Raw genomic sequence first — 45,172 nt, forward strand, 5'->3', positions numbered from 1 at the left:
CGGGGAGCTGTCGGGGGCGCGGACTAGGCTTGCTGCCGTGGCTGACCCCTCGACCTACCGTCCCGCGCCCGGCACCATCCCGGAGTCACCGGGGGTCTACCGGTTCCGCGACGGCACCGGCCGGGTGATCTACGTCGGCAAGGCGAAGAACCTGCGCAGCCGGCTCAACTCCTACTTCGCCGACCTGTGGGGCCTGCACCAGCGCACCCAGCAGATGGTCACCACCGCGGAGTCGGTGGACTGGGTCACCGTCGGCACCGAGGTCGAGGCGCTCCAGCTCGAATACACCTGGATCAAGCAGTACGACCCGCGTTTCAACGTCCGCTACCGCGACGACAAGTCCTACCCCTACCTCGCGGTCACCCTCGACGAGGAGTTCCCCCGGTTGCAGGTGATGCGGGGCGCCAAGCGCAAGGGGGTGCGCTACTTCGGGCCCTACTCGCACGCCTGGGCGATCCGCGAGACGCTCGACCTGCTGCTGCGGGTCTTCCCGGCGCGCACCTGCTCGGCGGGGGTGTTCAAGCGCGCCAGCCAGGTGGGCCGCCCCTGCCTGCTGGGTTACATCGGCAAGTGCTCGGCCCCCTGCGTCGGCAGCGTCACCCCCGAGCGGCACCGGGAGATCGTCGACGGTTTCTGCGACTTCATGGGCGGCCGCACCGACACGATGGTGCGCCGGCTCGAACGGGAGATGACCGAGGCCAGCGAGCAGTTGGAGTTCGAGCGGGCGGCCCGGTTGCGCGACGACGTGGCCGCGCTGCGCCGGGCGATGGAGAAGCAGACCGTCGTGCTCGGCGACGGCACCGACGCCGACGTGGTCGCGTTCGCCGACGACCCCCTCGAAGCGGCCGTCCAGGTCTTCCACGTGCGCGACGGCCGGGTCCGTGGCCAGCGCGGCTGGGTGGTGGAGAAGACCGAGGAGCTCAGCACGGGCGACCTGGTGCACCACTTCTGCACCCAGGTCTACGGCGGTGAGCAGGGCGAGGCCGACGTGCCGCGCGAGCTGCTCGTGCCGGCGCTGCCCGCCGACGCCGACGCGCTGGCCGACTGGCTCTCCGGTCACCGGGGCAGCCGGGTGAGCCTGCGGGTGCCGCAGCGCGGCGACAAGCGGTCGCTGCTGGAGACGGTCGAGCGCAACGCCAAGGACGCCCTGGCCCGGCACAAGCTGCGCCGGGCCGGCGACCTGACCACCCGCAGCAAGGCGCTCGACGAGATCACCGAGGCGCTCGACATGCGCACCTCGCCGTTGCGCATCGAGTGTTTCGACATCTCCCAGATGCAGGGCACCGACGTGGTGGCGAGCATGGTCGTCTTCGAGGACGGGCTGCCCCGCAAGAGCGAATACCGGCGCTTCATCATCCGGGGCGCCACCGACGACCTCTCCGCCATGTCCGAGGTGCTGCGCCGCCGCTTCGCGCGCTACCTCGACGCCCGCGCCGAGACCGGCGAGGCGGGCGTCGAGCCGGCCGACGACCCCGTCGCCCCGGCCGGGCAGCCCGCGCCCGGCGATCCCCACGAACCCGGCGGGTCCGGCGGGTCCGACGAGTCCGGCGGGTCCGACGAGTCCGGCGGGTCCGACGAGCGCGCCGTCGGCGTCCTGATCGACCCGACCACCGGACGCCCCCGCCGGTTCGCGTACCCGCCGCAGCTGGTGGTGGTCGACGGCGGCGCGCCGCAGGTCGCGGCGGCGGCCCAGGCGCTCGCGGAGTTGGGCGTCGACGACGTGGCGCTGTGCGGCCTGGCCAAGCGGCTGGAGGAGGTCTGGCTGCCCGACGACGAGTTCCCGGTGATCCTGCCGCGCACCTCGGAGGGGCTCTACCTGCTGCAACGGGTGCGCGACGAGGCGCACCGCTTCGCCATCACCTTCCACCGCCAGCGGCGCTCCAAGCGGATGACCGAGTCGGCGCTCGACCGGGTGCCCGGCCTGGGGGAGGTGCGGCGCAAGGCGCTGCTGCGGCACTTCGGCTCGCTCAAGCGGCTCTCCGCCGCCACCGTGGAGGAGATCACCGAGGTGCCCGGCGTGGGCCGGCGCACCGCCGAGGCGATCCTCGCCGCGCTGGGCGGCGAGGCGAAGGCCCCGGCGGCGGACTGACCGCGTCGGCCGGGCGGTGCGCGTCCGGCAGGCCGACGGCTACTCGGCCAGGACGGCCAGGATCTGCTCGCCGTACTTCGCGAGCTTGTTCTCGCCGACGCCGCTGACCGCGGACAGCTCGGCCAGCGACGTGGGCGCGTCGGTGGCGATCTGCCGCAGCGTGGCGTCGTGGAAGATCACGTACGCCGGGACGCCCTGCTCCTTGGCGGCGGCGCCCCGCCAGGCGCGCAGCCGCTCGAAGACCCCGGCGGCGGTCGGGGACAGCTCGGCGACGACGGTGGCCGCCCCGCGTGGCTTCGCCGACCGGGACGACGCGACCTTCTCCGGCTCGCGGCGCATCATCACCGTGCGGCGGCGGCCCAGCACCTCCGCGCTGGCCTCCGTGAGGGCCAGCGTGCCGTAGTCGCCCTCGACGGCCAGCAGTCCCTCGGCCAGCAGCTGCCGCACCACGCCGCGCCACTCGGCCTCGCGCAGCTCGCCGCCGATGCCGAAGACGGTCAGGGAGTCGTGGCCGTACTGGGTGACCTTGTCGGTCGTGCGGCCGAGCAGGATGTCGACGCAGTGCCCCGCACCGAAGCGCTGGTTGCGTTCCCGGTCGAGCCGGAAGATGGTGGAGAGCAGCTTCTGGGCCGCGACGGTGCCGTCCCAGGACTCCGGCGGGCTGAGGCAGGTGTCGCAGTTGCCGCAGGCGGCGGTCGCCTTCTCGCCGAAGTAGTCGAGCAGTTGGCCGCGCCGGCAGCGGACCGTCTCGCAGAGGGCGAGCATCGCGTCGAGGTGGGCGGCGAGGTTGCGCCGGTGGGCGAGGTCGCCGTCGGAGGTCTCGATCATCTTGCGCTGCTGCACCACGTCCTGGAGCCCGTACGCCAGCCAGGCGGTCGACGGCAGCCCGTCGCGCCCGGCGCGACCGGTCTCCTGGTAGTAGCCCTCGACCGACTTGGGCAGGTCCAGGTGGGCGACGAAGCGGACGTCGGGCTTGTCGATGCCCATGCCGAACGCGATGGTCGCCACCATCACCAGGCCGTCCTCGCGCAGAAAGCGCTGCTGGTTGCGCGCGCGGGTCGCCGCGTCCAGGCCGGCGTGGTAGGGCAGCGCGGCGACGCCGTTGGCGGTGAGGAACTCCGCCGTCTTGTCCACCGAGGCGCGCGACAGGCAGTAGACGATGCCCGCGTCGCCGGGGTGCTCGTCGCGCAGCAGGCTCAGCAACTGCTTGCGCGGCTCGCGCTTGGGCACGATCCGGTACTGGATGTTGGGCCGGTCGAAGCTCGCCACGAAGTGCCGGGCGTCGGTGAGCTTGAGCCGGGTCGCGATCTCGTCGCGGGTCGCGCTGGTGGCGGTGGCGGTGAGCGCGATGCGGGGCACGTCGGGCCAGCGCTCGTGCAGCATCGACAGGGCGAGGTAGTCGGGGCGGAAGTCGTGCCCCCACTGCGACACGCAGTGCGCCTCGTCGATGGCGAACAGGGCGATCCTGCCCCGGTCGAGCAACTGCTGCACCCCGCGGGTGCCCAACGCCTCCGGGGCGAGGTAGAGCAGGTCCAGCTCGCCGCCGACGAACGCCCGCTCCACCACGCGGCGGGCGTCGAGATCCTGGGTCGAGTTGAGGAAGCCGGCCCGCACACCGACCGCCGTCAGCGCGTCGACCTGGTCCTGCATGAGCGCGATCAGCGGGGAGACCACCACCGCCACGCCGTCGCGGACCAGCGCGGGGATCTGGTAGCACAGCGACTTGCCGCCGCCGGTGGGCATCAGCACCAGCGCGTCGCCGCCGGCCACCACGTGGTCGATCACCTCCTGCTGGAAGCCGCGGAAGGCGTCGTAGCCGAAGACCCGGCGCAACACCTCCAGGGCGTCGGCGGAGCGCAGGTCGGTGGGGGAAGCCATCCGGGGATTCTACGAACCTCCCCCGACAGCCGGCGGACCCGAGCGGGCGGGTCGCGGATCAGGGCGGACCGCCGGACCGGAGCGTCGCGGTCCGGCGGTCCTCCGGGTCGCTCAGTCGGGCTGGGCGGAACGCTTGGCCAGCCCGCGCGGCGGGGCCTTCATCCCGACCACGATGTCGACGATCTCGATGTAGCGGGCCTTGTTGCCCATCCGGAACGCCGTGGCCGCCGCGTTGATCTCCTCCAGGGTGTCCGCCTCGACCATGGTCACCTGGTCGTAGCGACCGTTGACCCCGGTGCAGACCACGTGGGTGAGCTGCTTGGCGAAGCGGCCCAGGTCGCGGGCGTGCTCGGCGGAGACCTCGTGGATGCCCTCCCGGCCCAGGGCGAAGTACTCCGGGTTGATCCTCATGAACAGGAAGCCGACGTATTTGTTCTTCTCCGCCAGATCGTGCATCCCGCCTCCCAGAAACCAGTCGCCACCTGCGGCGATCACGTGCAGCGTATGGACGTTGACTGATCGTCATCAAGGGGTCCGCCTGTCGGGAGCACGACCCTCGCGCCCGGGTCCGACCCTCCGCCGGGGCGGACGCCACCACGGCGGCGGCCAGGGACGTGCCGGCAACGCGCGAGTGGTGCGGGATAGAGTCGCTGATTGACCACGCGCGGCCGGGGGTGCCGGCCGCGGCGCCACGGCTTGGGGGTAGTGGGTGAGCGAGGCGCGTACGGCCGAGGAACGGGGCGAGACGGTGACCGGGCAGCAGACACCGGCGGAGTCGGACACCACCCTGGTGGTGGTCACCGGGCTCTCCGGCGGCGGCCGCAGCACGGTGGCGAGGGCGTTGGAGAACGTCGGGTTCTACGTGGTGGACAACCTGCCGCAGGCACTCATGCTCGACATGGCCGAGCTGGCGTTCAAGGCGGGCGGGGCGGCCCGGCGTACGGCGATGGTGCTGGACGTGCGCTCGCGCGCCTTCTCCACCGACCTGGCGGGGGCGATCCGGGAGCTGAAGGAGCGCGGCTTCTCGCCCCGGGTGGTCTTCGTCGACGCCGACGACGAGGTGCTGATCCGGCGGTTCGAGAGCGTCCGGCGTTCGCACCCGTTGCAGGGCGACGGGCGGCTCGCCGACGGCATCGCGGTCGAGCGCGGCCTGCTGGAGGAGGCCCGCGACCAGGCCGACGTGATCATCGACACCAGCCACCTGAACGTCAACCAGCTGCGTCGCCGCGTCGAGGAGCTCTTCGGCGGCGAGGACGCCCGCCGGCTGCGGGTCACCGTGCTCTCCTTCGGCTTCAAGTACGGCCTGCCGCCGGACGCCGACTTCGTGCTCGACGCCCGCTTCCTGCCGAACCCGTACTGGGTGCCGGAACTGCGCGAGCACACCGGCCGGGAGGAGGCGGTCAGCTCGTACGTGCTGGGGCAGGAGGGCGCGGACGCCTTCGTCGGGTCGTACGCCGACCTGGTCAACGCGACCACCGTCGGCTTCGAGCGGGAGGGCAAGCGCTACCTGACGGTGGCGGTCGGCTGTACCGGCGGCAAGCACCGCAGCGTGGCCATCGCCGAGGAGTTGGCCGCCCGGCTGCGCCACTCCGGTCTGGCCGCGAACGCGCAGCACCGCGACCTGGGGCGCGAGTGACGGCGACGCGTGTGGTCGCCTTCGGCGGCGGGCACGGCCTGTCCGCCTCGCTACGCGCCCTGCGCCGCTGCGCCCCCGAGCTGGACCTCGACATCACGGCGGTGGTCACCGTCGGCGACGACGGTGGCTCGAGCGGCCGGCTGCGGGCCGAGCGGGGCGGCCTGCCCCCGGGCGACCTGCGGCAGGCGCTGGTCGCGCTGGCCGGCGACCATCCGGCCACCCGGCGCAGCGCCAAGCTCTTCCAACACCGCTACGCCGAGGTGCCGCCCCCCGGCGGCCCGGCTCCCGCCGGGGGCGGAACGGCGGGGCGCCTTCCGGTCTCCGGTACCGGGCGGGCCCCTTCCGGCCCGGAGCCGGCCGGGGTCGCCGGAGGACGCGCGGGTGCCGGTGCGGCCGGGCGGGCGGGCCCCGAGGCTGGCGGGCTGGCCGGGCACGCGGTGGGCAACCTGGTGCTCTGCGGGCTGATGGAGCTGCTCGGCGACCCGGTGGCCGCCCTGGAGCACGCCGGCGCGATGCTCGGCGCGGTCGGCCGGGTGCTGCCGATGTCGTGCGAGCCGGTGGGGATCGAGGCGCGGGTACGCGGCGCCGACCCGAGCCGGCCGGACGAGGTGCGCACGATCACGGGCCAGCACCAGGTCGCGGTGACCACCGGCCGGGTGGAGTCGTTGCGGCTCACCCCGGCCGCGCCGGAGGCCTGCCCGCAGGCGGTCGCCGCGATCGGCGCGGCCGACTGGCTGATCTTCGGGCCGGGCAGCTGGTACACGAGCGTGCTGCCGCACCTGCTGGTGCCGCAGCTCGCCGCCGCGATCGTCGCCAGCCCGGCGCGGCGGCTCGTCACGCTGAACCTCGCCGCCGAGAAGGAGACCTCCGGGCTCTCCCAGGCTGACCATCTGGCCGCGCTGCGCTCGTACCTGCCGGAGCTGAGGGTCGACCGTGTGGTCGCCGATTCCAAGGCGGCGGGTGACCCCGAACCGGTCGAACGTGCGGCAGAATCGCTGGGTGCCCGCCTGGTCCTCGCTCCCGTCGCGGTCACCGACGGCACTCCCCGTCATGATCCGGCCGCCCTGGGCGCCGCACTGGTGCCTGTCCTGGGCGCCGATCGTTAGACACGTACGTAATCTCCGGCGACACGCCGGAACAGGTCCGTGAGGGGACGCACAATGGCGATGACGGCTGCGGTCAAGGACGAGCTGAGTCGGGTCGACGTGCCCAAGCCCTGCTGCCGGCGGGCGGAGATGGCGGCGCTGCTGCGCTTCGCCGGCGGGCTGCACATCGTCTCCGGTCGGGTCGTGGTGGAGGCCGAACTCGACACGGGGGCGGTGGCCCGGCGGCTGCGACGGGAGATCGCGGAGGTCTACGGCTATCCGAGTGAGATCCACGTGCTCGCGTCCGGTGGCCTGCGCAAGGGCAGCCACTTCATCGTGCGGGTGGTCAAGGACGGTGAGGCCCTCGCGCGGCAGACCGGGCTGCTCGACGTGCGGGGGCGTCCCGTGCGGGGGCTGCCGCCGCACGTCGTCGCCGCGAACGTCTGCTGCGCGGTGTCGGCCTGGCGCGGCGCGTTCATGGCGCACGGCTCGCTGACCGAGCCGGGCCGCTCCAGCGCGCTGGAGATCACCTGCCCGGGCCCGGAGTCCGCGCTGGCCCTGGTGGGCGCGGCCCGGCGGATCGGCATCACCGCCAAGAACCGCGAGGTGCGCGGCGTGGACCGGGTGGTGGTCAAGGACGGTGACGCGATCGCCGCGCTGCTCACCCGCATCGGTGCCCACTCCAGCGTGCTGGCCTGGGAGGAGCGCCGGGTGCGCCGCGAGGTGCGGGCCACCGCCAACCGGCTGGCCAACTTCGACGACGCCAACCTGCGCCGCTCGGCGCGGGCCGCGGTCGCCGCCGCCGCCCGGGTGACCCGGGCGCTGGAGATCCTCGCGGAGGACGCGCCCAACCACCTCACCTCCGCCGGCCGGCTGCGCCTGGAGCACCGGCAGGCCTCGTTGGAGGAGCTGGGCGCGCTGGCCGATCCGCCGCTGACCAAGGACGCGATCGCCGGCCGGATCCGCCGGCTGTTGGCGCTGGCCGACAAGCGGGCCCGGGACCTGGGCATCCCGGATACGGAAGCGGCAGTCACACCCGACATGCTCGTGGTCTGATAGGACAGTGCGGGTCGGCGGCGCCGGTGGGGTCACCACCCGGCGCTGCACTGCGCCGCACGCTCGGATAAGGTCGCTGCGTACGGCAAGGGGGCCGGCACAGGCACTCCTCGCCGTGCACACCGCCTCCGGCGGTCAGGTCCTTCGAGACCGCGGCGGGGTGGCCGAGATGAACCGTCAACGGCCGGCTCGAACGGTCGGCGCACACACCTCCGCCGGCCCGGGTCTTACGCCGGCGGACCAGAACGCAAGGAGATGGGACCTGTGACCATCCGGGTTGGCATCAACGGCTTCGGCCGGATCGGCCGCAACTTCTTCCGGGCAGTGCTGGCGTCCGGCGCTGACATCGAGGTCGTGGCGGTCAACGACCTGACCGACAACGCGACGCTCGCCCACCTGCTCAAGTACGACAGCATCCTGGGTCGCCTGCCGCACGAGGTGAAGGCCACCGCCGACGAGATCACCGTGGGCGGCAAGACCATCAAGGCGTACGCCGAGAAGGACCCGTCGAAGCTGCCGTGGGGCGACGCCGGCGTGGACGTGGTCATCGAGTCCACCGGCTTCTTCACCGACGCCACCAAGGCGAAGGCGCACGTCGACGGCGGGGCCAAGAAGGTCATCATCTCCGCCCCGGCGAAGAACGAGGACGTCACGGTCGTCATGGGCGTCAACCACGACCAGTACGACCCGGCCAAGCACACCATCATCTCGAACGCCTCCTGCACCACCAACTGCCTGGCGCCGATGGCGAAGGTCCTGCACGACACGTTCGGCATCCAGCACGGCCTGATGACGACGATCCACGCGTACACCCAGGACCAGAACCTCCAGGACGCGCCGCACTCCGACCTGCGTCGGGCCCGCGCCGCCGCCCTGAACATCGTGCCGACCTCGACCGGCGCGGCGAAGGCGATCGGCCTGGTGCTGCCGGAGCTGAAGGGCAAGCTGGACGGCTACGCGCTGCGCGTGCCGATCCCGACCGGCTCGGCCACCGACCTCACCGTCGACGTCGCCCGGGAGACCACGGTGGACGAGGTCAACGCCGCGCTGAAGGCCGCCGCCGAGGGCCCGCTCAAGGGCATCCTGGTCTACAACGAGGACCCGATCGTCTCCTCGGACATCGTCACCGACCCGGCGTCGTGCATCTTCGACGCGCCGCTGACCAAGGTCGTCGGCAACCAGGTCAAGGTCGTCGGCTGGTACGACAACGAGTGGGGCTACTCGAACCGCCTGGTCGACCTGGTCAAGCTGGTCGGCCAGTCCCTGTGACGAAGCCGACGGTCACGAACGGAGGCCTGGCCTAAGTGAGCATCCGTACCCTCGACGACCTGCTCGCCGAGGGGGTGTCGGGTCGGCGCGTGCTGGTGCGCGCCGACCTGAACGTCCCGCTCGACAAGCAGACCGGTGACATCACCGACGACGGCCGGATCCGCGCCGTGCTGCCGACGCTGAGCGCCCTCACCGGCGCCGGCGCCAAGGTGGTCGTCTGCTCGCACCTGGGCCGCCCGAAGGGCGCGCCGGACCCGCAGTTCAGCCTGCGCCCCGTCGCCGGGCGGCTCGGGGAGCTGCTCGGCGCGCGGGTGCACTTCGCCACCGACACCGTCGGCGAGTCCGCCCGCTCCACCGTGGACGCGCTCGCCGACGGCGAGGTCGCGCTGCTGGAGAACCTGCGTTTCAACAAGGGTGAGACCAGCAAGGACGACACCGAGCGGGGCGCCTTCGCCGACGAGCTCGCCGCCTTCGGCGACGCGTACGTCGACGACGCGTTCGGCGCGGTGCACCGCAAGCACGCCAGCGTCCACGACGTGCCGGCCCGGCTGCCGCACGTCGCGGGCCGGCTGGTGCTGCGCGAGGTGGAGGTCCTGTCCCGGCTGACCGGTGAGCCGGAGCGCCCGTACGTCGTGGTGCTCGGCGGTTCGAAGGTCTCCGACAAGCTGGCGGTGATCGAGGCGCTGCTGCCGTCGGTCGACCGGCTGCTCATCGGCGGCGGGATGTGCTTCACCTTCCTCAAGGCGCAGGGTCACGAGGTGGGCTCCTCGCTGCTGGAGGAGGAGATGGTCGAGACCTGCCGCAGCCTGCTGGAGCGCTCCGAGGGCAAGATCATGCTCCCGGTCGACGTGGTGGCCGCGGACGCGTTCGCCCCGGACGCCGCGCACGACACCGTGCCGGCCGACGGTATCCCCAGCAAGCGGGTCGGGCTCGACATCGGGCCGGAGACGGTCGCCGGCTTCGCCGCCGCCCTCAAGGGCGCGCGGACGATCTTCTGGAACGGCCCCATGGGCGTGTTCGAGATGCCGGCGTTCGCCCACGGCACCCGCGGGATCGCCGAGACCATCGCCAAGAGCGAGGCGTTCACCGTCGTCGGTGGCGGTGACTCCGCCGCCGCGGTGCGGGCGCTCGGGCTGGACGAGTCGTCCTTCGGGCACATCTCCACCGGCGGTGGCGCCTCCCTGGAATACCTGGAGGGCAAGACCCTCCCCGGCATCGCGGCCCTGGAGAACTGATGGCGAGCGTCACCCGCCGGCCCCTGATGGCCGGCAACTGGAAGATGAACTGCAACCACCTCGAGGCCAACCTGCTGGTGCAGAAGCTGGCGGCCAGCCTCACCGAGAAGCAGCTCACCGACGTCGAGACGGTGGTCCTGCCGCCGTTCACCGACCTGCGTACGGTGCAGACCGCCGTCGACGGCGACAAGCTGCTCATCGGCTACGGCGCGCAGGACCTCTCGCCGTACGCGTCGGGGGCCTACACCGGGGAGATCTCCGGCCCGATGCTGGCGAAGCTGGGCTGCACCTACGTGGCGATCGGGCACTCGGAGCGGCGGGCCTACCACCACGAGGACGACGCGCTCGTCAACGCCAAGGTGCAGGCGGCGCTGACCCACGGGCTCACCCCGATCCTCTGCGTGGGGGAGGGGCTGGACGTCCGCGAGCAGGGCACCCACGTGGCGCACTGCAGCGAGCAGCTCGACGGCGCCCTGAAGGGTCTCACCGCCGAGCAGGTGGAGAAGGTCGTGGTGGCGTACGAGCCGGTCTGGGCGATCGGCACGGGCAAGACGGCCACCCCGGAGGACGCCCAGGAGGTGTGCGGCGCGGTCCGTCAGCGCCTGGCGGAGTCCTTCGGCCAGGACACCGCCGACAAGGTCCGGGTCCTCTACGGCGGGTCGGTCAAGTCGTCGAACGTCGCGGCGATCATGGCTCAGCCGGACGTCGACGGGGCGCTCGTGGGCGGCGCGAGCCTGGACGCCGAGGAGTTCGCGAAGATCTGCCGGTTCCCGGAGCACATCTCCCGCTGATCGCTCGCTATCCTTGACTCCGCCCGTCCGTCGGTCGGTGCCACCGTGCCCGATCTGCCCGGGCGAGGATCGTAACGAGAGGACTGACCCCAGCCATGCCGATCTGGTTCGCATACACGTTGATCGTGTTGCTGGTCATCACGAGCGTTCTGTTGACCATGCTGATCCTGCTGCACCGCGGTAAGGGCGGCGGGTTGTCGAGCATGTTCGGCGGTGGCGTCAGCTCCAGCCTCGCCGGTTCCTCGGTGGCGGAGAAGAACCTCGACCGCTACACCGTCCTGGTGGGCATCGTCTGGTTCGCCTGCATCGTCGGGCTGGGGCTCTGGCTCCGCCTCCAGATGGCCAGCGGCACGGTCTGAGCCCGCCAAGTCGTACAATCTGCGCGCGGTCCGTCGACGACGGGCCGCGCGCAGTCCGTTCCACCCGCTGCACCGCGTCGCCCGCCGCCCTCTCCGCGGCGGTTCCCCTCCGACGACAGGAGCGAGCAGCCGTGCCCATCGGCAACGTCATCCCGGGCACCCGGGTCGGATCCGCGCCCGAACGCCACCAGCCGGCCCCGTGCCGGACGGTGACCTACTGGTGCCGCAACGACCACCACACCGCGATCCGGCTCGCCGCCGAGGTCGAGGTGCCGGAGGTGTGGGACTGCCCGCGTTGCGGCCTCCCCGCCGGCCAGGACGCGCAGAACCCGCCGGGCCGCGTCCGGCCCGAGCCCTACAAGACCCACCTGGCGTACGTGAAGGAGCGGCGCACCGCCGAGGAGGGCGAGGCCATCCTGGCCGAGGCCCTCGCCGCCCTGCGCCGCCGGCGGGGCCGTCCCGCCGGCTAGGCGGCGACCCCACTCCGGTGTGAGGAAGGGCCCCCTGCTGACGCTGTGCGTCAACAGGGGGCCCTTCCTCACACCTCAGCGCAAGCTGCGGAAGCGGGCCGGGACGTCGGCCGCCGCCGCCCGGTCCAGCAGCCAGAGGGTCCGGCCCGTGCCCTGCACGCCGGCCGCCGGCAGTTGCACCGGCCCCGCCCCGGCCAGTGCCATGCCGACCGCCCGTGCCTTGTCGGCCCCGCTGGCCACCAGCCAGACCTCCTCGGCCGTGTTGATCGCCGGAAGGGTCAGCGTGGTCCGCACCGGCGGGGGCTTCGGGCTGCCCCGTACCGCGCTGACCGGCCGGCTGTCGTGGTGCACCGGATGCTCGGGGAAGACCGAGGCGACGTGCCCGTCCTCACCGACGCCCAGCATCAGCACGTCGAAGTGGGGGAGCTCGGCGTGTCCCGGCCGCGCCGCGCGGGCCAGTTCCTCGGCGTAGCGGGCCGCCGCCTCCTCCGGGTCGGGCCCGGCCGGACCGTCGGAGGCCGGCATCGCGTGGACCCGGGCCGGGTCCAGCGGCACCGCGTCCAGCAGCGTGGCGCGGGCCTGGGTCTCGTTGCGCTCGGGGTCGCCGGCGGGCAGGAACCGCTCGTCGCCCCACCAGACGTCCACCCGGGACCAGTCCACGGCGTCGCGGGCCGGCAGCGCCGCCACCGCCCGGTGCACCGCCGCGGCTATCCGCCCGCCGGTCAGCACCACCGACGCCTGGCCCCGCTCGGCCTGCGCGTCGAGCAGCTTGACCACCAACCGGGCGGCCACCGCCTGGGCCAGCAGGTCTGCGTCGGCGTGGACGGCGACACTCGCCTCACTCATCTGTGTGCCTTCGTTTCTCCGGCCGCCGCGCGGCCGGTCATTCGTGGTGCCCCGAGCAGTCGGGCGCTCAGTGCTCGGCGCTCGTTCCCACGTGCGCGGTGACCCCCGCCTCGGCCCGCTGGGCCGTGGCCGGGTCCTTCCAGACGTGCACCCGCTGCGGCGGGCGCTGGTCGAGGTCGGCCAGCCCGGCCGCCGTGCCCAGCGCCTCCGCGTACACCTGGTCGGCGTCGAGCCGGCGCAGTTCCTCGGCCAGCTCGTCGCCGAGGGGTCGGCGGACGAGCGGCAGCTGCCGGTCCTCCTGGCCGGTACGCCGGAACGTCGCCACGCTGTCGTCGCGGCTCAGCGTCAGCGTGTCGCCGTTGGCGCAGCGCAGCTGCACCTCCCGCATCCGCGGCGACGCGTCGGTGTGCTCCCACACCGGCTCGATGCCGAGCCGCGCGGCCAGCCAGCCCTGCATCAGCGCGGCGGTCGGGTCGGTGGGCGGGGCCACCACGGTCGCCTCGGTCACCCTGGCCTGGGTGGTGTCGAACGCGCCCGCCACGAGCGTGCGCCACGGGGTGATCCGGGTCCACGCCAGGTCGGTGTCGCCGGGCGCGTAGTCCCGGGCCCGCTGGCGCATCGCCTCGATCGGGTCGGCGGCCTGCGCGCAGTCGGTGATCCGCCGGTCGGCCACCACGCCGAGGAAGTCCGTGGCGATCTCGGCCGGCGGCTCGCCGTGCCACCACGTCACCACCGGCACGTCCGGCACCAGCAGCGGCATCACCACCGACTCCGCGTGCAGGGCGAGCCGCCCGTACATCCGGGTGACCACCGCCTCGCACGGACCGAGCCGGCCGCCGACGACGATCTCCGCGTCCAGCCGGTTGCGCTCGCGCTCCACGTCGGTGCGGACCACCACCAGCAGCCGGCAGGGGTGGGCGGCGGCCGCTATCGTCGCCGCCGCCTCCGCCTCGCGGACCCGCTTCTCGTCCACCACCACGATCAGGGTGAGCGCCATGCCGCTGGCCACCCCGCCCGCGCTGCGCCGCTCGGCGGCCAGCGCCTTGACCACCTCGTTCCCGGTGGTGTCCCACAGGCCGATCAATGGAGCCTCCTGGTCTGCTCGCTGCGGCTGCTCACGGCACGTGCCTTCGTTCGCGACTGCGGGGCTCGCAGAACCGGCTCACTCCTCGCGCTCACGCCCGCCGCCACGCCCGGCCCTCGCGGGCCAGCATCTCGTCGGCGGCCCGGGGACCCCACTCGCCGGCCCGGTACGGCTCCGGCTTCGTGCCCGCCCACGCGTGCTCCAGCGGGTCCACCACCTGCCAGCTCTGCTCGACCTCGGCGGCGTCCGGGAAGAGGGTACGGTCGCCGATCAGCACGTCCAGCACGAGCCGCTCGTACGCCTCGGGGCTGGCCTCGGTGAACGCCTCGCCGTACTGGAAGTCCATCGCGATGTCGCGGACCTCCATCGTCGTGCCGGGCACCTTGGAACCGAACTTGAGCACGACGCCCTCGTCCGGCTGCACCCGGATCACGAGCTGGTTGTTGCCGAGCGACTCCATGTCGGCTTCGTTGAACGGCAGGTGCGGCGCCCTCTTGAACATGATGGCGACCTCGGTGACGCGGCGCGGCAGCCGCTTGCCGGCCCGGATGTAGAAGGGCACCTCCGCCCAGCGGCGGTTCTGGATGCCGAGCCGGACGGCCACGTAGGTCTCCGTGGTCGAGTCCTCCGGGACGCCCTCCTCCTCCAGGTACCCGACGGCACGCTCGCCCCCCACCCAGCCGGGCAGGTACTGGCCGCGCACGGTGCCCTCGGCGACGTCCTTCGGCAGGGTGATCGCCCGGAGCACCTTGAGCTTCTCCGTGCGGATCTCGTCGGCGTCGAAGCTCGTCGGCTCCTCCATCGCCACCAGCGCCAGCAGTTGGAGCAGGTGGTTCTGGAACACGTCGCGGGCCGCGCCGGCCGAGTCGTAGAAGCCGGCGCGGGTGCCGATGCCGACGTCCTCGGCCATGGTGATCTGCACGGAGTCGACGTACTTGGAGTTCCACAGCGGCTCGAACAGGTTGTTGGCGAACCGCAGGGCGAGGATGTTCTGGACGGTCTCCTTGCCCAGGTAGTGGTCGATGCGGAAGACGTCCTCGCGGGTGAATACGTCGTCGACCAGGTCGTTGAGCGCCTTCGCCGAGGGCAGGTCGTGCCCGAACGGCTTCTCCACCACCACCCGGCGCCAGCCGCCGGACTTGGCGTTGTCAGCCATCCCGGTGCGGGCCAGCTGCTTGAGGACCACGGGGAACGCCGCCGGGGGGATGGAGAAGTAGAAGGCGGCGTTGCCCGGGATCCCGTGCGTCTGGCGCAGCTCGTCCAGCATCTCGGAGAGGTGGTCGAACGCGGCGTCGTCGTCGAACGAGCCGCCGACGAACTTGATGTTGCCCACCAGCCGCGCCCACACCTCCTCCCGCCAGGGGGTGCGGGCGTGCTTCTTGGCGGCCTCGTGGGCGAGCGACTCGAAGTCCCCGTCGCCCCAGTCCCGGCGGGCGAAGCCGAGCACGGCGAAGCCCGGGGGCAGCAGCCCCCGGTTCGCCAGGTCGTACACGGCCGGCAGGAGCTTCTTGCGGGCCAGGTCACCGGTGACGCCGAAGATCACCAGAGCGCACGGCTCCGGGATCCTCGGCAGCCGGCGGTCCTGCGGGTCGCGCAGCGGGTTCACGCCGCCTCCTCGCTCCGCGTCATCCACGGTCCTCATCGTCACGCCCGCAACGCCCCGACGGCATCGAGCAGCTGGGCCACGCCCGCCGACCGGTCGGTCAGGTGCAGCCGGACCACCGGGCGCTTCCGCTCGGCCAGGGCCTGCCGGTCGCCGGTGGCCTGCGCCGCCTGCAACTGCCCGAAGGTGTAGGGCCTGCCCGGCACCGGCAGGTCGTCGACGACCGCGCCGGTGAGCTGGAGGTAGCTGCCGACCTGCGGACCGCCCTTGTGGTACTGGCCGGTGGAGTGCAGGAAGCGCGGGCCCCACCCGAAGGTGACCGGCCGGCCGGCGGCACCGGCCAGCAGCGGCCGCAGCCGGGCCGCGTCGGCGTCGGCGAACCGGTCGAGGTACGCCATCACCGCGAGGTAGCCGTCGTCGCCCGTCGCGTCGACGAGCTGGCGGAGCACGCCGGCCAGGTCGCCGGGGGCGCCCTGCGGCGCGTACACCTCGATCGCGCCCTCGGTGAACGACGGCGTCTCCGCCGGCGGACCGGAGTCGAGGATCCGGTTCGTGTTCTCCTTGGACTCGGTGACGTTGGGCTGGTTGAACGGGTCGATGCCGAGCACCACGCCGGCGATCGCGGTGGCGTACTCCCAGGCGAGGAAGTGCGCGCCGAGCGGGCCGTTGACGGCCACGTCGGCGTCGGCGCCCCCGCCGGGGACGGCGCCGGCGGGCAGCGCGCCGCCGTAGGTCACGGTGAGCACGTCGTCGCCGGCGGCGCCGGGACTCTGCGGCGACTCCACGACGACCGGCAGGATGCCGACCCCGGCCTTGCCGGTGGACTCGGCGATCAGCTGCTCGGCCCAGTCGCCGAGGCCCTCGATGCCGGTGCCGTCGGAGATCAGGGCGACCTTGTCCCGGCCCATGGTGGCCGCCGCCCCGAGGGCCGCGCCGAGCGCCAGGGCCGGGTTGTCGCGGTCCCCGCCCAGCGACCGCGCCAGCGCGTCGGCCTCGTCGAGCAGCTCGGCCACCTCGACGCCGGCCAGCGCCGACGGGACCAGCCCGAACGCGGTCAGCGCCGCATACCGGCCGCCCACGTTCGGGTCGGCGAGTACGGTGAAGGCACCCATCTCGGCGGCGGTGGCCTCCAGCGGCGAGCCGGGGTCGGTGACGACGACGAAGTGCCGGCCGGCCTCCGCCTCGGTCATCCCCGCGTCGAGGAACGCCTGCCAGTACGCCCGGCGGTGGCTGTCGGTCTCGACCGTCGAACCGGACTTGCTGGCCACCACGACCACGGTGCGCTCCAGCCGATCGGCCAGCGCCGCCCGGATCTGCCCCGGGTCGGTGGTGTCGAGCACCGTCAGCTGCTTGCCCAGGGTGCGGGCGATGACCTCGGGGGCCAGCGACGAGCCGCCCATCCCGGCGAGCACCACGTGGTCCAGGTCGGCCAGCTCCGCCTTCAGCTCGGCGAGCTGGGGCAGCAGTTCCCGGCTGCGCAGGTGGGTGTCCACCCAGCCGAGGCGGATCTTCGCCTCCGCCTCGGCGTCCGGACCCCACAGGGTCGGGTCCTTCGCGGCCAGCTTGCCCGGCGTGCCGGCGTTCACCAGCGCGTCCCGGGTGGAGGCGGGGGCCGACTTGTCGACGGCGTCGGCCCCGTGCACGGAGAGCCCGGCGGCGGCCTCGACCGCGCCGTTGAGCAGATCACTCACGCCGCCACCTCGCTCCGCTCGGCGGCGGCGCGAGGCGCCGCACTGCTGAGCCTGATGGTTCGCTCGCTACGCTCGCTCACGCGTTTCCTCCCGCCTGCTGCGCGGCCTGCGCGTTGTCCTTCGCGGCGTCGCTCGGGTTGCCGGCGCCGCGGCCCGCGGCCGCCAGCGACTTGCGGACGCCGTCGAGCAGTTCCTGCCAGCTTGCCTCGAACTTCTCCACGCCCTCGCGCTCCAGGGTCTCGATGACGTCGGCCATGTCGATCCCGACCGACTCCAGGTCCGCGAAGGCCGTGCGGGCCTCGTCGTACGAACCGGTGATGGTGTCGCCGCGGGTCTCGCCGTGGTCGGCGTACGCGTGCACGACCGGCTCCGGCATGGTGTTGACCGTGCCGGGGGCGATCAGCTCCTCGACGTAGATGACGTCCCGGTAGTCCGGGTTCTTGGTCGAGGTGGAGGCCCACAGCGGCCGCTGCGGGTGGGCGCCGGCGTCGGCGAGCGCCTGCCACCGGTCGGAGGAGAACACCTCGCCGTAGCGCTCGTACGCGAGCTTGGCGTTGGCGACGGCGGCCTTGCCGCGCAGCGCCTTGGCCTCGTCGGAGCCGAGCTTCTCCAGCCGCTTGTCGACCTCGCTGTCGACGCGGGAGACGAAGAACGACGCGACCGACCCGATCTTCGACAGGTCGTGCCCGTTCGCCTTCGCCTGCTCCAGGCCGGCCAGGAAGGCCTCCATCACCTGCGAGTAGCGGTCCAGCCCGAAGATCAGCGTGACGTTGACGCTGATCCCCTCCGCCAGGGTGGCGGTGATCGCCGGCAGGCCGGCCTCGGTGGCCGGGATCTTGATGAAGAGGTTCGGCCGGTCGACCAGCCACCACAGCGCCTTGGCCTCGGCGACGGTCCTGTCGGTCTCGTGGGCCAGCCGCGGGTCCACCTCGATGGAGACCCGGCCGTCGACCCCGCCGCTGCCCTCGTACGACGGGCGCATCACGTCGCACGCCCACCGCACGTCGTACGTGGTGAGCATGCGTACGGCCTCCTCGACCTCCACCCCACGGGAGGCGAGGTCGCGCAGCTGCCAGTCGTACTCGTCGGCGTCGCTCAGCGCCTTGGCGAAGATCGTCGGGTTGGTGGTCACCCCGGCCACGTGCTTCTCCCGGCGGAGCTGGTCCAGCCCGCCGGAGGACAGCCGTACCCGGGAAAGGTCGTCGAGCCAGACCGCCACGCCTGCGGCGGTGAGTTCACTCAGCCTGTCCGTCATGCCGTCCACGCTCCCCTCAGTTGCCGGTGGTGAAACCGGTGATGTCGCCCATCCGGGTCAGTGCCGCGTGCGCGGCGGCCACGATCCGGTCGGGGGTGAATCCGAACTGCTCGAAGAGCACGGAGTGCGGGGCACTCGCGCCGTAGTGCTCCAGGCTCACGCTCTCGCCGCAGTCACCCACGATGCCGCGCCACGACATGCCGATGCCCGCCTCCACGCTCACCCGTGCCTTTACCCCGCGCGGCAGCACCGACTCCCGGTACGCCTCGTCCTGCTCGAAGAACCACTCCTGGCAGGGCATCGAGACGACCCGGGTCGGGGTGCCGTCGGCCTCCAGCCGCTCGCGGGCGGTCAGGCAGAGCTGCACCTCGGAGCCGGTGCCGACGAGGATGACCTGCGGCTTGCCGTTGGACGCCTCGGCCAGCACGTAACCGCCCTTGGCCACGCCCTCGGCGCCGGCCAGGGTCGACCGGTCCAGCGTCGGCAGCGGCTGCCGGCTCAGCGCCAGCGCGGTCGGCCGGTCGGTGTGCTCCAGGGCCTGCCGCCAGGCCCACACGGTCTCGTTGGCGTCGGCCGGCCGGACCACGTCCAGGCCGGGGATGGCGCGCAGCGCGGTCAGGTGTTCCACCGGCTGGTGCGTCGGGCCGTCCTCGCCGAGGCCGATCGAGTCGTGCGTCCAGACGTAGACCACCGGCAGCTTCATCAGCGCGGCGAGCCGTACCGCCGGGCGCATGTAGTCGCTGAAGACCAGGAAGGTGCCGCCGTACGGGCGGGTGCCGCCGTGCAGGGCGATGCCGTTGAGGATGGCGCCCATGGCGTGTTCGCGGATGCCGAAGTGCAGCGTGCGGCCGTACTCGTGGCCGGGGAAGTCCTTGGTGGCGTGGACGGCGGGGACGAAGGACGGTTCGCCCTTCATGGTGGTGTTGTTGCTCTCCGCCAGGTCGGCCGAGCCGCCCCACAGCTCCGGCAGCACTCCGGCGAGCGCCTCCAGGACCTTGCCGGAGGCGGCCCGGGTGGCGACGCCCTTGGCGTCGGCCGGGAACTCCGGCAGCGACTCGGTCCAGCCGGTCGGCAGGACCCGCCCGGCCATCCGGTCGTAGAGTGCGCGGCGCTCCGCGTTGGCCTTGGCCCAGCCGTCGAACGCCGTGGTCCACTCCTGCTGGGCCCGGGCGCCGCGCTCCATCACCGTGCGGGCGTGCCCGAGCACCTCCTCGTCGACCTCGAAGGTGCGGGCCGGGTCGAAGCCGAGCAGCTGCTTGGTGGCCGCCACCTCGTCGGCGCCCAGCGCCGAACCGTGGATCTTGCCGGTGTTCTTCTTGTTGGGCGCGGGCCAGCCGATGATGGTGCGCAGCGCGATGAACGAGGGACGGCTGGTCTCGGCCTTTGCCGCCAGCAGCGCCCGGTGCAGGGCCTCCACGTCCTCGTGGTAGTCGCCCTGGTCGGCGTCGCCGGCACGCCAGTCGACGGTCTGCACGTGCCAGCCGTACGCCTCGTAGCGGGCCGCGACGTCCTCGCTCTTGGCGATGCGGGTGTCGTCCTCGATCGAGATCTCGTTGTCGTCGTAGATCACCGTGAGGTTGCCGAGCTGCTGATGCCCGGCGAGCGCGCTGGCCTCGTGGCTGATGCCCTCCTCGATGTCACCGTCCGAAACGATGCACCAGATGTCGTGGTCGAAGACCGACCGGCCCGGCTCCGCCTCCGGGTCGAACAGGCCGCGCTCACGGCGGGCCGCCATCGCCATGCCGACCGCGTTGCCGAGGCCCTGCCCGAGCGGCCCGGTGGTGGTTTCCACGCCGGGGGTGTGCCCGTGCTCCGGGTGGCCCGGGGTCAGCGAGCCCCACTGCCGCAGCGACTTGAGGTCCTCCAGGGCCAGCGGGTAGCCGGAGAGGAAGAGCTGGATGTAGAGGGTGAGGCTGGAGTGACCCGCGGAGAGCACGAAGCGGTCCCGGCCGGGCCAGTTCGGGTCGGCCGGGTTGTGCCGCATGACCCGGTTGAAGAGCAGGTACGCCGCGGGCGCGAGGCTCATCGCGGTGCCCGGGTGGCCGTTGCCGGATTTCTCCACGGCGTCCATGGCCAGCACGCGGACGGTGTCGACGGCCCGGCGGTCGAGGTCGGACCAGTTGAGTGCGGGGTGCTCGGGTCGGTTGGCAGCCACGATGGTTGTGCTCCTCGGCAGATGGGCGGAACCCTCAGTGATGACCCTATCGAGCGGTCCTAAACGTCCGCCCAGGGATCTCTGCATGCCGGTCTGTACTGGTCCGCGCCGGTGCGCGGTGGTGCCCCGACGGTGTGACGGCCCGCACCGTTGTCGGGTCGCCCGGGCAGCCAAAACGACGACGCGTAGTCTGTGGTCCGGCGTGTGGCCCCAGTCGGGTCCGGCCGATCCGACCTCCCCTGCCGACGCCGGAAGGTGGCAATCCGTGAGCATGATCACCGAGCGCCCCGTCAGCAACTCTGCCGGGCAGCCGCCGGTGCGGACTGCGGCGGAGGCGTCGGCGGTGGCCCGCCGGGACGTCCGCGCGGTGGTCGCGGCCTATGTGACGCTGACCAAGCCGCGGATCGTCGAGCTGCTCCTCGTCACCACGGTGCCGGCGATGATGCTCGCGGACGGCGGGATGCCGTCGCTCTGGCTGGTGGCCGTGGTGCTGGTCGGCGGCTCGCTCGCCGCGGGCGCGGCCAGCGTCATCAACTGCTACATCGACCGGGACATCGACCAGTTGATGCGGCGCACCAAGCGCCGCCCGCTGCCGACGCACACCGTGACACCGCGCAACGCGTTGATCTTCGGGCTGGTGCTGGCGGCGGTGTCGGTCGCGATGATGGCGGCGTTCACCAACCTGCTGGCCGCCGGGCTCACGCTCGCCGCGATCGTCTACTACGACGTCGTCTACACCCTCTGGCTCAAGCGCACCACGACGGCGAACACGTTCTGGGGCGGGGCCTGCGGGGCGGCGCCGGTGCTGATCGGCTGGGCGGCGGTCACCGGGACGCTCTCCCCGGCCGCGTGGGCGCTCTTCGCGGTGGTCTTCTTCTGGCAGATGCCGCACTTCTACCCGCTGGCGATGAAGTACAAGGACGACTACGCCCGGGCCGGCATCCCGATGCTGCCGGTGGTGGCCTCCACGCGGCGGGTCAACGCCGAGATCATCGGCTTCGCCTGGCTGACCGTGGCGTCCTCGCTGGCCGTGTGGCCGCTGGGGATGAGCCTCATCTACGGCGTGCCCGCCGTGGTGGTCGGCGCCATCTTCGTGGTGGAGGCGCACAAGCTCGCCCGCCGGGTGGCGCGGGGGCAGGCCGTCAAGCCGATGCGGCTGTTCCACTGGTCGACGACATACCTGACCATCCTCTTCGCCGCCGTCGCGCTCGACGCGCTGATCTGACCCGGCTGCGCCCGCCGCTCCGGCGGGTCGCCGCGCCGAACCGGGTCCCGGCCGGGGGTCGTGCGGCTCGGTCCCCGGCGGCCGGAGGCCGTACCGGCAAATCATCATCGTGCATGGCTTGTCCGGGTTTCTTGTCACATCGGTGACGCCGTCGGTATGGTTCCAGAACCGCTCGGATGCCCTGGGCCGGCCCGGTTCGGGCCGCCCTTTTGGCGGGATAAGTCCGGACAAGACCGGGCATTCCGCCTGTGGTTCTCCTTAAACCTGCGGGTAATTGGCATCACAAAAGGTTCATGGTTCTCGCCCGCCCGGGTGCAAGTCTGCTTACGCTTCCCGACATGGCAGATGGTTCCGATACGACGCTGACGGCCGAGCAGACCCCCGGGCAGGCCCCGCAGGGCCTGGTCGCGGGCATCAAGTCGTTCGCCGCCGGTCACGGCGGGGCGAAGGCGGTCATCGAGTACGTCGGCAAGCGTGGCGCGCGCATCGTCCTCGTGGGCGAGGACGGGGTGTGGGGCGACCAGTTCGCCGACGACACCGTCGTGGCGCGGCAGGCCTGCGCGAAGGCGGGAGTCACCGTCGAGAACGCCTGGGAGCGTGAACTGATGGACCAGATGCGTCCGAGCAACGACCTCTGGCGGTCGATGGCCCGGCGCACGATGGCCCGTTGACATAAACAACTTGACCGATCAACACCAGCCGACCCGGGGGAAACCCCGGGTCGCTCTCGTCACCTGTGCCGACCTGCCCGACCTCGACCCCGACGACCGGCTGCTGCTAGACCCGCTGGCGCGCCGCGGCGTGACCGCCGAGGCGGTGGACTGGGCCGAACCGGCCGCCGACTGGACCGCGTACGACCTGGCGGTGCTCCGGTCGCCGTGGGACTACGCGCTGCGCCGCGACGAGTTCGTCGCCTGGGCGTCGCGGGTGCCCGCCCTGGCCAACCCGGCCGACGTGGTGCGATGGAACACCGACAAGCGGTACCTGGCCGAGCTGTCGGCGGCCGGGGTGCGCACTGTGCCGACGTCCTGGGTCGCGCCGGGGGAGGACTGGCGACCACCCGCCGCCCACGGCGAGTACGTCGTCAAGCCGGCCGTCAGCGCGGGCAGCCAGGACACCGGCCGCTACGACCTGGCCGATCCGCACCACCGGGAACTGGCCGTGGCGCACGTGCGGCGGCTGTCGGACGCCGGGCGGCTGACCATGGTGCAGCCGTACCTCGACGCGGTCGACACGGCCGGCGAGACGGCGCTGCTCTTCCTGGCCGGGCCGGACGGCCCGACGTTCAGCCACGCCATCCGCAAGGGCCCGATGCTGACCGGCCCGGACCTCGGCGCCGACGCGCTGTACCGGCCCGAGGAGATCACCGCCCGCACCGCCACCCCGGAGCAGTCGGCGGTGGCGGAGCGGGCCCTCGCGGCGGTGCCCGGCGGGCCGGGACGGCTGCTCTACGCCCGGGTGGACCTCATCCCGGGCCCGGACGGCGTGCCGGTCCTGGTGGAGCTGGAACTCACCGAGCCGTCGCTGTTCCTCGGCCACGCCGACGGCGCCGCCGACCGCCTGGCCGACGCGATCCTCACCCACCTGGGCCGCGCCGCCGGCTGACCGTCGGGGCGGGTGGGGGAGCGCTCAGGTGCACAGCCGGCTGGGCCGGGCGCGGTCAGGCGGCGACGGGGACGGCCCAGTCGGCGTCGTCCGGGGCCGGGGCCGGCCCGACCGGGCGGCGCTCGCGGGTGGACCACTGCACCGAGAGGGTGGCCAGCAGCACCAGGCAGGAACCCAGCATGTGCGCGCCCACCAGCAGCGCCGGCAGGTTGGTGAAGTACTGCACGAACCCGATGAGGCCCTGGCCCAGCTCGACTGCGACGAGCACCAGCGCGGCCCGCGCGGCCCGCTGCGCGCCGACCGCGCGGAAGGCGAAGACCAGCGCCACGGACAGGCCGATCAGCAGGAAGACGCTGTCGGCGTGCACCTGGGAGATCGTCTCCGGGTCGAGCCCGTTGCGGGCGGCGCCGTGGTCGCCCGCGTGCGGGCCGCTGCCGGTCACCCAGGTGCCGATCACCAGCACCGCCGCGCTGACCACGGTGGTGATCGCGGTGAGGGTCCGCAGCGGGGCGGGCACGACGGCCTCCGCCGGGCCCACCGGGTCCTTGATCCGCCGCCACAGCGCGTACGCGGCCGCGATCACCAGCATCGAGGCGAGGAAGTGCAGGCCGACCACCCACGGGTTGAGGTCGGTGAGCACGGTGATCCCGCCGATGACCGCCTGTGCGGGGATGCCGAGGAGCACGGCGACCGCGAGCGGGACCAGGTCCCGGCGCCGGGGGAGGTGCAGCAGCACGGCCAGCAGGACCGCCAGCGCGATGAAGCCGACGGCGAAGGTGAGCAGGCGGTTGCCGAACTCGATCACTCCGTAGATGCCCATCTCCGGTGTCGTCACGTACGACTCCTCGGTGCACCGGGGCCAGGTGGGGCAGCCGAGGCCGGACCCGGTGAGCCGGACGGCCCCGCCGGTGACGACGATGCCCACGTTCGCGATGATCGAGGCGAGCGCGAGACGGCGCAGCAGGGCGGTGGAGACCGGGAACCGGACGGATTGCTTCACGGCGCAAATCCTACGCACCGTAGTGGAGCCCGATTGGGTGACTCCGTCCGTGCGGTGGTTCGGATCACCGCGACCCGGGTTTGCGGGCCCCGGACGAATTACGTAACGTTGGCGTTGTGAAAAACGCGGCGGCGCTCTCCGGGCACCAGCCGGCGGTCGTCCCGGCCGCCGGTCAGTCCGCGTCCGTCGCGGATCTCTCCACCCGTGACCGGGTCACCCAGCTGCTGCTGGAGCGGGGCGCGACAACCGCCGCGCAGCTCGGCTCGGCGCTCGGGCTCAGCCCGGCCGCGATCCGCCGGCACCTCGACGCGATGCTCGCCGACGGCGACGTGCTCGCCCGCGAGCAGACCGTCCGGGGCCACCGCGGCCGGGGCCGGCCGGCGAAGGTGTTCGTGCTGACCGACGCGGCCCGGGTCCGCTGCGGCACCCACCACTACGACAACATGGCCACCGCCGCGCTGCGCTGGATCGCCCGCAACGGCGGCGCCGCGGCGGTCGAGGCGTTCGCGACCGACCAGGTCGCCGCGCTGGAGACCCGCTGCCGGGCCGCCATGGAGGACGCCGGCGACGACCCGCTCGCGCGGGCCGAGGCACTCGCCGGAGCGTTGACCGCCGAGGGTTACGCTGCGAACGCGTCCACGATCGCCACCGGCGGCCAGCTCTGTCAGCACCACTGCCCGGTGGCGCACGTGGCCGCCGAGTTTCCTCAGCTGTGCGAGGCCGAGACCGCGGTGATCTCCCGCCTGGTCGGCACCCACGTGCAGCGCCTGGCCACCATCGCGCACGGCGACGGAGTGTGCACCACGCACATTCCCGCCCAGCCGGGGCGTGCCCGTTCCGGTAAGACCGTCACCACTGTGAGGACAGATAGATGACCGAGCAGATCGTCCAGCCCCTGACGCAGGAAGAGCAGCTCGCCGCCCTGGGGCGCTACGAGTACGGCTGGGCCGACCCCGACGTCGCCGGGGCGGTCGCCCAGCGCGGCCTCAACGAGGCGGTGGTGCGGGACATCTCGGCCAAGAAGAACGAGCCGGCCTGGATGCTCGACCTGCGGCTCAAGGGCCTGCGGCTGTTCGGCCGCAAGCCGATGCCGGCCTGGGGCGCCGACCTCACCGGGATCGACTTCGACAACATCAAGTACTTCGTGCGGTCCACGGAGAAGCAGGCCACCAGCTGGGAGGACCTGCCCGAGGACATCAAGAACACCTACGACCGGCTGGGCATCCCCGAGGCGGAGAAGCAGCGGCTGGTCGCCGGCGTCGCGGCGCAGTACGAGTCCGAGGTCGTCTACCACAAGATCCGTGAGGACCTCGAGGAGCAGGGTGTCGTCTTCCTGGACACCGACACCGCCCTGCGCGAGCACGAGGACGTCTTCAAGGAGTATTTCGGCACGGTGATCCCGGTCGGCGACAACAAGTTCGCCGCACTGAACACCTCCGTGTGGTCCGGCGGCTCGTTCATCTACGTGCCGAAGGGCGTGCACGTGGAGATCCCGCTGCAGGCCTACTTCCGGATCAACACGGAGAACATGGGCCAGTTCGAGCGGACGCTGATCATCGTCGACGAGGGCGCGTACGTGCACTACGTCGAGGGCTGCACCGCGCCGCTCTACTCCTCCGACTCGCTGCACAGCGCGGTCGTGGAGATCATCGTCAAGAAGAACGCCCGGTGCCGCTACACGACCATCCAGAACTGGTCGAACAACGTCTACAACCTGGTCACCAAGCGTGCCGTCTGCCACGAGGGCGCGACCATGGAGTGGGTCGACGGCAACATCGGCTCCAAGGTCACCATGAAGTACCCGGCGGTCTACATGACCGGCGAGCACGCCAAGGGCGAGGTGCTCTCGGTGGCCATGGCCGGCGAGGGGCAGCACCAGGACGCGGGCGCCAAGATGGTGCACGCCGCGCCGCACACCTCCTCCACGATCGTCTCCAAGTCGATCGCCCGGGGCGGCGGCCGCACGTCGTACCGGGGCCTGGTCCAGGTGCTGGAGGGCTCGCACAGCAGCCGCAGCACGGTCAAGTGCGACGCCCTGCTGGTCGACACCATCTCCCGCTCGGACACCTACCCGTACGTCGACATCCGCGAGGACGACGTGTCGATGGGGCACGAGGCGACCGTCTCCAAGATCAGCGATGACCAGCTCTTCTACCTGATGAGCCGGGGCCTGAGCGAGGACGAGGCGATGGCGATGATCGTTCGTGGGTTCATCGAGCCGATCGCCAAGGAGCTCCCGATGGAGTACGCCCTGGAACTCAACCGCCTGATCGAGCTCCAGATGGAGGGCGCGGTCGGCTGACGCGCCCCGACCCGCTGCGGGCCGCGCGAACGCCGACCCGCTGCGGGGGCCGGTGGACACCGACCTGTCCGACCGGGCCGCGCGAACACCGACCGACCTCCGACCAATGACACCGTCGTCGTAGAACAGACCAAGGAAGAGATGACTACCCAGGCTTCCGCGCCGCCCAGCACCAAGTCGCAGGCGCTCCGCTCGTACGACGTCGCCGACTTCCCGGCCCTGACCGGCCTGGAGGAGGAGTGGCGCTTCACCCCGCTCAAGCGGCTGCGCGGGCTGGTCGGCGCGTCGCCGGCCGCCACCGGCGCGGTCCGCCACGAGCACGGCGACCTGCCCGAGGGTGTCACCGTCGGGCGGATCGGCTCCGACGACCCGCGGGTGGGCAGCGTGCTCACCCCGGTCGACCGGGTCAGCGCGCTGGCCTACGGCGGGGCCGACCAGGCGCTGCTGGTCCAGGTCGCCCGCGACGCCGTGGTGGCCGAGCCGGTGAGCCTGCGGGTGGTCGGCGAGGGCGTCGAGGGCCTGGCCTTCGGGCACACCTTCGTCGAGGTGGGCCGGTTCGCCGAGGTGACCCTGGTGGTGGAGCACGTCGGCTCGGCCACGCTGGCCGACAACGTCGAGGTGTCCGTGGCCGACGGGGCGAAGCTGACCCTGGTCACCGTCGCGGACTGGGCCGACGACGCCGTCCAGGCCCAGCACCTGAAGGTCCGGCTGGGCCGCGACGCGAAGGTGGTGCACGTCCAGGTCTCCCTCGGCGGCGACCTGGTCCGGCAGTACACCTCGGTGGAATACACCGACCGGGGCGGCGAGGCCGAGCTGTACGGCCTCTACTTCGCCGACTCGGGGCAACACCTGGAGCACCGCCAGCTGGTCGACCACACCGTGCCCGACTGCCGCAGCTACGTCGGCTACCGGGGCGCCCTGCAGGGCGAGAGCGCGCGCACCGTCTGGGTGGGCGACGTGCTGATCGGTGCCGAGGCGACCGGCACCGACACGTACGAGATCAACCGGAACCTGCTGCTGACCGACGGCGCGCGGGCGGACTCCGTACCCAATCTGGAGATCGAGACCGGCGAGATCGCCGGCGCCGGGCACGCGAGCGCGACCGGCCGCTTCGACGACGAGCAGCTGTTCTACCTGATGGCCCGGGGCATCCCGGAAGCCGAGGCGCGGCGCCTGGTGGTCCGCGGCTTCTTCGCCGAGCTGATCAACAAGATCCCGGTCGAGTCGCTGCGGGAGCGCCTGGGCGACGCCATCGAGGCCCGGCTCACCAAGGCCGGCGCCTGATGATCCGCCTCTGCGCCACCGAGGACGTGCCGAAGGGCACCGTGGTCAGCGCGGACGTCGACGGCACCCCGATCGCGCTGGTGCACGGCGAGGACGGCGTCTTCTACGCCGCCTACGACGAGTGCTCGCACGCCGCGGTCGCCCTCTCCGAGGGGGAGGTCGAGGGATGCACGCTGGAATGCTGGCTGCACGGATCCCGTTTCGACCTGAGGACCGGCGAGCCGACCGGGCTGCCCGCCACCGAACCCGTTCCCGTCTATCCCGTCGAAGTCCGAGACGGCGACATCTACGTCAGTCTCACGCCGAGCAATGGAGTGACCCGATAATGAGCACCCTGGAGATCCGCGACCTGAAGGTGTCGGTCAAGCTGCCCGAGGGTGAGCTCAAGCCGATCCTGGCCGGTGTCGACCTGACCGTCCGCTCGGGTGAGACCCACGCGATCATGGGCCCGAACGGCTCCGGCAAGTCCACCCTGGCCTACTCGATCGCCGGCCACCCCAAGTACGAGATCACCGGCGGCTCGGTGACCCTCGACGGCGAGGACGTGCTGGCCCTGTCCGTGGACGAGCGCGCCCGCGCCGGCCTCTTCCTGGCCATGCAGTACCCGGTCGAGGTCCCCGGCGTCTCGGTGGCGAACTTCCTGCGTACCGCCAAGACCGCCATCGACGGCCAGGCGCCCAAGCTGCGCACCTGGGGTGGCGAGCTGCGCGGGGCCATGGAGCGCCTCCAGATGGACCCGGCCTTCGCCCAGCGCAACGTCAACGAGGGCTTCTCCGGCGGCGAGAAGAAGCGGCACGAGATCGTGCAGCTGGAGCTGCTCAAGCCGAAGATCGCGATCCTCGACGAGACCGACTCCGGCCTCGACGTGGACGCGCTGCGCGTGGTCAGCGAGGGCGTCAACCGGGTCCGCGACAACGGCGACACCGGGATGCTGCTGATCACCCACTACACCCGGATCCTGCGCTACATCAAGCCGGACTTCGTGCACGTCTTCGTCGCCGGCCGGATCGTCGAGCAGGGTGGCCCGGAGCTGGCCGACAAGCTCGAGGAAGAGGGCTACGAGCGCTACGTCGCCGGGGCCGGCGCGGCGCGGGCCTGAGTCCTCTCGGAAGAATGGGTGGGCCGGTCGACATGACTTCCATCGCGATCCCGTCGGGGATGCCGCAGTACGACGACGTGCCGCGTTACGACGTGGCGAAGGTGCGCGCCGACTTCCCGATCCTCGACCGGGAGGTCAACGGGCACCGGCTGGTCTACCTCGACAGCGCCAACACCTCGCACAAGCCGCGGCAGGTGCTCGACGTGCTCGGCGAGCACTACGCGATGCACAACGCCAACGTGTCCCGCTCGGTGCACACCCTGGGCACCGAGGCCACCGAGGCGTACGAGGGCGCGCGGGCGAAGATCGCCGCGTTCATCAACGCGCCGAGCGTGGACGAGGTGGTGTTCACCAAGAACTCCACCGAGGCGATCAACATCGTGGCGTACGCGTTCTCCAACGCGTCGCTGCGGCCCGACGCCGACCCCCGCTTCCGGCTCGGCCCCGGCGACGAGGTGGTGATCTCCGAGATGGAGCACCACTCGAACATCGTGCCGTGGCAGCTGCTCTGCGAGCGCACCGGCGCGACCCTGCGCTGGTTCCCGGTCACCGACCAGGGGCGGCTGGACGAGTCGGGGCTGGAGGACCTGGTCACCGAGCGGACGAAGATCGTCTCGCTGGTGCACACGTCCAACATCCTCGGCACGGTCAACGCCACCTCGCGGATCACCGCGCGGGTCCGCGAGGTGGGCGCGCTGCTGCTGCTCGACTGCTCCCAGTCGGTGCCGCACATGCCGATGGACGTGGTCGACTACGACGCGGACTTCATCGTCTTCACCGGGCACAAGATGTGCGGCCCGACCGGCATCGGCGTGCTCTGGGGCCGGACCGAGCTGCTGGCGGCGATGCCGCCGGTGCTGGGCGGCGGGTCGATGATCGAGACGGTCACCATGGCCCGCTCGACGTTCGCCGCGCCGCCGGCCCGGTTCGAGGCGGGCACCCCGCCGATCGCCGAGGCGGTCGCGCTCGGCGCGGCCGTCGACTACCTCGCCGGCATCGGGATGCGGGCCATCCAGTGGCACGAGAAGGAGCTGACGGCGTACGCGCTGGACGCCCTCGCCACGGTGCCCGGCCTGCGGATCTTCGGGCCGGCCGTGCCGGTGGGCCGGGGCGGCACCATCTCGTTCGCCCTCGGCGACATCCACCCGCACGACGTCGGGCAGGTGCTCGACTCCCTCGGCGTGCAGGTGCGCGTCGGCCACCACTGCGCCAAGCCGGTGTGCACCCGCTTCGGCGTGCCGGCCATGACGCGGGCCTCGTTCTACCTCTACACCACCACGGTGGAGATCGACGCCCTGGTGGCGGGCCTGGAGAAGGTGCGGAAGGTGTTCGAGTGAGCGGCGACGCGGGAGCCCGCGGATCGACGGGAGTTCACCCTGATGCAGCTTGAATCTCTTTACCAGGAGATCATCCTGGACCATTACAAGCACCCGCACGGTCGCGGCCTGCGCGACCCGGACGCCACGGGCGCCCGGGTCGCCGAGGCGCACCACGTCAACCCGACCTGCGGTGACGAGGTCACCGTGCGGGTGGCGACCGACGGCGACGTGCTGCACGACGTCTCGTACGACGGCATGGGCTGTTCCATCAGCCAGGCGTCGGCGAGCGTGCTGCACGAGCTGCTGGTCGGCCGGGACGCGGGCGACGCGTTCCGGGTGCACGAGGCGTTCGTCGAGTTGATGTCCGGCCGTGGCCAGGTCACGCCGGACGAGGACGTGCTCGGTGACGGGGTCGCGTTCGCGGGCGTCGCCCGCTACCCCGCCCGGGTCAAGTGCGCGCTGTTGCCGTGGATGGCGTTCAAGGACGCCGCGGCACGCGCCGGTGTGGGCGTGAGCCCGACGGAGGTTGAGGCATGAGCAGCGAGGACACCGCCACCGCGGCGACCCCGGCGACCGAGGACGCGGCCGTGCCGGCCACGGACGCCGCCGCACCGGCCACGGACGGGGCGCCGGCCGCCGCGTCGGCGGCCAAGGGCAAGGCCGCCGTCGCCGACGTCGAGGAGGCGATGAAGGACGTCGTCGACCCCGAGCTGGGCATCAACGTGGTCGACCTCGGCCTGGTGTACGGCGTGCACGTCGGCGACGACAACGTCGCCACCCTGGACATGACGCTGACCTCGGCGGCGTGCCCGCTGACCGACGTGATCGAGGACCAGGCCCGGCAGGCGCTGACCACGGGACCGGGCGGCGGCCTGGTCGACGACATCCGGATCAACTGGGTGTGGCTCCCGCCGTGGGGGCCGGACAAGATCACCGACGAGGGGCGCGACCAGCTCCGCTCCCTCGGCTTCAACGTCTGACACGTTTCTCGTCGAGCGCGTCGCCCCTCCGGGGGCGGCGCGCTCGCCGTTGTCTCGGCAGCGATCACCCTGAATCGCCCTGGTCTCGTGACGTGGCTCCGGCTGGGCTTCCTGGCGCATCTCACGTTCCAAGACGCGCCTGGACTCCACATTTCGCGAAGGTGGCTCGTCAGCCCAGCCGGACGAAGGCGTCTGCCCAGGACGTGTGGTTGAAGCCGTTTCCGGAGTCGGCGGCACGCACGACCAGCCGTAGCAGCCGGGCCTCCCGAACGTCGACGTCCACCGGTTCGGGTCCGGTGGACGCCCGCAGCACGCCGCTGGTGTGGACGAGCTGGTCGTCGGCCCATACCTCGGCGATCGTGTTGCCCCGCGAGCTCTGCCGGGCGCTGAAGTCGTCGATGCCCACCACCGAGGTGAACCGGGCCACCCGGCCTCCGAGGTGGTAGGTGACTTCGGAGTGGGAGTGGACACCGAGGCCCTTGTCGTAGGCGGTGCCACCGAGGGAGATCGGTGGGCCGTCCCCGGCGGCCTGCTTGCCGTTACTGGTGTCCAGTTCCACCGGGCCCCAGCCGTTGACCGCGGTGAGCCAGGGCAGATCGCTCAGGTACGAGTCGGTGGCCGGCGGAGACGGCGGCGGGGTGAAGCGGCGCTCGGCGCGGAAGGTGAGGGGCGCGTCGCGGGCGACGGCGTAACCCGACACGGTCAGCGGCCACTCCTTCGCCGTGGTCTCCCCGGGCACCCGGACCCGCCAGGTGGTGCTCACCCGGGCGCCGGGGGAGAGGCGTCCGAGCCCCCGGCTGGTCGCCGGCTCGACGGTCCACCCCCGAGGGGCGGAGAGCACCAGCCGAGCGCCGGTCCAGGCCACCGCCGAGCCGTTCGCGAGGGTGGCGGTGAGCTCGTAGGTGACGCCGGGAAGCAGCAGGTCCGGGGTGTCGAGTTCGACGCCGTAGCCTTCGCGCGTGACCTCGTCGATCCAGGACTGCCGCAGGAGGCCCACCAGCCGGTTCGCGACCTCGGGGTGGGTGGCTGCCAGGTCGGTCGTCTCACCGAGGTCGCGGGCAAGGTCGTAGAGTTCGACCTGCCACTGCTCGTCCGGGACGGTCCGGTCCTTGCCCGGCGCCCAACGGATCGCCTTCCAGTTGCCTTCGCGTACCGCCTCGGCTGCCCGCTGCAGGCGGCCGGCATCGACTTCGCGGGCCCGCCTGGTGTTGCCGTTGTCGAGCCGCCAGAAGTAGAGGTACGGCTGGGCGGGGGCCGCAGCCGGACGCGGCTCGAGCAGAGAGCTGAACGACCGGCCGTCGATGTCGCGCGGTCCGGGGACGCCGGCCAGGTCGGCCAGCGTGGGGAGCAGGTCGGTCTGCTGGGTGAGCCGGTCGGTCACGCCGGGCCGGATCCGGCCCGGGGCCCAGGCTATCAGCGGGATCCGGACACCGCCCTCGTACAGGTTGCGCTTGTAACCGGTGAGGGGGCCGTTCGCGTCGAACCGGTCCGGGTCGAAGCCACCCTCCTCGTGCGGACCGTTGTCGCTGGTCACCAGAACCACCGTGGACCCGAGCAGTCCCTGCGCGGCGAGCTCGTCGACCAGTTCACCGACGTACGTGTCGATCCGGGTGACCTGGGCCGCGTGGCCCCGGTCCGCCGAGGGCCAGTCCTCGTCGGCGTACGGCTCCTGGCTGGGGACGTCGCTCGGGGCGTGGGGAAGGTTCGGGGTGACCACGAGCAGGAACGGCTCGGAGCGGTGGGTCCGGATGAAGTCGAGAGCCCGGTCGTGGAAGAGGTCGGGGGCGAAGGTGGTCTTGTCGGACCCGGCGTTCTCGGGCAGTTCGAGCCGCTCTCCGTTCCGCCACAGGTACGACGGGTAGTAGTCGTGGGCGTGGCCGTGCGTGAGGTAGCCCAGGAACTCGTCGAACCCGCGGGCATTGGGGTGGCTTGGCTGGTCGCCGCGCTCGGGACCGAAGCCCCACTTGCCGAACAGTCCCGTGTGGTAACCCCGGGCGCGCAGCACCTCGGCGAACGTGGTGTCGCCGTCGGAGAAGGCGATTGAGTCGGGGTCGCCCCCAGGGTTGTTGCGCACCGCCCCGTGGCCCGCGTGCAGGCCGGTGAGCAGTGCCGAGCGTGAGGGCGCGCAGACGGCCGCGGCGGAATACGCGTCGGTGAAGCGCAGCCCTTCGGCGGCGAGCCGGTCCAGGCGCGGCGTCGCGATGGTGCGCTGCCCGTACGCGCCGAGCTCGCCGTATCCGAGGTCGTCGGCGAGCACGAGCACGATGTTCGGCCGGGGCCGCCCTGTGGTCTTCGGCTCGGCTGTTGCGGTGGACGGGAGCGCTGCGACTCCGAGACCGGCGGCGGTGCCGGCGAGGAGCTGACGACGAGTGATCAAGGAATGGCCTCCGATGCAGAGGAAGCGGCAGGAAGAGACAGCGCTCGCCGTGAGAGCGAGCGTGGACGTGGTGTTGAATGCCGGCGGGATGACGCGAGGGCGCCTCCGAGCAGGTGGGTCGCCCGGATGGACGTTCAGGCGCAGCGGAAGCCGATGTTGGAGGCTGCGGAGTCAGGGGTGTTCCCGGAGCGGGCCGCGACCCGGTAGCGGTAGCAGTAGGAGTCGTGGCACAGGAACGATCCGCCGCGCATCACGCGCCGGCCTGAGACGTCCGGGTTCGCTGGCCCGCGAGGGTCGACGACACCGGTGCCGGCGCGCCGTGCGTAGGTGTCGGTGGCGAACCAGTCCTCGCACCACTCCCACACGTTCCCGACCATGTTGAACAGGCCATGGCCGTTCGGGGCGTACTGCTTGACAGGTGCGGTGCCGATGAAGCCGTCGTCGGTGGTGTTGAGGCGGGGGAACTCGCCCTGCCAGATGTTGCAGTTCCACCGGCCGCGCGGGAGCAGATCGTTGCCCCAGGGGAACCGTGCCCGGTCGAGGCCGCCACGGGCGGCGTACTCCCACTCGGCCTCGGTGGGCAGGCGCTTGCCCGCCCACGCGGCGTACGCGCGGGCATCGTTCCAGGTCACCTGGACCACAGGGTGGTTCTGGAGGTCCGCGATCGAGGAGGCCGGCCCGTAGGGGCGACGCCAGTCGGCGCCGCGGACCACGAGCCACCAGGGGGTACCGGTGGCGGCCCCGACGACGTCGCTACGTTCAGCCTTCACCTGGAGATGGAAGACGGCGGAGACGCCGAGCACCTCGGCCTCGGTGACATAGCCGGTGGCCTTGACGAAGGTCGCGAAGGCTGCGTTGGTGACCGTCGTGGCATCGATGGTGAAGGCTCCGACGGTGACCTCGTGCACCGGACCTTCCCCGTCGCCCGGGTAGCCCTCACCGAATGCGTCGCCCATGGCGAAGCTTCCGCCGGGCAGGCTGACCTGGCCGCGCGTGGAGCGCGACCGGCCAGCCTCCCAGTCGACGGGGTCGGGCTGCCGCGGCCGGCGGCCGACCTGCAGCAGCCCGCCGGTCGCCGCGGTCTGCTGCGGGCCGCCGGGTGCACAACAGCTCGGCGTGGTGGACCCGGCGGTACGGTGGTGATGGTCGGAGGTCATCGGTCGGTGACCGCCGTGGGCAGCAACGCCGGCACCTCGTCTCCCGGCTGGAACGTCAGCCGCGTCGGCTCGTCGTAGTGGGTGATCTTCCCGTTGGAGTACGCCGTGCCCCGGAAGGTGACGGTGATCGGGGCCTTGCCCTCGCGCAGCGTGGCCAGCGGCGCGTCGACGTCGTCGAGCCAGCGGATCAGCCGGCTGCCGAGCCGCTTGGTGACATCGGGGTACGCTGCGGCCAGGTTGGTGGTCTCACCGATGTCGCTGTCCAGGTTGTAGAGCTCCCAGTCCTGGGTCTCGTAGCGGTAGCTGAGCTTCCACGGCCCCGACCGAATCGCCGTCTCGGGGCGCTGGTCCCGCGCGCCCGCGATCAGGTACCCAGGCAGGTGCCAGAAGAGGTGGCGCGTGCCGAGCTCGGCGCTTTCGTTGCGCCAGATTCCGCTCAGGTCCACACCGTCGGGGCGCAGGCCCTTGGGCAGCTTCGCACCGGCCAGCGATGCGAACGTCGGCAGGTAGTCGACCGCGTGGATCGGTGTCGGGTCGACCACGCCACCGCCGACCAGGCGCTCGTTCCTGCTCCACACGATGGCTGGAACCCGTAGCCCGCCCTCCCGCAGTTCGCCCTTGTAGCCGCTGAGCCAGCCGTTGTCGGCGTTCGCGGTCCCACCGTTGTCGGAGGTGAAGACCACGATGGTGTTGTCCGCCAACGGGTGCCCGGGGTTGCGGGGATCCGGGGTGGTCTCGAGGTGGTGCACGATGCGGGCCAGCCCCTGGTCGAGGCCCTCCAACAGCGCGGAGTACGACGCATCAGCCGGGTGTCCGGGAACAGCCGGCTTGGCCTGGTACTTCGCAAGCAGGTCGGCGCGTGGCTGCTTGACGCCGATTGGCGTGTGCACCGCGTAGTTGCTGACCCAGGTGAAGAACGGCTCGTCCGTGTGGCGGTCGATGAAGTCGATGGTCGCGTCCGCCACCGCGTCGGTCACGTGCTTGTCGGTGCCGACGAGGGCGTCCAGGCTCGCGTCGCCCGCGCCGCGGGAGTAGGGCTTGATGTTCTCGTCGACGTACTTCTGGGTGTAGTCGGCCGCGAACTTGTCCAACGCCGGGCCGATGCTGTTGTTGAACGTCCCGTCGATGGCGTGGTACTGGCTGGCGTGTCCCGAGTTCGAGCCGCCCAGGTTCTCCTCGAACCCGAAGTCGGCCGTGATCTGGTCAGCGGTCCTGGTCACGTGGAACTTGCCGACGTACCCGGTCGCGTAGCCGGCGTCACGCAGCGCCTCGCCGACGGTGTAGGCCTCACCCGGCAGCGCGTCGTCGCCGTCTGGGAGCCCCTGCGGTGCCCCGTCCAGTAGCGTGCCGTCCCCGCCGCGGTCCAGGTCGCCGACCAGGAAGAGATTGTTCGTCGGCCGGGGCGCGTAGAGCCCGGTGAGGAGAGCGGCTCGGGTCGGCACGCAGTTGGGACCGCCGTAGGCGTTGTCGAAGGCGACGCCCTCCGCGGCGAGGCGGTCGACCGTGGGGGTTTCGTTGTAGGTGTTGCCCGACCCCTTGTTCGTGAGGCCGGTGCTGAGATCGGCCCACCCCAGGTCGTCGGCCAGTACGAACACGATGTTCGGCTGCCCGGGGCCGGCATGAGTGGCTGCGGCGCCGAGCGGAGCAGCGGCGGTGCCGGTGGCAGCGAATGCAGTGCAGCCCAGGGCGGCGGTGGCGGCAACTGCGCCCAGTCTCATTGTCAACGGTGACATCAGGGGACGTCCTCTCAGTAGTTGGGTATGGGCTCGGATCTGACGAGTAACCGCACTTTCACACCGCCGCGCAGAGCGGGATGCGCAGTCTCCGGCCATGCGTCGGCGCGGCGAGCGGCTGTTGGTCGGGCTTGCGGAAAACGCTGCCGTGTCGTCTTGAGTCGGCGACGCGGCGGTAGGCGAGAAGTCAGGGGACGCAGGCTCAGCGGCAGCAGCCGCAGCAACATCCTCGTGACACTGCGACTGCGGTGCCGTCAAGCAGGGCTTCCCGACCAGTCATGGCGGTGACGCTAACCTACTTTGCCTACCTGACAAATAGGGATTCTACCTTCTGGGACGGAAGCGTGGGCAGAAGGCGATCACCGCAGTACGAGAGCTGGTCGACGCCGAGCTGACGGCCCGCGCCGCCCGGCTCGTCGGCCCGGATGCTGCTGCCGATGGTCGTGGATGTGCACGCCCGGTGCCTGCTGGACGACCTGACACTGGCCGGGCGCGGCTACGGCCACAGCGTCGGCCGGCACGGCGACCAACTCGCCCGAGCTGCCGCCGACCAGTGGGAGCTCCGCATCCCCCGTACTGCGCTCGACGCCTTCGTTGCCGAGGCAAAGTTCACGGCGGCTCCCGCACCGGGAGTTCGGGCAGTCGACACGAAACGCAACGTCGGCGGCGGCAACCTGTGGGACCCCGAAACCGCCAAGACCGTCTCCGGAATCGTCGAGGAACAACCCACCGCCGACGGCACGCGCCGATCGGTCCTGCTCAACCTCGACGCACCCGACGTGGTCACCGTGTACCTGTACGCCAGCCGCGGCTGAATCTCGCGGACGTCCTCTTCTGCCGCGAAGCGCCCGTCACGCAAGGTAACCAGGTCGCGGGGTGCATGCATCCGGGCGTGCCGAGAGGAGGACGTCCTGTCGGGGCTGCCCTTCCTTACGCCCGGCGTGAGCGCTAGATCTCCAGCCGCAGTCCGGCCCATCGGTCGAGCCATCCCTTGACCTGCACGCGGCGCTGCACCTTCGCGCGGCCCGCCGCATTGTTGAAGGCTGGAGAGGGGCGGACAACCATTCCTACAAGGTCAGCCAACCCGTGGCAGGACACCAGGCGAACAGAGTCACCCCGCAGGGTAACCGCGACGCACGTTGCCGTTTCGGGCCAGCGCGATATCGCGTCCATGGCGGACGTGTAGGGCTCATCGCCATTGCGCAGATGCATCCGTGCTTGATTACGAATTTCCCACGGCACCCCAGGCAGGGCCATCATGGCCTGGGCTTCGGCGTGTGCGTCCTCGCGTGGGTCCAGCTTTTCCGGGTCGAAGTAGGCGACATCCACGTCGCGCTCCGGCGAGGCCGCGATGTTGCTGATCGCGTCCCAGACGCGGTTGCGTACGAAGCCGGCACCGATCCACCAGTCCGACAATCCAAGGTCGGCCGTAACTCGAAGGACTTCCATTGCTCCCGGGTCTGACTCGATTACGCCCACAACGTCCTGCGCGCTCCTGACCACCCCAGGGACCCTAGACCAGCGGACGTACGCGGAATGCCTTCCACGCCGCCTCGACGTTGTCCACCCGGTCCGGAGCCAGGCCCCGTCGGCGTGGCGGTCCGGCCAGTTCTTCCGGCGAGTCACGCCACGCGATACCCACGCTTCAACCTCCCCGCTCGGAACCGTAACCATGTCCTACGGTGGGTCCATGGACTGGAAGATCGAACTCATCCCCGTTCCGGTGACCGATGTCGACCGGGCCAAGGCGTTCTACCAGAAGGTGGGCTTCAACGCCGACCACGATCACAGGGTGCACGAGGGCCTGCGGTTCGTCCAGCTCACACCACCCGGCTCGGCCTGCTCCATCGTGATCGGCGAGGGCATCACCGACAAGACTCCCGGCACCCAGGAAATCCAGGTTGTGGTCGCCGACGCCGGGGCGGCACGCCGGCAACTGCTCGACGCCGGCGTCGATGCCAGCGAGGTCGAGGTGCAGCCATGGGGCAGCTTCGTCTACTTCGGCGATCCTGACGGCAACAGGTGGTCGCTGCAGGCGATCGAATCACGCCCCAACGGCTGATCGATGGCCCACGACAGCCCTGGCAATGCCTTGACGTACTGCTGACTGTGCGCCGATCTGCCAAGATCAGCGCACGTTCGTCCGCCCATCGCTCGTCATGCAAGGCGACGCGCGGTCTTGCCGACGTGCGGGCGTTTGCCAGCTTCCAACCCCGTTACGGATGATCGTCGGCCGCTGCCCGTGAATCCTCTCCAACGCCGCCGCCAAGGTCACCGCTCGCGACTGGGGGTAGTGGCCGAACCCGTTGCGGAGCCCGGGGCAGCAGGACCTGACCGCTGTATCCGGGGCCCAGGACGATGGCCGCCCCGTTGGGGGGCGGGGCGCCGACGACGCTGCTCTCCGCCGCCGGTATCGCCGGAGCGAAGTCCGGCCCGCCCAGGTCGCCGGCGTCCGCCGCGTCACCGTCGCCCATGATCACTCCTTCTTGGCGTGGGCTCCGCGCATGCCGGGGCCCGGTGAAACCCGCTGGCGCCAGCCTGGCTCCTGACGGGAAGGATATCTTGTCTTCCACTATATTAGGTGGATGAGTTCTCGGGCCATGACAGAGCCAGCCTTCTTCGTCCTCACCGCGCTGATCGACGCTCCGCGGCACGGCTACGGGATCGTCGCGGACGTGGCGGAACTGTCGCGGGGCCGCGTGCAGCTGAAGATCGGCTCCTTGTACGGGGTCCTGGACCGACTCGTCGGTGACGGCCTGGTCGAACTGGACCGCGAGGAGGCATGGCAAGGACGGTTACGCCGGTACTACCGGGTGACCGAGCGGGGCCGCCAGGCCCTCGAAGCGGAGGCGCAACGGCTGGCCGCCAACGCGCGCCTCGCCTCCACCCGGTTGCGCGAGCGGCGGAACCCGATCACGGGAACGCCGTCGTGAACCGGCTGGAAGAGCGCTACCGGTTCGTCCTCCGGCTGCTGCCCGCCGCCTACCGGCAGGAATGGGAAGACGACATGGTCGCCGCCTTTCTGGACAGCATGGACACCGGCGACTCCGAGACCACCGCGTATGTCACGGACTACGGCCGGCCGAGCCTGTCCGAGGTCGCCAGCATCGTCTCCCTCGCCGTTCGGTTGCGTCTCGGCGGGGCTGACGCGCCACCCCGCTCGTTCGCCTGGGGACAAGCCGTACGCCTGGCGGCCCTGATGGCGATGCTGGCCAACGCCGTCATGGTCACCGCCAGCATCGCCGTCACGCTGTGGCTCTCCCGGAAGATCGCCTGGTTGCCGGCTCCTGAACTGGAATGGCCACTCAGCCCGTCGTCGAACATCTGGCACACCGCGTGGAATCTCGCCGACTACGCGTGGTTGCCGGCCTACGTCGCGCTCGTCCTCGGACACCGGCGGGTGGCCCAAGCGGTCGCCCTGCTCGCCATCGTGCCTCCGGCCATCACCACCGCCTTCGAACAAGGCGTCGGTGACGTACCGCTGTCCGTGACGCCCTGGGCGATGCGATTCGTCGACGTGCTCCTGCTACTCGCGATGGCGGCTTTTCACCGAGGCGCCCCACCGGTGCCGCGCCGCCCCTGGCTCCTCGCGCTGCCGATCGGCATCTTCCTCGTCCCCGTGCCGCTGTTCACCATCCAGGCGGCGAGACCGGCGCTGAGGCTGCTGGACTGGCCGGGCCTGTCCTGCGCGGTGGTCACTGTCGCCATGGTGGTCCACCTGGCCGGTCGAGTGTCCAGCCGCCAATCTCGGAGGCTGCCATGGTCACTGGCGCTCACCCTGCTCGCCGTGACCGCGCTCGCCCTGCGAACCGCAACCCTGCCCGACTACAGCAACCAGGCGCAGCGGACAACACTCGCCACGATCGCCTCCGTAGAGGTTGTCGCCGTGCTGGCGGTAGGCGTACCGCTCGCCGTACTGGCCATCCGAGCACTGCGCCGACTTCCACCGATCCCCACCGTCGCCCCAAGACCCACCACACCGACGTAGGAACTCGTCCGTCGGGGCGACTGTGACCCTCGGTAACGCCGCCCCAGCCGAGCCCTGCGGTCGCGTCCACCTGCGGATGAACGGCGTCGGTGGGGAATTCGGTGGCAGGGCCGCGGTGGCGGGGCCGAGGATGAGCGGGTGATCGAGACGTACCCGACGAAGACCGTCCCCGTCGCCGCGGCCGCCGCCGCACGGCGACAGCGGACCGCGTCCGGTCGCGTCCCGACCCGCCGCCGACCGTCGTGACCGGCGCGTTCCTGGCCGGTCTGCTCGCCGGCTACGGCGTCGCCATCCCGGTCGGTGCGATCGCGGTCCTCATCCTCGGGCTCAGCGCCCGCACGTCGTTCCGGGTCGGCGCCTCCGCCGCGTTCGGGGTGGCCACCGCCGACGGGCTCTACGCCGCCGTGGCGGCCCTCGGCGGGGCCGCCGTCGCCGGGCTGATCGCCCCGGTCGCCGGGCCGCTGCGGCTGGCCGCCGCACTGGTGCTGCTCGTCCTCGCCGGCCACGGCGCCTGGCGCGCGCTGCGCCCCCGCGCCGCGACCGGTGCCGCCGGCGTCCGCCGGGGCCTGGACACCCCGGTCCGCGCCTTCACCGGCGTGCTCGCGCTGACCCTGCTGAACCCCGCGACCGTGGTCTACTTCGCCGCGCTCGTGCTGGGCCGTACGGACCATGCCGAGCCGGATCCGCTCGCCGCCGGCCTCTTCGTGCTCGGCGCGTTCGTCGCCTCGGCGAGCTGGCAGCTGTTGATCGCCGGCGGAGGCACCCTGGTCGGCCGGGTGCTGACCGGACCGCGCGGTCGGCTCGTGACCGCGCTGCTCTCCAGCGCCATCATCGCCGCCCTGGCCGTGGCGATGCTGCTGCTTGGCTAGCCGAGCCGGTCGTCCGCTGCCCGGCTGGGTCCGGGTCGGTGGCCTGCCGCCCGGCGGGGGCGGCGGCCCGCCGCGGGCGTCCACCCACCCACGGCAGTCAGTTGGCGTCGCCGTGCCGTAGGTTCGGGCGTATGAGCAGCCGACCGGCCGCCGGAGGCGGCCGCTGGGTCGAGGTGGACCCCGCCCGGGCCGCCCGGTGGGTCGAGGGCTTCGCCGACCGGCACGGCCCGCCCACCACCACCGTCGAGGCGTACGGGCTGCTGCTCGCCGCCCCGGACGGCGCGATCGCCGAGCTGCACACCCCGCCCGGCGCGCCGGCCACCCCGGATGTGCCCGGCTTCGTGGCCGCCGCGACCGCGCCGCGCCGGATCGGGCTGCTGCTCGCCCGCAAGGGCGCGGTGGCGGTCGGCGTCGCGGCGGGGGAGGAGCTGGTGGTCTCCAAGGTGGGCACCCGCTACGTGCAGGGGCGCACGGCCGCCGGGGGCTGGTCGCAGCAGCGCTTCGCCCGGCGGCGCGACAACCAGGCGAAGGCGGCGCTGGGCGACGCGGCCGACCTGGCCGTACGGCTGCTGCTGCCGGAGGCGTCGTCGTTGGGCGCGCTGGTCTGCGGCGGCGACCGGCGGGCGGTGGACACCGTGCTCGCCGACCGGCGGCTCGCCCCGCTGGCGGCGCTGCGTGCCGACCGTCTGCTGGACGTGCCCGAGCCCCGGCACGCCGTGCTGGTCGGCGCGATCGCGGCGGCCCGGGCGGTCCGGATCCTGGTGCGCGATCCCGCCCCGTCCTGAGCGGCGACCGCGTCGGGAGCGACGCTGGCTGCACTGCGGACACCCGCCCCTTCCCACGCTGGGACGGACCGCCAACGACCGGCCGGTCGACCCCACGCACGACGGCGGCCGGCGGGCGAGGCCCGCCGGCCGCCGAGGGCGGTCTCCGGTCCGGTGCTCAGAGGCTGCCGCGGAAGGTGTCGCAGGACTTCGGGTCGCCGGTGTCGTAGCCCCGGGTGAACCACTCCTTGCGCTGGGCGGAGGAACCGTGGGTGAACTCGTCCGGGTTCACCGGCCGGTTGGCCCGCTTGGAGATGGCGTCGTCGCCGATCTTCTCGGCGGCGTCGACGGCCTGCTGAATGTCCTGCTCGCTGATGCTGGTGAAGATCTTCTGGCCGCTCGCGTCGGCGGTGCCGGTGGCGTTCTTCGCCCACGCGCCGGCGTAGCAGTCGGCCTGCAACTCCAGCTTCACCGAGAGCGCGTTCGCGCTGTCCGGGTCGCGCTGCTGCTGGCGGCGCATCTGCGCCTCGGTGCCGAGCAGGTCCTGCACGTGGTGGCCGTACTCGTGGGCGAGCACGTACGGCTGGGCGAACTCGCCGGAGGCGCCGAGCTGCTGGGCGAGCACCTGGTAGAAGGTGAGGTCGATGTAGACCTGGTCGTCGGCGGGGCAGTAGAACGGGCCGACGCCGGAGTCGGCCTGCCCACAGGCGGTGTTGACGCCCTGGCTGAAGAACACCGTCTTCGACGGGCGGTACTGCTCGCCGAACGCCTCGGGCAGGGCCTTCTGCCAGTACGCCTGGATGGAGTTGACGTAGAGCGCGTTGCGGCAGTCGAGCTGCTGGAGCGCGTCCTCGGCCGAGCACTTCTGCTCCAGTGACGAGTTGTCGCCCTGCGGCTCGTCGCCGCCGTTGGTGGCCGCGTTCAGGCCGAAGCCGCCGCCGACGAGCGCGACGAGCACGGCGATGACGATGCCGACGATGCCGCCCCGACCGCCGCCGATCGGGATGGGTATGCCGCCCAGCCCGCCGCCCCCGCCGGATCCTCGCCGATCGTCCACCTGGCTGGTGTCGACCCGCGCGTTCTCGTTCAGCTCCATGTCTACCCCGATCACCGATTTGATCCGTTTTGGTGGTTGCGGTACCGGACCGGGTCCGGACGGCGATTCGGTACCCGATGATCTTGATCGGTAATCCGGCGGGGCGATCCGGCGGGGCCCGGTACACTTGGGCCCGTGCTGCTCTGCGAAGGCTGAACCGCCCCGCGCCGACGGGCCTCGTGCTCGCCGGCGCTTTCGCGTGCCCTGAGTCAGCCCTTCCAGACCCCGAGAGCGAGTCCTCCGACATGATCACTGCCACCGGCCTGGAGTTGCGCGCCGGCGCCCGGATCCTGCTGTCCGACACCACGCTGCGGGTGCAGCCGGGTGACCGGATCGGCCTGGTCGGCCGCAACGGCGCCGGCAAGACCACCACGCTGAAGGTGCTCGCCGGCGAGGGCCAGCCGTACGCCGGTCAGCTCGATCGCCGCAGCGCCATCGGCTACCTCCCGCAGGACCCCCGCACCGGCGACCTGGAGGTCACCGGCCGCGACCGGGTGCTCTCTGCCCGGGGCCTGGACGTGCTGATGGCCCAGATGAAGGAGATCGAGGCCAAGCTCGCCGACGACGCCGACGACCGGCTGGTCCGTCGCTACGGCGCGCTGGAGGACCAGTTCGCCTCCCTCGGCGGGTACGCGGCCGAGGCCGAGGCCGCCCGGATCTGCGCCAACCTCGGCCTGCCGGACCGGGCGCTCGCCCAGACCATCGGCACGCTCTCCGGCGGTCAGCGCCGCCGCATCGAGCTGGCCCGGATCCTGTTCCGCGACGCGGGTGAGAACGGCGGCGGCATCCTGCTGCTCGACGAGCCGACCAACCACCTCGACGCCGACTCGATCACCTGGCTGCGCAGCTTCCTCGCCAACCACAAGGGCGGCCTGATCGTGATCTCCCACGACGGCTCGCTGCTGGAGTCGGTGGTCAACAAGGTGTGGTTCCTCGACGCCACCCGCTCCGTGGTCGACGTCTACAACCTGGGCTGGAAGGCGTACCTGGAGGCCCGCGAGACCGACGAGCGGCGCCGCCGCCGGGAGCGGGCCAACGCCGAGAAGAAGGCCGGCGCGCTGATGGCGCAGGCCGACAAGATGCGGGCCAAGGCCACCAAGACCGTCGCCGCGCAGAACATGGCCCGCCGGGCCGAGAAGCTCATCTCCGGCCTGGAGGAGGTACGCGTCTCCGACCGGGTGGCGAAGGTGCGCTTCCCGAACCCGGCCCCCTGCGGCAAGACCCCGCTCACCGCGACAGGCCTGTCGAAGTCGTACGGCTCGCTGGAGATCTTCACCGACGTGAACGTGGCGGTCGACCGGGGCTCCCGGGTGGCCATCCTGGGGCTCAACGGCGCCGGCAAGACCACCCTGCTGCGGATGCTCGGCGGCCTGCTCGAGCCGGACACCGGCGAGGTGCACGCCGGTCACGGCCTGCGGCTCGGCTACTACGCGCAGGAGCACGAGACGCTCGACGTGGACCGTACGGTGCTGGAGCACATGCGCAGCGCCGCCATCGAGCAGACCGACACCGACCTGCGCAAGATCCTCGGGGCGTTCCTGTTCTCCGGCGACGACGTGGACAAGCCGGCCGGGGTGCTCTCCGGCGGCGAGAAGACCCGGCTCGCGCTGGCCACCCTGGTCTGCTCCGGGGCGAACGTGCTGCTGCTCGACGAGCCGACGAACAACCTCGACCCGGTCAGCCGGGAGCAGGTGCTCGACGCCATCGCCCGCTACCCGGGGGCGATCGTGCTGGTCACCCACGACCCCGGCGCGGTCATGGCGCTGAAGCCCGACCGCGCCATCCTGCTCCCCGACGGCGACGAGGACGCCTGGAGCGACGACCTCCTCGAACTGGTCGAACTGGCCTGACCGCCCTGCCCTGCCCTGCCCT

Annotated in this window: 41 protein-coding genes; 27 read left to right on the forward strand and 14 right to left on the reverse strand. The window is 71.9% G+C overall.

The features are described from left to right. Positions 1-37 precede the first annotated feature (37 nt). Positions 38-2,089: an excinuclease ABC subunit UvrC gene (gene uvrC, locus F6X68_RS06225; RefSeq protein WP_151453339.1), complete on the forward strand. Its 2,052-nt coding sequence runs from the start codon at positions 38-40 to the stop codon at positions 2,087-2,089. Positions 2,090-2,128: 39 nt separating this feature from the next. On the opposite strand, the gene recQ is transcribed toward uvrC, so the two are convergent. Both recQ and F6X68_RS06235 read right to left on the reverse strand, forming a co-directional pair. Continuing rightward, entirely contained in the window at positions 2,129-3,967 is a 1,839-nt protein-coding gene (gene recQ, locus F6X68_RS06230; RefSeq protein ID WP_151453340.1) for a DNA helicase RecQ, read from the reverse strand. Between the two features lie 111 nt (positions 3,968-4,078). Beyond that, the gene (locus F6X68_RS06235) at positions 4,079-4,423 is read right to left on the reverse strand and encodes a hypothetical protein (protein ID WP_151453341.1); all 345 of its coding nucleotides are present in this window, start codon (positions 4,421-4,423) and stop codon (positions 4,079-4,081) included. 292 nt (positions 4,424-4,715) lie between these two features. Here F6X68_RS06235 and rapZ point away from each other — a divergent pair, with 292 nt between their 5' ends. The 8 genes from rapZ to F6X68_RS06275 all read left to right on the forward strand — a co-directional run bounded on the left by rapZ (position 4,716) and on the right by F6X68_RS06275 (position 11,868). Beyond that, a complete protein-coding gene (rapZ, locus tag F6X68_RS06240) occupies positions 4,716-5,603 on the forward strand; it encodes an RNase adapter RapZ (protein WP_151453375.1) in 888 nt (295 codons plus the stop codon). Continuing rightward, positions 5,600-6,709 (forward strand): 2-phospho-L-lactate transferase CofD family protein, encoded by a 1,110-nt coding sequence (locus F6X68_RS06245; protein WP_151453342.1) that lies wholly within the window; start codon positions 5,600-5,602, stop codon positions 6,707-6,709. Before rapZ ends, F6X68_RS06245 begins: the two co-directional genes overlap by 4 nt. A gap of 54 nt (positions 6,710-6,763) precedes the next feature. After that, positions 6,764-7,744, forward strand: a complete 981-nt coding sequence (gene whiA / locus F6X68_RS06250; protein WP_088999356.1) for a DNA-binding protein WhiA — start codon at positions 6,764-6,766, stop codon at positions 7,742-7,744. Between the two features lie 264 nt (positions 7,745-8,008). Then, positions 8,009-9,013 carry a type I glyceraldehyde-3-phosphate dehydrogenase gene (gene gap / locus F6X68_RS06255; RefSeq protein WP_151453343.1) on the forward strand — a complete coding sequence of 335 codons (1,005 nt, stop codon included), beginning with the start codon at positions 8,009-8,011 and terminating at the stop codon, positions 9,011-9,013. Positions 9,014-9,048: 35 nt separating this feature from the next. Beyond that, complete coding sequence (gene pgk / locus F6X68_RS06260; RefSeq protein WP_151453344.1) at positions 9,049-10,248, forward strand: phosphoglycerate kinase; 1,200 nt, start codon at positions 9,049-9,051, stop codon at positions 10,246-10,248. Continuing rightward, positions 10,248-11,039, forward strand: a complete 792-nt coding sequence (gene tpiA, locus F6X68_RS06265; RefSeq protein WP_151453345.1) for a triose-phosphate isomerase — start codon at positions 10,248-10,250, stop codon at positions 11,037-11,039. The genes pgk and tpiA overlap by 1 nt, the downstream gene beginning before the upstream one ends. A 95-nt stretch (positions 11,040-11,134) precedes the next feature. Continuing rightward, positions 11,135-11,398, forward strand: a complete 264-nt coding sequence (gene secG / locus F6X68_RS06270; RefSeq protein ID WP_088999360.1) for a preprotein translocase subunit SecG — start codon at positions 11,135-11,137, stop codon at positions 11,396-11,398. A gap of 131 nt (positions 11,399-11,529) precedes the next feature. After that, positions 11,530-11,868, forward strand: a complete 339-nt coding sequence (locus F6X68_RS06275; protein ID WP_151453346.1) for an RNA polymerase-binding protein RbpA — start codon at positions 11,530-11,532, stop codon at positions 11,866-11,868. A gap of 75 nt (positions 11,869-11,943) precedes the next feature. On the opposite strand, the gene pgl is transcribed toward F6X68_RS06275, so the two are convergent. The 6 genes from pgl to tkt all read right to left on the reverse strand — a co-directional run bounded on the left by pgl (position 11,944) and on the right by tkt (position 20,502). Further along, on the reverse strand, positions 11,944-12,714 hold the full coding sequence (gene pgl / locus F6X68_RS06280; RefSeq protein ID WP_151453347.1) for a 6-phosphogluconolactonase: 771 nt from the start codon (positions 12,712-12,714) through the stop codon (positions 11,944-11,946). A gap of 67 nt (positions 12,715-12,781) precedes the next feature. Next, entirely contained in the window at positions 12,782-13,798 is a 1,017-nt protein-coding gene (locus F6X68_RS06285) for a glucose-6-phosphate dehydrogenase assembly protein OpcA (protein WP_151453348.1), read from the reverse strand. A 91-nt stretch (positions 13,799-13,889) separates the two neighbouring features. Further along, the gene (gene zwf, locus F6X68_RS06290; RefSeq protein ID WP_151453349.1) at positions 13,890-15,440 is read right to left on the reverse strand and encodes a glucose-6-phosphate dehydrogenase; all 1,551 of its coding nucleotides are present in this window, start codon (positions 15,438-15,440) and stop codon (positions 13,890-13,892) included. Between the two features lie 2 nt (positions 15,441-15,442). After that, a complete protein-coding gene (locus F6X68_RS06295) occupies positions 15,443-17,092 on the reverse strand; it encodes a glucose-6-phosphate isomerase (RefSeq protein ID WP_151453350.1) in 1,650 nt (549 codons plus the stop codon). Positions 17,093-17,168: 76 nt separating this feature from the next. After that, positions 17,169-18,347, reverse strand: a complete 1,179-nt coding sequence (gene tal, locus F6X68_RS06300; protein ID WP_151453351.1) for a transaldolase — start codon at positions 18,345-18,347, stop codon at positions 17,169-17,171. A gap of 16 nt (positions 18,348-18,363) precedes the next feature. Continuing rightward, positions 18,364-20,502 (reverse strand): transketolase, encoded by a 2,139-nt coding sequence (tkt, locus tag F6X68_RS06305; RefSeq protein ID WP_151453352.1) that lies wholly within the window; start codon positions 20,500-20,502, stop codon positions 18,364-18,366. 265 nt (positions 20,503-20,767) lie between these two features. On the opposite strand from tkt, the gene F6X68_RS06310 reads away from it, so the two are divergent. The 3 genes from F6X68_RS06310 to F6X68_RS06320 all read left to right on the forward strand — a co-directional run bounded on the left by F6X68_RS06310 (position 20,768) and on the right by F6X68_RS06320 (position 23,332). Beyond that, on the forward strand, positions 20,768-21,727 hold the full coding sequence (locus tag F6X68_RS06310; RefSeq protein WP_151453353.1) for a heme o synthase: 960 nt from the start codon (positions 20,768-20,770) through the stop codon (positions 21,725-21,727). Positions 21,728-22,065: 338 nt separating this feature from the next. After that, positions 22,066-22,398, forward strand: a complete 333-nt coding sequence (locus F6X68_RS06315; RefSeq protein ID WP_132240329.1) for a hypothetical protein — start codon at positions 22,066-22,068, stop codon at positions 22,396-22,398. Positions 22,399-22,408: 10 nt separating this feature from the next. After that, positions 22,409-23,332: a RimK family alpha-L-glutamate ligase gene (locus tag F6X68_RS06320; protein WP_151453354.1), complete on the forward strand. Its 924-nt coding sequence runs from the start codon at positions 22,409-22,411 to the stop codon at positions 23,330-23,332. A gap of 55 nt (positions 23,333-23,387) precedes the next feature. On the opposite strand, the gene F6X68_RS06325 is transcribed toward F6X68_RS06320, so the two are convergent. Next, the gene (locus F6X68_RS06325) at positions 23,388-24,350 is read right to left on the reverse strand and encodes a heme A synthase (protein WP_192581298.1); all 963 of its coding nucleotides are present in this window, start codon (positions 24,348-24,350) and stop codon (positions 23,388-23,390) included. Positions 24,351-24,448: 98 nt separating this feature from the next. On the opposite strand from F6X68_RS06325, the gene F6X68_RS06330 reads away from it, so the two are divergent. The 8 genes from F6X68_RS06330 to F6X68_RS06365 all read left to right on the forward strand — a co-directional run bounded on the left by F6X68_RS06330 (position 24,449) and on the right by F6X68_RS06365 (position 31,316). Further along, positions 24,449-25,207, forward strand: a complete 759-nt coding sequence (locus F6X68_RS06330) for a metalloregulator ArsR/SmtB family transcription factor (RefSeq protein WP_151453356.1) — start codon at positions 24,449-24,451, stop codon at positions 25,205-25,207. Beyond that, complete coding sequence (gene sufB / locus F6X68_RS06335) at positions 25,204-26,634, forward strand: Fe-S cluster assembly protein SufB (protein WP_151453357.1); 1,431 nt, start codon at positions 25,204-25,206, stop codon at positions 26,632-26,634. The genes F6X68_RS06330 and sufB overlap by 4 nt, the downstream gene beginning before the upstream one ends. Positions 26,635-26,775: 141 nt before the next feature. Then, positions 26,776-27,918 carry a Fe-S cluster assembly protein SufD gene (gene sufD, locus F6X68_RS06340; protein WP_151453358.1) on the forward strand — a complete coding sequence of 381 codons (1,143 nt, stop codon included), beginning with the start codon at positions 26,776-26,778 and terminating at the stop codon, positions 27,916-27,918. After that, positions 27,918-28,244 (forward strand): non-heme iron oxygenase ferredoxin subunit, encoded by a 327-nt coding sequence (locus F6X68_RS06345; RefSeq protein WP_151453359.1) that lies wholly within the window; start codon positions 27,918-27,920, stop codon positions 28,242-28,244. The genes sufD and F6X68_RS06345 overlap by 1 nt, the downstream gene beginning before the upstream one ends. Further along, positions 28,244-29,017, forward strand: coding sequence for a Fe-S cluster assembly ATPase SufC (gene sufC / locus F6X68_RS06350; RefSeq protein ID WP_151453360.1), 774 nt, complete (start codon positions 28,244-28,246; stop codon positions 29,015-29,017). Before F6X68_RS06345 ends, sufC begins: the two co-directional genes overlap by 1 nt. A gap of 32 nt (positions 29,018-29,049) precedes the next feature. Continuing rightward, positions 29,050-30,354, forward strand: coding sequence for a cysteine desulfurase (locus F6X68_RS06355; RefSeq protein WP_151453361.1), 1,305 nt, complete (start codon positions 29,050-29,052; stop codon positions 30,352-30,354). A 42-nt stretch (positions 30,355-30,396) separates the two neighbouring features. Further along, a complete protein-coding gene (gene sufU / locus F6X68_RS06360; RefSeq protein ID WP_151453362.1) occupies positions 30,397-30,873 on the forward strand; it encodes a Fe-S cluster assembly sulfur transfer protein SufU in 477 nt (158 codons plus the stop codon). Next, the gene (locus tag F6X68_RS06365) at positions 30,870-31,316 is read left to right on the forward strand and encodes a metal-sulfur cluster assembly factor (RefSeq protein WP_151453363.1); all 447 of its coding nucleotides are present in this window, start codon (positions 30,870-30,872) and stop codon (positions 31,314-31,316) included. The genes sufU and F6X68_RS06365 overlap by 4 nt, the downstream gene beginning before the upstream one ends. Before the next feature lie 169 nt (positions 31,317-31,485). Here the strand turns inward: F6X68_RS06365 and F6X68_RS06370 are convergent, their stop codons facing one another. From F6X68_RS06370 to F6X68_RS06380, 3 genes are all read right to left on the reverse strand, one after another. After that, positions 31,486-33,579: a sulfatase-like hydrolase/transferase gene (locus tag F6X68_RS06370; protein ID WP_225852017.1), complete on the reverse strand. Its 2,094-nt coding sequence runs from the start codon at positions 33,577-33,579 to the stop codon at positions 31,486-31,488. A 248-nt stretch (positions 33,580-33,827) separates the two neighbouring features. Continuing rightward, a complete protein-coding gene (locus F6X68_RS06375; protein ID WP_370518912.1) occupies positions 33,828-34,649 on the reverse strand; it encodes a formylglycine-generating enzyme family protein in 822 nt (273 codons plus the stop codon). A 197-nt stretch (positions 34,650-34,846) separates the two neighbouring features. Then, entirely contained in the window at positions 34,847-36,568 is a 1,722-nt protein-coding gene (locus F6X68_RS06380; protein WP_225852018.1) for a sulfatase, read from the reverse strand. A 452-nt stretch (positions 36,569-37,020) separates the two neighbouring features. On the opposite strand from F6X68_RS06380, the gene F6X68_RS06385 reads away from it, so the two are divergent. Then, positions 37,021-37,398: a hypothetical protein gene (locus tag F6X68_RS06385; protein ID WP_151453367.1), complete on the forward strand. Its 378-nt coding sequence runs from the start codon at positions 37,021-37,023 to the stop codon at positions 37,396-37,398. Between the two features lie 133 nt (positions 37,399-37,531). Here F6X68_RS06385 and F6X68_RS06390 read toward each other — a convergent pair whose 3' ends face one another. After that, complete coding sequence (locus F6X68_RS06390) at positions 37,532-38,032, reverse strand: nucleotidyltransferase family protein (protein ID WP_225852016.1); 501 nt, start codon at positions 38,030-38,032, stop codon at positions 37,532-37,534. Between the two features lie 241 nt (positions 38,033-38,273). Between F6X68_RS06390 and F6X68_RS06395 the strand changes: the two genes are divergently transcribed. The 5 genes from F6X68_RS06395 (at position 38,274) to F6X68_RS06415 (ending at position 42,225) form a co-directional block, all read left to right on the forward strand. Continuing rightward, positions 38,274-38,645 (forward strand): VOC family protein, encoded by a 372-nt coding sequence (locus F6X68_RS06395; RefSeq protein ID WP_151453369.1) that lies wholly within the window; start codon positions 38,274-38,276, stop codon positions 38,643-38,645. A 538-nt stretch (positions 38,646-39,183) separates the two neighbouring features. Continuing rightward, positions 39,184-39,516, forward strand: a complete 333-nt coding sequence (locus F6X68_RS06400; protein ID WP_151453370.1) for a PadR family transcriptional regulator — start codon at positions 39,184-39,186, stop codon at positions 39,514-39,516. Then, complete coding sequence (locus tag F6X68_RS06405) at positions 39,513-40,571, forward strand: hypothetical protein (protein WP_151453371.1); 1,059 nt, start codon at positions 39,513-39,515, stop codon at positions 40,569-40,571. Before F6X68_RS06400 ends, F6X68_RS06405 begins: the two co-directional genes overlap by 4 nt. A 242-nt stretch (positions 40,572-40,813) precedes the next feature. After that, on the forward strand, positions 40,814-41,440 hold the full coding sequence (locus F6X68_RS06410; protein ID WP_151453372.1) for a LysE family transporter: 627 nt from the start codon (positions 40,814-40,816) through the stop codon (positions 41,438-41,440). A gap of 131 nt (positions 41,441-41,571) precedes the next feature. Beyond that, positions 41,572-42,225, forward strand: a complete 654-nt coding sequence (locus tag F6X68_RS06415; RefSeq protein ID WP_151453373.1) for an acVLRF1 family peptidyl-tRNA hydrolase — start codon at positions 41,572-41,574, stop codon at positions 42,223-42,225. Between the two features lie 157 nt (positions 42,226-42,382). Here the strand turns inward: F6X68_RS06415 and F6X68_RS06420 are convergent, their stop codons facing one another. Then, a complete protein-coding gene (locus F6X68_RS06420; protein WP_151453376.1) occupies positions 42,383-43,300 on the reverse strand; it encodes a neutral zinc metallopeptidase in 918 nt (305 codons plus the stop codon). A 245-nt stretch (positions 43,301-43,545) separates the two neighbouring features. Here F6X68_RS06420 and F6X68_RS06425 point away from each other — a divergent pair, with 245 nt between their 5' ends. Further along, on the forward strand, positions 43,546-45,150 hold the full coding sequence (locus F6X68_RS06425; protein ID WP_151453374.1) for an ABC-F family ATP-binding cassette domain-containing protein: 1,605 nt from the start codon (positions 43,546-43,548) through the stop codon (positions 45,148-45,150). Positions 45,151-45,172: the final 22 nt, after the last annotated feature.

It is taken from the genome of Micromonospora sp. AMSO12t (assembly GCF_008806585.1).
GTDB lineage: Bacteria > Actinomycetota > Actinomycetes > Mycobacteriales > Micromonosporaceae > Micromonospora > Micromonospora reichwaldensis.

What these genes read in the sequence shown, in the direction of transcription:
- F6X68_RS06390 (WP_225852016.1), bottom strand. Translation starts at nt 38,032, where the DNA reads ATGGAAGTCCTTCGAGTTACGGCCGACCTTGGATTGTCGGACTGGTGG.
- whiA (WP_088999356.1), top strand. Translation starts at nt 6,764, where the DNA reads ATGGCGATGACGGCTGCGGTCAAGGACGAGCTGAGTCGGGTCGACGTG.
- tal (WP_151453351.1), bottom strand. Translation starts at nt 18,347, where the DNA reads ATGACGGACAGGCTGAGTGAACTCACCGCCGCAGGCGTGGCGGTCTGG.
- zwf (WP_151453349.1), bottom strand. Translation starts at nt 15,440, where the DNA reads ATGAGGACCGTGGATGACGCGGAGCGAGGAGGCGGCGTGAACCCGCTG.
- F6X68_RS06355 (WP_151453361.1), top strand. Translation starts at nt 29,050, where the DNA reads ATGACTTCCATCGCGATCCCGTCGGGGATGCCGCAGTACGACGACGTG.
- F6X68_RS06235 (WP_151453341.1), bottom strand. Translation starts at nt 4,423, where the DNA reads ATGCACGATCTGGCGGAGAAGAACAAATACGTCGGCTTCCTGTTCATG.
- F6X68_RS06395 (WP_151453369.1), top strand. Translation starts at nt 38,274, where the DNA reads ATGGACTGGAAGATCGAACTCATCCCCGTTCCGGTGACCGATGTCGAC.
- F6X68_RS06425 (WP_151453374.1), top strand. Translation starts at nt 43,546, where the DNA reads ATGATCACTGCCACCGGCCTGGAGTTGCGCGCCGGCGCCCGGATCCTG.
- secG (WP_088999360.1), top strand. Translation starts at nt 11,135, where the DNA reads ATGCCGATCTGGTTCGCATACACGTTGATCGTGTTGCTGGTCATCACG.
- F6X68_RS06415 (WP_151453373.1), top strand. Translation starts at nt 41,572, where the DNA reads ATGAGCAGCCGACCGGCCGCCGGAGGCGGCCGCTGGGTCGAGGTGGAC.
- F6X68_RS06345 (WP_151453359.1), top strand. Translation starts at nt 27,918, where the DNA reads ATGATCCGCCTCTGCGCCACCGAGGACGTGCCGAAGGGCACCGTGGTC.
- sufB (WP_151453357.1), top strand. Translation starts at nt 25,204, where the DNA reads ATGACCGAGCAGATCGTCCAGCCCCTGACGCAGGAAGAGCAGCTCGCC.
- pgl (WP_151453347.1), bottom strand. Translation starts at nt 12,714, where the DNA reads ATGAGTGAGGCGAGTGTCGCCGTCCACGCCGACGCAGACCTGCTGGCC.
- tpiA (WP_151453345.1), top strand. Translation starts at nt 10,248, where the DNA reads ATGGCGAGCGTCACCCGCCGGCCCCTGATGGCCGGCAACTGGAAGATG.
- F6X68_RS06385 (WP_151453367.1), top strand. Translation starts at nt 37,021, where the DNA reads ATGGTCGTGGATGTGCACGCCCGGTGCCTGCTGGACGACCTGACACTG.
- sufC (WP_151453360.1), top strand. Translation starts at nt 28,244, where the DNA reads ATGAGCACCCTGGAGATCCGCGACCTGAAGGTGTCGGTCAAGCTGCCC.
- recQ (WP_151453340.1), bottom strand. Translation starts at nt 3,967, where the DNA reads ATGGCTTCCCCCACCGACCTGCGCTCCGCCGACGCCCTGGAGGTGTTG.
- sufU (WP_151453362.1), top strand. Translation starts at nt 30,397, where the DNA reads ATGCAGCTTGAATCTCTTTACCAGGAGATCATCCTGGACCATTACAAG.
- F6X68_RS06380 (WP_225852018.1), bottom strand. Translation starts at nt 36,568, where the DNA reads ATGAGACTGGGCGCAGTTGCCGCCACCGCCGCCCTGGGCTGCACTGCA.
- F6X68_RS06420 (WP_151453376.1), bottom strand. Translation starts at nt 43,300, where the DNA reads ATGGAGCTGAACGAGAACGCGCGGGTCGACACCAGCCAGGTGGACGAT.
- F6X68_RS06400 (WP_151453370.1), top strand. Translation starts at nt 39,184, where the DNA reads ATGACAGAGCCAGCCTTCTTCGTCCTCACCGCGCTGATCGACGCTCCG.
- F6X68_RS06375 (WP_370518912.1), bottom strand. Translation starts at nt 34,649, where the DNA reads ATGGGCGACGCATTCGGTGAGGGCTACCCGGGCGACGGGGAAGGTCCG.
- sufD (WP_151453358.1), top strand. Translation starts at nt 26,776, where the DNA reads ATGACTACCCAGGCTTCCGCGCCGCCCAGCACCAAGTCGCAGGCGCTC.
- F6X68_RS06365 (WP_151453363.1), top strand. Translation starts at nt 30,870, where the DNA reads ATGAGCAGCGAGGACACCGCCACCGCGGCGACCCCGGCGACCGAGGAC.
- F6X68_RS06315 (WP_132240329.1), top strand. Translation starts at nt 22,066, where the DNA reads ATGGCAGATGGTTCCGATACGACGCTGACGGCCGAGCAGACCCCCGGG.